The 57671-nt window shown below is 58.7% G+C and carries 53 protein-coding genes and 1 riboswitch (2 of these 54 only partly in view); of the genes, 33 read left to right on the top strand and 20 right to left on the bottom strand.

The features are described from left to right. Positions 1-596, bottom strand: the 5' portion of a protein-coding gene (locus tag G5221_RS09115) for a bifunctional NUDIX hydrolase/phosphatase PAP2 family protein (protein WP_216979586.1). Its footprint begins 793 nt before the window's first position; 596 of the gene's 1389 nt are visible here — the first part of the coding sequence; it begins with the start codon at positions 594-596; the stop codon falls past the left edge of the window. Between the two features lie 185 nt (positions 597-781). Here G5221_RS09115 and G5221_RS09110 point away from each other — a divergent pair, with 185 nt between their 5' ends. The 9 genes from G5221_RS09110 (at position 782) to G5221_RS09070 (ending at position 8916) form a co-directional block, all read left to right on the top strand. Continuing rightward, positions 782-1162, top strand: a complete 381-nt coding sequence (locus tag G5221_RS09110; protein ID WP_005340143.1) for a hypothetical protein — start codon at positions 782-784, stop codon at positions 1160-1162. Positions 1163-1418: 256 nt separating this feature from the next. Next, positions 1419-1817, top strand: coding sequence for a ribosome-associated heat shock protein Hsp15 (hslR, locus tag G5221_RS09105; protein WP_005340141.1), 399 nt, complete (start codon positions 1419-1421; stop codon positions 1815-1817). 77 nt (positions 1818-1894) lie between these two features. Continuing rightward, positions 1895-2779 carry an Hsp33 family molecular chaperone HslO gene (hslO, locus tag G5221_RS09100; RefSeq protein WP_019445177.1) on the top strand — a complete coding sequence of 295 codons (885 nt, stop codon included), beginning with the start codon at positions 1895-1897 and terminating at the stop codon, positions 2777-2779. A 149-nt stretch (positions 2780-2928) separates the two neighbouring features. Beyond that, positions 2929-4554, top strand: a complete 1626-nt coding sequence (gene pckA / locus G5221_RS09095; RefSeq protein ID WP_005340139.1) for a phosphoenolpyruvate carboxykinase (ATP) — start codon at positions 2929-2931, stop codon at positions 4552-4554. 193 nt (positions 4555-4747) lie between these two features. Further along, the gene (locus G5221_RS09090; protein WP_005340138.1) at positions 4748-5413 is read left to right on the top strand and encodes a GntR family transcriptional regulator; all 666 of its coding nucleotides are present in this window, start codon (positions 4748-4750) and stop codon (positions 5411-5413) included. A gap of 33 nt (positions 5414-5446) precedes the next feature. Further along, positions 5447-7249: an aminopeptidase P family protein gene (locus G5221_RS09085; RefSeq protein ID WP_159158088.1), complete on the top strand. Its 1803-nt coding sequence runs from the start codon at positions 5447-5449 to the stop codon at positions 7247-7249. A gap of 87 nt (positions 7250-7336) precedes the next feature. Continuing rightward, positions 7337-7741, top strand: a complete 405-nt coding sequence (locus G5221_RS09080) for a nitrous oxide-stimulated promoter family protein (RefSeq protein WP_005356534.1) — start codon at positions 7337-7339, stop codon at positions 7739-7741. A gap of 112 nt (positions 7742-7853) precedes the next feature. Continuing rightward, complete coding sequence (locus G5221_RS09075) at positions 7854-8351, top strand: GNAT family N-acetyltransferase (RefSeq protein WP_021231619.1); 498 nt, start codon at positions 7854-7856, stop codon at positions 8349-8351. 97 nt (positions 8352-8448) lie between these two features. Beyond that, positions 8449-8916 carry a glycine zipper 2TM domain-containing protein gene (locus tag G5221_RS09070; RefSeq protein ID WP_005340126.1) on the top strand — a complete coding sequence of 156 codons (468 nt, stop codon included), beginning with the start codon at positions 8449-8451 and terminating at the stop codon, positions 8914-8916. 82 nt (positions 8917-8998) lie between these two features. On the opposite strand, the gene amt is transcribed toward G5221_RS09070, so the two are convergent. Then, positions 8999-10426 carry an ammonium transporter gene (gene amt / locus G5221_RS09065; protein WP_139428948.1) on the bottom strand — a complete coding sequence of 476 codons (1428 nt, stop codon included), beginning with the start codon at positions 10424-10426 and terminating at the stop codon, positions 8999-9001. A 505-nt stretch (positions 10427-10931) separates the two neighbouring features. Here amt and G5221_RS09060 point away from each other — a divergent pair. Further along, complete coding sequence (locus G5221_RS09060; RefSeq protein WP_421263129.1) at positions 10932-11855, top strand: GGDEF domain-containing protein; 924 nt, start codon at positions 10932-10934, stop codon at positions 11853-11855. A gap of 90 nt (positions 11856-11945) precedes the next feature. Here G5221_RS09060 and G5221_RS09055 read toward each other — a convergent pair whose 3' ends face one another. Further along, the gene (locus G5221_RS09055; protein WP_159159217.1) at positions 11946-12569 is read right to left on the bottom strand and encodes an outer membrane beta-barrel protein; all 624 of its coding nucleotides are present in this window, start codon (positions 12567-12569) and stop codon (positions 11946-11948) included. A 248-nt stretch (positions 12570-12817) separates the two neighbouring features. On the opposite strand from G5221_RS09055, the gene G5221_RS09050 reads away from it, so the two are divergent. After that, on the top strand, positions 12818-13456 hold the full coding sequence (locus tag G5221_RS09050; protein ID WP_201298789.1) for an exopolysaccharide biosynthesis protein: 639 nt from the start codon (positions 12818-12820) through the stop codon (positions 13454-13456). Between the two features lie 66 nt (positions 13457-13522). Here the strand turns inward: G5221_RS09050 and G5221_RS09045 are convergent, their stop codons facing one another. Next, positions 13523-14797, bottom strand: a complete 1275-nt coding sequence (locus G5221_RS09045; protein ID WP_159158085.1) for an amino acid permease — start codon at positions 14795-14797, stop codon at positions 13523-13525. 471 nt (positions 14798-15268) lie between these two features. Then, the gene (locus G5221_RS09040) at positions 15269-16159 is read right to left on the bottom strand and encodes a sensor domain-containing diguanylate cyclase (RefSeq protein WP_159158084.1); all 891 of its coding nucleotides are present in this window, start codon (positions 16157-16159) and stop codon (positions 15269-15271) included. Positions 16160-16509: 350 nt separating this feature from the next. Here G5221_RS09040 and G5221_RS09035 point away from each other — a divergent pair, with 350 nt between their 5' ends. Both G5221_RS09035 and G5221_RS09030 read left to right on the top strand, forming a co-directional pair. After that, entirely contained in the window at positions 16510-16827 is a 318-nt protein-coding gene (locus G5221_RS09035) for a DUF6968 family protein (RefSeq protein WP_058056329.1), read from the top strand. A gap of 23 nt (positions 16828-16850) precedes the next feature. Beyond that, on the top strand, positions 16851-17486 hold the full coding sequence (locus G5221_RS09030; RefSeq protein ID WP_159158083.1) for a Vat family streptogramin A O-acetyltransferase: 636 nt from the start codon (positions 16851-16853) through the stop codon (positions 17484-17486). Positions 17487-17575: 89 nt separating this feature from the next. On the opposite strand, the gene G5221_RS09025 is transcribed toward G5221_RS09030, so the two are convergent. Next, positions 17576-18157, bottom strand: coding sequence for a penicillin-binding protein activator LpoB (locus tag G5221_RS09025; RefSeq protein WP_421263128.1), 582 nt, complete (start codon positions 18155-18157; stop codon positions 17576-17578). A gap of 287 nt (positions 18158-18444) precedes the next feature. On the opposite strand from G5221_RS09025, the gene G5221_RS09020 reads away from it, so the two are divergent. From G5221_RS09020 to G5221_RS09010, 3 genes are all read left to right on the top strand, one after another. Next, positions 18445-18861, top strand: coding sequence for a GNAT family N-acetyltransferase (locus G5221_RS09020; protein WP_319920162.1), 417 nt, complete (start codon positions 18445-18447; stop codon positions 18859-18861). Next, the gene (locus G5221_RS09015; RefSeq protein ID WP_421257789.1) at positions 18861-19400 is read left to right on the top strand and encodes a GNAT family N-acetyltransferase; all 540 of its coding nucleotides are present in this window, start codon (positions 18861-18863) and stop codon (positions 19398-19400) included. Before G5221_RS09020 ends, G5221_RS09015 begins: the two co-directional genes overlap by 1 nt. Positions 19401-19594: 194 nt before the next feature. Continuing rightward, positions 19595-21598 (top strand): ATP-dependent nuclease, encoded by a 2004-nt coding sequence (locus G5221_RS09010; RefSeq protein ID WP_421263127.1) that lies wholly within the window; start codon positions 19595-19597, stop codon positions 21596-21598. 231 nt (positions 21599-21829) lie between these two features. Here the strand turns inward: G5221_RS09010 and thiH are convergent, their stop codons facing one another. The 10 genes from thiH to G5221_RS08960 all read right to left on the bottom strand — a co-directional run bounded on the left by thiH (position 21830) and on the right by G5221_RS08960 (position 32361). Continuing rightward, entirely contained in the window at positions 21830-22966 is a 1137-nt protein-coding gene (gene thiH / locus G5221_RS09005; protein ID WP_421263136.1) for a 2-iminoacetate synthase ThiH, read from the bottom strand. Positions 22967-23088: 122 nt separating this feature from the next. Next, positions 23089-23856, bottom strand: coding sequence for a thiazole synthase (locus G5221_RS09000; protein WP_421263126.1), 768 nt, complete (start codon positions 23854-23856; stop codon positions 23089-23091). A gap of 1 nt (position 23857) precedes the next feature. Beyond that, positions 23858-24064: a sulfur carrier protein ThiS gene (thiS, locus tag G5221_RS08995; protein ID WP_069555221.1), complete on the bottom strand. Its 207-nt coding sequence runs from the start codon at positions 24062-24064 to the stop codon at positions 23858-23860. Beyond that, a complete protein-coding gene (locus G5221_RS08990) occupies positions 24061-24855 on the bottom strand; it encodes a HesA/MoeB/ThiF family protein (RefSeq protein ID WP_257725772.1) in 795 nt (264 codons plus the stop codon). The genes thiS and G5221_RS08990 overlap by 4 nt, the downstream gene beginning before the upstream one ends. Next, positions 24845-26452, bottom strand: coding sequence for a thiamine phosphate synthase (gene thiE, locus G5221_RS08985; RefSeq protein WP_257725773.1), 1608 nt, complete (start codon positions 26450-26452; stop codon positions 24845-24847). The genes G5221_RS08990 and thiE overlap by 11 nt, the downstream gene beginning before the upstream one ends. After that, complete coding sequence (thiC, locus tag G5221_RS08980) at positions 26449-28455, bottom strand: phosphomethylpyrimidine synthase ThiC (protein WP_421263125.1); 2007 nt, start codon at positions 28453-28455, stop codon at positions 26449-26451. Before thiC ends, thiE begins: the two co-directional genes overlap by 4 nt. A gap of 280 nt (positions 28456-28735) precedes the next feature. Then, positions 28736-28848: riboswitch (TPP riboswitch) on the bottom strand. A 77-nt stretch (positions 28849-28925) separates the two neighbouring features. Then, positions 28926-29441: a MerR family transcriptional regulator gene (locus tag G5221_RS08975; RefSeq protein WP_005342946.1), complete on the bottom strand. Its 516-nt coding sequence runs from the start codon at positions 29439-29441 to the stop codon at positions 28926-28928. A gap of 201 nt (positions 29442-29642) precedes the next feature. Beyond that, a complete protein-coding gene (aerA, locus tag G5221_RS08970) occupies positions 29643-31106 on the bottom strand; it encodes an aerolysin AerA (protein WP_421263135.1) in 1464 nt (487 codons plus the stop codon). A 260-nt stretch (positions 31107-31366) separates the two neighbouring features. Then, positions 31367-31852, bottom strand: coding sequence for a hypothetical protein (locus G5221_RS08965; RefSeq protein ID WP_376901790.1), 486 nt, complete (start codon positions 31850-31852; stop codon positions 31367-31369). Positions 31853-31938: 86 nt separating this feature from the next. Continuing rightward, a complete protein-coding gene (locus G5221_RS08960; RefSeq protein ID WP_421263124.1) occupies positions 31939-32361 on the bottom strand; it encodes a hypothetical protein in 423 nt (140 codons plus the stop codon). 88 nt (positions 32362-32449) lie between these two features. Between G5221_RS08960 and G5221_RS08955 the strand changes: the two genes are divergently transcribed. Both G5221_RS08955 and G5221_RS08950 read left to right on the top strand, forming a co-directional pair. Further along, positions 32450-33118, top strand: a complete 669-nt coding sequence (locus tag G5221_RS08955; protein ID WP_058054173.1) for a response regulator transcription factor — start codon at positions 32450-32452, stop codon at positions 33116-33118. Beyond that, entirely contained in the window at positions 33115-34359 is a 1245-nt protein-coding gene (locus tag G5221_RS08950) for a sensor histidine kinase (RefSeq protein WP_421263123.1), read from the top strand. The genes G5221_RS08955 and G5221_RS08950 overlap by 4 nt, the downstream gene beginning before the upstream one ends. A gap of 95 nt (positions 34360-34454) precedes the next feature. Here G5221_RS08950 and rimK read toward each other — a convergent pair whose 3' ends face one another. Further along, the gene (gene rimK, locus G5221_RS08945) at positions 34455-35351 is read right to left on the bottom strand and encodes a 30S ribosomal protein S6--L-glutamate ligase (protein ID WP_005340088.1); all 897 of its coding nucleotides are present in this window, start codon (positions 35349-35351) and stop codon (positions 34455-34457) included. A gap of 231 nt (positions 35352-35582) precedes the next feature. Next, positions 35583-39278 (bottom strand): methionine synthase, encoded by a 3696-nt coding sequence (metH, locus tag G5221_RS08940; RefSeq protein WP_421263134.1) that lies wholly within the window; start codon positions 39276-39278, stop codon positions 35583-35585. A gap of 216 nt (positions 39279-39494) precedes the next feature. On the opposite strand from metH, the gene G5221_RS08935 reads away from it, so the two are divergent. The 9 genes from G5221_RS08935 (at position 39495) to G5221_RS08895 (ending at position 46608) form a co-directional block, all read left to right on the top strand. Beyond that, positions 39495-40772: a cation:proton antiporter gene (locus G5221_RS08935; RefSeq protein ID WP_019446508.1), complete on the top strand. Its 1278-nt coding sequence runs from the start codon at positions 39495-39497 to the stop codon at positions 40770-40772. A 506-nt stretch (positions 40773-41278) separates the two neighbouring features. Then, positions 41279-41455: a hypothetical protein gene (locus G5221_RS08930; RefSeq protein ID WP_118854342.1), complete on the top strand. Its 177-nt coding sequence runs from the start codon at positions 41279-41281 to the stop codon at positions 41453-41455. A gap of 154 nt (positions 41456-41609) precedes the next feature. Then, entirely contained in the window at positions 41610-42845 is a 1236-nt protein-coding gene (locus G5221_RS08925) for a tyrosine-type recombinase/integrase (RefSeq protein ID WP_421263122.1), read from the top strand. A gap of 2 nt (positions 42846-42847) precedes the next feature. Beyond that, positions 42848-43882, top strand: coding sequence for a hypothetical protein (locus tag G5221_RS08920; RefSeq protein ID WP_421205553.1), 1035 nt, complete (start codon positions 42848-42850; stop codon positions 43880-43882). 113 nt (positions 43883-43995) lie between these two features. Next, a complete protein-coding gene (locus G5221_RS08915) occupies positions 43996-44181 on the top strand; it encodes a helix-turn-helix transcriptional regulator (protein WP_421205554.1) in 186 nt (61 codons plus the stop codon). Next, positions 44181-44405 (top strand): helix-turn-helix transcriptional regulator, encoded by a 225-nt coding sequence (locus G5221_RS08910; RefSeq protein ID WP_421263121.1) that lies wholly within the window; start codon positions 44181-44183, stop codon positions 44403-44405. Before G5221_RS08915 ends, G5221_RS08910 begins: the two co-directional genes overlap by 1 nt. A gap of 171 nt (positions 44406-44576) precedes the next feature. Next, positions 44577-45152 (top strand): YagK/YfjJ domain-containing protein, encoded by a 576-nt coding sequence (locus G5221_RS08905; RefSeq protein WP_421263120.1) that lies wholly within the window; start codon positions 44577-44579, stop codon positions 45150-45152. Positions 45153-45155: 3 nt separating this feature from the next. Then, positions 45156-45659, top strand: a complete 504-nt coding sequence (locus tag G5221_RS08900) for a hypothetical protein (protein ID WP_421208865.1) — start codon at positions 45156-45158, stop codon at positions 45657-45659. Positions 45660-46260: 601 nt separating this feature from the next. Further along, complete coding sequence (locus G5221_RS08895; protein WP_421254358.1) at positions 46261-46608, top strand: 50S ribosome-binding protein YggL; 348 nt, start codon at positions 46261-46263, stop codon at positions 46606-46608. Between the two features lie 39 nt (positions 46609-46647). Here the strand turns inward: G5221_RS08895 and G5221_RS08890 are convergent, their stop codons facing one another. Beyond that, positions 46648-47259 carry a fimbrial protein gene (locus G5221_RS08890; RefSeq protein WP_421205561.1) on the bottom strand — a complete coding sequence of 204 codons (612 nt, stop codon included), beginning with the start codon at positions 47257-47259 and terminating at the stop codon, positions 46648-46650. A gap of 326 nt (positions 47260-47585) precedes the next feature. Here G5221_RS08890 and G5221_RS08885 point away from each other — a divergent pair, with 326 nt between their 5' ends. From G5221_RS08885 to G5221_RS08860, 6 genes are all read left to right on the top strand, one after another. After that, entirely contained in the window at positions 47586-48629 is a 1044-nt protein-coding gene (locus G5221_RS08885; RefSeq protein ID WP_421205563.1) for an OmpA family protein, read from the top strand. Positions 48630-49193: 564 nt separating this feature from the next. After that, positions 49194-51752: a fimbria/pilus outer membrane usher protein gene (locus G5221_RS08880; protein ID WP_421263119.1), complete on the top strand. Its 2559-nt coding sequence runs from the start codon at positions 49194-49196 to the stop codon at positions 51750-51752. A 33-nt stretch (positions 51753-51785) separates the two neighbouring features. Continuing rightward, on the top strand, positions 51786-52529 hold the full coding sequence (locus tag G5221_RS08875; RefSeq protein WP_411610927.1) for a fimbria/pilus periplasmic chaperone: 744 nt from the start codon (positions 51786-51788) through the stop codon (positions 52527-52529). Positions 52530-52540: 11 nt separating this feature from the next. After that, positions 52541-53101: a fimbrial protein gene (locus tag G5221_RS08870; protein ID WP_421263118.1), complete on the top strand. Its 561-nt coding sequence runs from the start codon at positions 52541-52543 to the stop codon at positions 53099-53101. Next, positions 53094-55004 (top strand): reverse transcriptase domain-containing protein, encoded by a 1911-nt coding sequence (locus G5221_RS08865; protein ID WP_421263117.1) that lies wholly within the window; start codon positions 53094-53096, stop codon positions 55002-55004. The genes G5221_RS08870 and G5221_RS08865 overlap by 8 nt, the downstream gene beginning before the upstream one ends. A gap of 821 nt (positions 55005-55825) precedes the next feature. Continuing rightward, positions 55826-56404: a fimbrial protein gene (locus tag G5221_RS08860; protein WP_421263116.1), complete on the top strand. Its 579-nt coding sequence runs from the start codon at positions 55826-55828 to the stop codon at positions 56402-56404. Between the two features lie 779 nt (positions 56405-57183). Here G5221_RS08860 and G5221_RS08855 read toward each other — a convergent pair. Next, positions 57184-57671 carry the final stretch of a winged helix-turn-helix domain-containing protein gene (locus G5221_RS08855; protein ID WP_421254363.1) on the bottom strand. 799 nt of this gene lie beyond the right edge of the window, so 488 of the gene's 1287 nt are visible here — the last part of the coding sequence; its start codon lies off the right edge, out of view; the stop codon is at positions 57184-57186.

The following is a 57671-nucleotide window of genomic DNA, read 5'->3' as shown; positions in this document are numbered from 1 at the left end:
TTGCTGACCGACAGCCACCAGACATCGGGCCCCAGCCACTGTTGCAGCCGCAGCATCAGCGGGATCTCGGCCTGATGCAGCGCATTGCCCTGCGCCACAAAATCGGCCTGCCAGCGCACCTCGCTCTCGGGCACCTTATCCAGTCGGGATTGCAGCCAGTCGAGCTGCTCCGGGAAGCGGCGCTGTGCGCGGGGGAGCTTGTCCACCGCGATCAAGCGGGCGTTGAGGATCTCGCCACCCAGATTGGGGGCCTGCAGCAGCGAGACAAAATCGGAATCTTGCTGGGCGACGATAGGCTCAAGAGTGCGACAGGCAAAGACCTGCGCTTTCTGCCAGCGGCCAAGATCCGCGACGACTTCGCCGCGCAGACCGGTCTCTTCATACAGCTCGCGCAGCGCCGCCTGCTCGGGGCTCTCGCCGCCATCGATATAGCCACCGCTCAGGCTGTAGCGGGAGGAGATGCGATCCTGCACCAGCAGCAGTTGATCCTGATGGCGGATGGCGCAGGCGGCTGCCGTTGGGCCAGCCGGTTCGGCACTCAGGGCTGGCAGAGCGGCAAACAACGCCAGCAACAGTAAAAAGAGGGTTCTCGACATCAATTTGCTTTCCCTATGCACAATGGCGACAAGCCTCCCAGAAATCAGATAGTTGGGCAATGGTGGCGGCCGGATCGCCGTCGTTCCCGCCGCAATGGAGGTGCACGGAAGATTGCGATGAAGCAGGGCACTCCCTACTATTGGCGGCTATCTTCAATTTCATGCAGCAAACGCTGGAGCCCTCCATGAGACAGTTCGGCTTTTTCCTCGGCATCGCCATCGGTGTCATTTTGATCCTGTTCGGCAGCATCGTCATCTTCCAGGCGCTCCCTGCCGCACTGGATGTGCTGGAGATGCCAAGCCGCATCCCGTTCGTGCGCGAGGTCTACACCTGGCTGATGACCAGCGCCAACGGCCTGACCGCCCAGCTGGAGCAGAACTTCCTAGAAGCCTTCCAGACCGTGCTCAAGCTGATCCTGCTCATCACCTTCATGTGGGTCTGCGTCAAGCTGGTCAACATGGGGGTGCTGATTATCCGCGCCGGGGTTGATCTGATCCGCACCGCCATCGCCCACAGCGAAGGGCCGCACGACCAGAAGAAGCCGGATCAGCACGATCACTTCTGACTCTGACATGGTCGATGGATGTGAACACTGCCGCCCCCAACCGGGGCGGCAGTGTTATATGCGCGGTATGAAGGCCCTTCCCAGCCCCCATGAATACCCGATAAAGCAGCGGCTTTCCCTTGTGAATCAGCAAACTGCCCATATGTTGCATCACCTTGACATGGTTTGCGCCCCGCGCAGCGGCTGCCCGGTTTCTATCCCGACCCCGTGCTCTGGTATAATCGACCACCTCTTTTCCCCGTTATGGAGCCTGTTCATGCCCAATCATGCAGAAAGTGCCCTCGAGGTTCGTCTCGACAAGTGGTTGTGGGCGGCCCGTTTCTACAAGACCCGCTCCATTGCGCGGGATCAGATAGACGGGGGCAAGGTGCACTACAATGGTCAGCGCAGCAAACCGGGCAAACAGGTGGAAGTGGGTGCACTGATCCGCTTCTGGCAGGGGCAGGACGAACGCGAAGTGCGGGTGCTGGCCTTGAGCGAGCAGCGCAAATCGGCCCCGCTGGCCCAGCAGCTCTATGAAGAGACCGCCGAGAGCCTGAAAAAACGGGCCGAGAACAGCGAGGCGCGCCGCTTCAACAGCCAGTTTGCCCCCAGCCCCGAGCGCCGCCCCGACAAGCAGGAGCGACGCCAGTTGCTCAAGGTCAAACAGTACTGACCGACCCCGATTTGATACCGGGCTGGCATCAACTCCAGCCCGCCCGATTTACCTCACCGAAAAGCCAGGAATACATGATGAGCAACCAAGATCTGCTGTATCGCTATCTGTTTGAAGAGTACGAAGTGCGTGGCGAGCTGGTCCAGCTGGATCACACCTACCGCCACGTGGTGGAAGCCCAGAACTACCCGGTGCAGGTGCAAAAACTGCTGGGCGAGCTGCTGGTCGCCACCAGCCTGCTGACCGCCACCCTCAAGTTTGAAGGCTCCATCACAGTGCAACTGCAGGGCGATGGCCCGGTGCGTCTGGCCGTGATCAACGGTGACAACAACCAGCAGCTGCGCGGCGTGGCCCGCTATGAAGGCGAGCTGCCGAGCGATGGCAAGCTGCAGAGCCTGATTGGCAACGGCCAGCTGATCATCACCATCACCCCGGAGCAGGGCGAGCGCTATCAGGGCATCATCGCGCTGGACGCCGACACTCTGGCGGGCTGCCTGGAGCACTACTTTGCCCGCTCCGAACAGCTGGCCACCAAGCTGTGGATCCGCACTGGTTACCACGAGGGCGAACCGCGCGCCGCCGGCATCATGCTGCAGGAGCTGCCCGCCCAGAGCGAGGATCACAGCAACGATTTCGATCACCTGACCCAGCTCACCAGCACCATCAAGGATGAAGAGCTGTTCGGCCTGCAGGCAGAAGAGATCCTCTACCGTCTCTACCATCAGGACAAGGTGCGGGTGTTCGATCCGCAGGCGGTCGAGTTCCGCTGCACCTGCTCCCGCGAGCGCTGCGAAGGGGCCCTGCTGCAGATAGAAAAGGAAGAGGTCATGGAGATGGTGCAGGAGCTCGGCAAGATCGACATGCACTGTGATTATTGCGGCGCCCAGTACCAATTTAATGGGATCGATGTCGAAACCCTGTTCAGCAGGGCTCCCGGCAATGATGCAAACCAGTTACACTAATTAAAGGCGGGCAAAACCCGCCTTTAACTTTAATAACAAAAAAATACCCTATTTTATAAAGTTTGATGGCGATCGCTAAACTCTACCACCTAAGTGATAGGATGACCGTCAGATAGAACCCTACCAACCTCTGAACCCAGGAGAATACAATGACAATCGTGGCAGAACCCACCCTGGCCCAACAATTAGGACTGGACCAGTACGGCATCAAAAACAGCCAAGAAATCGTTCGCAACCCCTCTTACGAGCAGCTTTTCGCGGAAGAGACACGCCCTGACCTGGAAGGGTTCGAGCGCGGTGTGGTGACCGAGCTGGGCGCCGTCAACGTAAACACCGGTATCTTCACCGGTCGCTCCCCGAAAGATAAATATATCGTCAAAGATGCCACTACCCAGGATACTGTGTGGTGGTCTGACCAGGGTAAAAACGATAACAAAGCGATTACCCCGGAAGTGTGGTCACATCTGAAAGGGCTGGTCACCAAACAGCTCTCCGGCAAGCGCCTGTTTGTGGTCGACGGTTTCTGCGGTGCCAACCCGGATACCCGCCTGGCCGTACGCATCATCACCGAGGTAGCCTGGCAGGCACACTTCGTGAAAAACATGTTCATCCGCCCGAGCGATGAAGAGCTGAAAACCTTCAAGCCTGACTTCGTGGTGATGAACGGTGCCAAGTGCACCAACCCGAACTGGAAGGAGCAGGGTCTCAACTCCGAGAACTTTGTTGCCTTCAACATGACCGAGAAAATGCAGCTCATCGGTGGCACCTGGTACGGTGGCGAGATGAAGAAGGGCATGTTCTCCATGATGAACTACTTCCTGCCCCTGCGCGGCATTGCCTCCATGCACTGTTCCGCCAACGTGGGTCAGGACGGCGACGTTGCCATCTTCTTCGGCCTCTCCGGCACCGGCAAGACCACCCTATCCACCGATCCGAAGCGCCAGCTGATCGGCGATGACGAGCACGGCTGGGATGACCACGGCGTGTTCAACTTCGAAGGGGGCTGCTACGCCAAGACCATCAAGCTCTCCGAAGAGGCCGAGCCGGATATCTACCACGCCATCCGCCGCGATGCGCTGCTGGAGAACGTGACCGTTGCTGCCGATGGCACCATCGACTTCGATGATGGCTCCAAGACCGAGAACACCCGCGTTTCCTACCCCATCTATCACATCGACAACATCGTCAAGCCGGTCTCCAAGGCTGGTCACGCCACCAAGGTGATCTTCCTGACTGCCGACGCCTTCGGCGTGCTGCCCCCGGTCTCCAAGCTGACCAAGGAGCAGACCAAGTACCACTTCCTGTCTGGCTTCACCGCCAAACTGGCCGGTACCGAGCGCGGCATCACAGAGCCGACCCCGACCTTCTCCTCCTGCTTCGGCGCAGCCTTCCTCTCCCTGCATCCGACCAAGTACGGTCAGGAGCTGGTAAAACGGATGGAAGCGGCAGGTGCAGAGGCCTATCTGGTCAACACCGGCTGGAACGGCACCGGCAAGCGCATCTCCATCAAGGATACCCGCGCCATCATCGATGCCATCCTGGATGGCTCCATCGAGAAGGCCGAGACCAAGGTGCTGCCGATCTTCAATCTGGAGATCCCGACCGCGCTGCACGATGTGAACCCGGCGATCCTCGACCCGCGCGACACTTACGCCGACAAGGCCGAGTGGGATGCCAAGGCCGTCGATCTGGCAGGGCGCTTCATCAAGAACTTCGAGCGCTTCACCGATAACGATGAAGGCAAACGTCTGGTTGCGGCAGGCCCGCAGCTGTAACAGGCTCGCTTCGTATCAGTGACATCATGCCGGTCAGCCACGCTGACCGGCATTTTTGTTTTTGTGGAGCCCCGAACGCCGCCATCGCCCCCGTTAAAGGGGCCAAAACCTTGCCTTTGCCTGTTGTGACAGGTTAGATTCAGCCAAACTTTATACAATATACAATTCTGTAACGCCCAATCGTGACCCGACCATGACCCCACCCTACAAGACCCGAACCCAGATGGTGATGGAAAACCTCCGTGGCCGGATCCTCCGTGGGGAGTTCCCCGCTGGCGCCCCCTTGCGTCAGGATGCCATTGCCAAAGAGCTGGCAGTGAGCCGCATTCCGGTGCGCGAAGCCCTGATGCAGCTGGAAGCGCAGGGGCTGGTGAAGTTCGAAGCCCATCGCGGCGCCGTGGTCACCATGCTGGACGCCTCGGCCATTGAAGAGCTCTTTTATTTGCGAGCGCTGCTGGAAGCCGATACCCTGTTTCACGCCGTCGACAAGATGACGGAAGCCACCTTCGCGCAAGCGGAGGCGATCCTCGCCCAGTTTGATCACGCCCTGGAGTCAGGCACCCAGATCGAACATTGGGCCGAGTTGAACCACAGCTTTCACGCCACCCTCTATCAGGCAGCCGGTCGCCCCCAGGCACTTGAACTGATCGCCCAGATCAATCTGAGCTGTGACCGCTATGTCCGCTTCGAGCTGCTGTTTGCCAGCGACGGCGTGGACAAGGCGGAGCGTGAACACGCCCAATTGCTGGAACTGTGCCGCGCCCGGCGCAAGCACGAGGCGGTGGTGCTGCTCAGGCAGCATATCGAAGCGGCGGGTCAGTCGATCAAGCGGATCCTGGCCAGCGGCCATAAAAACTGAACACTCATATAGCAACCATCTGGCACTAACGACATGAATAATTTCGAGATAATTGAAACCCGCGTCGCCCAAGTCAGGGCCGAGCTGGCCATGCAGGAGTTGGACGCCTTTATCGTCCCCCACGATGATGAGCACCTCGGCGAGTACATCCCCGCCTACGCCGAGCGGCTTGACTGGATCACCGGTTTCAACGGCTCTGCCGGCGTCGCCATCATCATGGCCCAGCGGGCAGCCCTCTTTGTCGATGGTCGCTATACGGTGCAGGCGCGGATGCAAACCCCCGCCGAACTGTTCGAATTCCTCCACCTCATTGAAAATCCCCATGTGCAGTGGCTGGCCGAGCAGCTGCCGTCAGGCTCCCGGGTTGGCTTCGATGCCCGTCTGCACAGCCTGACCTGGTACAAGAATGCCAAGGCCATGCTGGCCGACCGCGGTATCGAGCTGATCCGCGTCGAGCAGAACCCCATCGACCTGAACTGGAGCGATCGCCCGGAGCCGACCAAGAGCCCGGTCATCCTCTACAGCGAGGAGCTGGCGGGCCAGTCCAGCCAGTCCAAACGTGAACAGCTGGCGGCCGACCTGCGCAAGCGCGGGCTGGATGCCGTGCTGCTGACCCAGGCCGAGCCCATCAACTGGCTGCTCAACCTGCGCGGCCGCGACATCGACCGGCTGCCGGTGGTGCTGGGCTTTGCGGTGCTCTACGCCAACACCAGCATGGATTTCTTCGTCGATACCGACAAAATTGACTGCTTCGCCTTCACCCAACACGTGGGGCAGGATGTCTCCGTCTACCCCATCGACAAGCTGGGCGACGTGTTGCAGCGCATCGGTGAAGATCAGCAGAAGGTGCTGGCCGATCCGGACAGCGCCAACGCCTGGACCCAGCTCGTCATGGAAGAGGCGGGCGCCATTCTGGTGGCAGGGCAAGACCCCACCATGCTGCCGAAAGCGTGCAAGAACGAGATCGAGCTGACCGGCATGCGTGCCGCTCACCTGCGCGATGGCGTGGCCATGACCCGCTTCCTCGCCTGGCTGGATCGGCTGGTTGCCTCCGGCGAGTTCGAGGGAGTGGATGAAGGCACCCTGGCCGATCAGGTGGAAGCGTTCCGCCGCGAGCAGGAGCACTACGTCGAGCCGAGCTTCGACACCATCTCGGCACTCGGCCCCAACGCCGCCATGTGCCACTACCACCACACCAACGGCACTCCCCGTGCGTTTGGTCAGGACAGCCTCTATCTGCTGGACTCCGGTGGCCAATACATGGATGGCACCACCGACATCACCCGCACCATCAAGGTGGGTGAGGTGAGCGACGAGCAGAAAGCGATGTTTACCCGCGTATTGCAGGGCCATATCGCGCTGGATCAGGCCCGCTTCCCCCGCGGCACCGCCGGTATCCAGCTCGACGTGCTGGCCCGCATGCCGCTGTGGCAAGCCGGTTACAACTACGACCACGGCACCGGCCACGGCGTCGGCCACTTCCTGAGTGTCCACGAAGGGCCCCAGCGCATCGCGCCGAAAGGGAGCATGGTCGCCCTGCAACCGGGCATGGTGCTCTCCAACGAGCCGGGCTACTACCGTGAAGATGGCTTCGGCATCCGTTGCGAGAACCTGGTAGTCGTGACCGAGCTGGAACAGGTTGGCGAGCTGCCAATGCTGGGCTTCGAGCGTCTGACCTATGTACCGTTCGATACCCGCCTGATCGACCGCAGCCTGCTGAGCCCGGCCGAATTCCGCTGGATCAACGAATACCACGCCGAGGTGTTCCGCCGCCTGAGCCCGCTGCTCGAGGGCGAGGATCTCGCCTGGCTGGAGCAGGCAACCAGCCTCATCTGATGACACAGGGCCTGCGGGCCCTGTTTTTTATCCCCCCTTTTGACCTGTATCAACACCCAAAGCGAGCAGGTCAGGAGAATGGCGGCCATGAAAAGTCATCATGCCAGCCCAGCCCGGGGCTCACACGCCGCAGCCAGCAAAAAGGCGAGTGACCATCCCAGACTCATGCGCGAGCAGCAGACGGTCAGCGCCATGATCCGCCTCTACTGCCAGCACCATCATCAGGATCCCCATTGCCGCCACTGTCGCCAATTGCGGGATTTCGCCCATCAGCGCCTACGTCGCTGCCGTTATGGCCACGGCCACAAACCCACCTGCGCCAACTGCAATATCCACTGCTACGCCCCGGCGATGCGCAAACAGATCCAGCAGGTGATGAAGTGGAGCGGCCCGCGCATGTTGCTGCGCCACCCCTGGCTCACCCTCCGCCACCTGCTCGACGGCTTGCGCAAGGCTCCCAAACTACCCCAGAGCCGCCCCCTGCCGCCATAACCGCCAATCCCTTGCATCCGGCAGGGGATGACCACTACCCTATGACTCCTTTTTTGCCGTTGACCCCAAGGTCAGCGGCGTTGCCGATCCGTTTGCTGCCAATGGAGTCCTGATGCACCACAACCCGCCCCTGCTACGCACCGCCACCCACAATGACATGCACGCCATCTGGCAGATCGATGCCAAGGTGTTTGGCGAAGATGTCTATCCCGCCTTCTTCTTCCGTCAGGCGATGGATTTGTGGCCCGAGTTGTTGCTGGTGGCCGAATACGAGGGGCAGCTGGTGGGGTATGTACTGGGGGGCTTTGGTCAGGAGCGGTCGCAAGGCTGGGTGCTCTCGCTGGCGGTGCTGCCCGAGGCGCGCGGTTTTGGTCTGGCCGAGCGAATGATGCGCCAGATGGAGGCCAACCAGCAGGCGCTGCAGATCAGCGAACTGCGGCTCACGGTCGATCCGGCCAATCCGGCCCAGCGCCTCTACTACCGGCTCGGTTACACATTGCAGGCGGAAATAGCCGACTATTTCGGCCCCGGAGAAGACCGTCTGCTGCTGGTTAAAACCCTCTCCGGTACAGCTGCGATTCAAGGACAAAACCGGTTACAGAACGCATAATTGGTTACATTTTGCCGATTTCATGTGTGACGGGGTTGGAGTAAAGTTCACTCATCAACCGGATTGTTCAAATTACGTGCAGCCCAGGAGGCCCACCATGTTGAAGCGTATGACCCTTATTGCCCTGCTGGCAGCTACCACCATCACCGGATGCGCCAACAGTGACGTTTACTCTGGCGATGTTTACACCAAAGACCGCGCCAAACAGGTGCAGACCGTCAGCTACGGCACCATCATCTCTACCCGCCCGGTCAAGATCCAAGCCGATGAGAACTCCCTGATTGGCACCATTGGCGGCGCAGTTGTCGGCGGCCTGCTGGGCAGCACAGTCGGTGGCGGCACCGGACGCGACATCGCAGCCGCAGGCGGCGCCATCGCCGGTGCAGCGGCAGGCAACGCCATCGGCAACAAGATGAATCAGGTCGACGGCGTCGAGCTGGAGATCAAGAAAGAGAACGGCGAAGCCATCGTGGTCGTGCAGAAAGCCAGCCCCACCTTCACCCCTGGCGCCCGTGTACGCATGACCCAGGGCAATGGCAGCATCAACGTGGCCGTCGTGAACTAAGCGTGTGAACTCAGGCTTTGCAGCTTTAGAGTCATAAAAAAACCGCCGGAACCGGCGGTTTTTTGTTGTCTGGCATTCGGGATTACATGCTGTAGGCCTTCTCGCCGTGCGTGGTCACATCCAGCCCTTCCCGCTCGGCATCGCCGTTCACCCGCAGACCCACCACCAGGTCAACCAGCTTGAAGGAGATCGCTGCCACGGCACCGGACCAGAGGATGGTCACGCCAACCCCGATGGCCTGGATCTTCACTTGTCCAAGGATGGAGTAACCCTCGGCCACCTGATTGGTGACATAGTCCCACACCCCGGTGCCGCCCAGATCCGGGCTGGCAAAGACGCCGGTCAGCAGGGCGCCGAGAATGCCGCACACCCCGTGTACGCCAAACACGTCCAGACTGTCATCGGCACCCAGCAGGCGCTTGAGACCGTGGACACCCCACAGACCCGCCACGCCACTGATAAGGCCCATCACCAGACCACCGCCCACACCGACGAAACCCGCTGCCGGGGTAATCACCACCAGACCGGACACCGCACCAGAGGCGGCCCCCAGCAGGGAGGGACGTCCCTTCATCACCCACTCGGCCAGCGTCCATGAGAGAGCTGCCGCAGCCGGCGCCACCCAGGTGTTGATAAAGGCAAGTGCGGCGATACCGTTGGCTTCCAGCGCGGAGCCCGCGTTGAAACCGAACCAGCCGAACCAGAGCAGGGAGGCGCCGATCATGGTCATGGTCAGGCTGTGGGGGGTCATGGGATCACGACCGTAGCCCAGACGCTTGCCCACCAGATAGGCACCCACCAGACCCGCCACGGCGGCGTTGATATGCACCACTGTGCCGCCGGCAAAGTCCAGCGCACCATGCTGGAACAGATAACCGGCAGTTGCGGTCGCTGTGGCCGCAGCCTCGGCGCTGGTATAGGCATCCGGACCCGCCCAGTACCACACCATATGAGCCAGCGGGATATAGGCGAAGGTGAACCAGATCACCGAGAAGAGCAGCACGGCAGCAAACTTGATGCGCTCGGCAAACGCCCCCACGATAAGGCCGCAGGTGATGGCGGCAAAGGCCCCCTGGAACACCACATAGATCAGCTCGCTGATCCCGACCCCCTTGCTGAAGGTGGCAGCGATGGAGTCAGGGGTCACCCCCTTGAGCAGCACCTTGCTGAAGGAGCCGTAGAAATTGCCCCCTTCGGTAAAGGCCAGCGAATAGCCGTAGATCACCCAGAGCACGCAGATGAGGCAGAACAGGGTAAAGACCTGCATCAGCACGCTCAGCATGTTTTTGGCCCGCACCAGACCACCGTAGAAGAGGGCCAGACCGGGGATCGACATCAGGATCACCAGCGCCGCCGAGAGCAGCATCCAGGTGTTGTCACCCTTGTTGATTGTCATGGCGGCAACCGGCGCCACCGCTGCCTGTACCTGAGCGACCTCTTCGGCCCAACTTGGGGTAACCAGCAAGGCAGGCAACATCGTCAGACCCGCCATCATCCATTTTTTGACCATAGAGCACTCTCCTTCCCTGTCGTACCGGTACAAGACCGGCTCCGTTTCCCTGATTGAATCTGTGGCGAATCGCAAGGTGTTGCTGCAACCCGCCAGAATCACACCCGCGCCCTGCACGGGGATGCCTCTTGCCACTTCCTCATCACTGCGTCTGCCGTCGATGACCGCAAGAGACCGTCTGACATGTAAAAAGCATAAAGCGGGCCACAAATTTAAATCCTTTTAAATCATTGCATTAGTAAGATCACGCATCATCAATGCACCAATTTGGCGCATGAGCTGCGCTAACCTGTCCAGGGTCGCCCTGTCACAGGGCAGGCGATACTTCACGCACCAGAAGTGCGCAAACCCTGAGCCAGCCCACAAGCTGACGTCATCGATATCGCGCGCTGCGGGCCCGCTCGTTTACACTGACAGACCAGCAGTTTCCTGTTATCCGACCACGGCATGCCATTACACAGCCCCTTGTTTGCAACCTGATGGCAGGCCCAATCCGAGGAACACCATGCAGTTCGATCGTCTCGACATCAGCCTCTCCCACTACCGTCACCTCGACCGGGAGCATCGCGCCCACATCGCGCTGCTGGGGATAGTGATGCTGGCCATCATGGTCCTTCATCTGTTGCTGCTGCCCCACTTCCCCTACGAGCGCTTTTACGCCGTCAGCTTTGGCTTCGAGGTGATCAACTGGCTCACCATGCTGTTCCTGTTCTGGGTGGTACAGTGCGCCCACCTGCCCACCCATACCTACCGCATGCTCTCCTGCGGTCTGATGTTGTGGATCATGGGGGCCACCGCCGACATCATGGATGAGCTGGTGGCGCAGCCACTCTGGCTCGCCATCTATGCCGAGGATCTGCTGAGATCCAGCGGCATCCTGCTCAGCAGCATCGGCATCCTGAGCACCATGCACCACCTCTTCCACATCAATACCCAGCTCAGACAACAGGCACTGTTCGATGATCTGACCCGGCTGCCAAACCGGCGCTACTTTCATCAGCAACTGTTTCTGGAGCAGGGGATTTGCCACGCCCTCATCCTGCTGGATCTCGATCACTTCAAGGTGATCAATGACAACTACGGCCACGATATCGGGGATCGGGTGTTGCAGCAGTTTGGCGAGCTGTTGCAACAGCACTGCCCGCCCGGTGCGCTGGCGGCCCGTGTCGGGGGTGAAGAGTTTGCCCTGCTGCTGCCCATCGCCCACGAAGCCGAGCTGCAGCAACTGGCCAACACCCTGCTCACTGCGACCCGCACCATAGCACCCGACCCGGCCCATACCATGACGGTCAGCCTGGGAGTGGGGATCCGCGGGCCCAAGGAGCCGGCAGTCTCGCTGTTCAAACGGGTGGATCAGGCGCTTTATGGCGCCAAGGAGGCGGGCAGAAATTGCGCGGTATGGGCGACGCCGACTAATAAAGAGGCGTGAAGAGCTACCGCTTGATTGCCGATCACGGCGAAACATTGCTGCTGAAACAGGGGCCCAAGGGCCCCTGTTTCATAGGGCAAATCCCCTCGCCTAAAAGCGGAAGGTAAGACCGATATTGGCCTGCCATTGGGTTACCAGCTCCCCGCGCACCTTGAACACGCACTGCTCCGGGTTGCAAAGAAACTGGTTGTTGTCGTTGACCAGCGAACCATAACCGCGCACCTCGGCCCGCAGGGCCAGATGCTCGGCGAGGCGCGGTTGCACCCCGAGCGCCAGCGACATGGAAGGGGTCACCTCGCTGTCGTAAGCGGCAAAGCGGGTCACCCCGATTCCGGCGCCGATGTAGGGCGCCATCAGGTTGTCAGAGAGGGTCAGAGCACCGGCAAAGTGCAGGATGTCCACCGTCAGGCGATCCGGCTGGTCGGGAGAGAGGGTGGTGGACTGATGGCTGTAGAGCAGCTCGATCATGCCCGGATCATCCACCTCCTTGCTGATAAAGAGACCCCAACTGCCGGAGCCCTGCCCCTGCAGTGAATCGAGCGAGGCCGAGCGCGAGACCGGCTGCACCACCTCGTCACTCTTCTCGAAGTCGATGGCTGAGCTGTAGCCGAAAAACGGCGTCACCTGCCAACCGGATGTGGTTGCTGCCTCACTACTCCAGACCTGCCCGAGTGGCAGCAACAACCCCATCATCGCTATCCCGGCTCTCTTCATCATCCCCTGCTCCCTGTGTGATTGTGCAGAAAGCATACCAGAGGCATCCTGCGCTCATCCTAAATGGCAGCTGTACCGGTTCACTTTCATGGGGGGGATCACACTCATCGATGGCGCGGCAAAGCAGTACCATTGTGGCCTTGCCGTACTCCCCGCCACCATTCATCGACGGTTAACCTCTGCCACGTATGCTGGCGCCAAATCGGGTCATCGGAGCCCGTTATCACCACTCAGAAGGACATCAGGGAATGGTTGCCGCGCAACTCAACGACCCCAAAACAACCCTCGCGGATACCCTGCGGGCCACCGCGCATGCCATCGACGAGAGCCATATCAGCCTGCGCCAGATGCTGGAGCTGGTGGGCGAGCAGGGCATGCTGCTGTTTTGCGTGCTGCTCACCGTCCCCTTCCTGCTACCGGTCTCCATTCCCGGGGTCAGCACCCCGTTTGGTCTGCTGATCCTCTTTATCGGCATCGGCATCACCCTCAACCGGGTGCCCTGGCTGCCCGCCATCCTGATGGAACGCCGCTTCGCCGCCGACCAGCTCAAGCCGACCCTGCACAAGGGTGCGGATCTGCTGGCCCGTGTCGATCGCGTTATCCGCCCGCGCCTGCTGGTGCTGACCGGCAGCAGCACGGTCAACCGCTGCAACGGTCTGCTGATCATGCTGGCCGCCCTGCTGCTGATGCTACCCCTGGGCGCCATCCCCTTCACCAATGCCATGCCCGCCTGGGCCATCCTGCTGCTCTGCACCGGCATGTTGCAGCGGGACGGTCTGTTCGTTGCCAGCGGCTATCTGCTGGTAAGTGCAACCCTGGTCTGGTTCAGCGTGCTGGCCATCGGCTTGCTGATGGCGGGCCAGAGCGCCACCGGCCTGCTCGGCTAACCCCGATGCACAGAAAAAGGGCGACCAGATGGTCGCCCTTTTGGATTTGTGCGGGATACCGCCCGGTCAAAGCAGATCGTAGATAAGGGCCGAGATGGCAAGCAGCCCCATCACCAACACAAAAAGGGTACTCGGCCCGCGATAACGCTTGAGTGCGGGCAAGCGATAGATGGAGCAGGCCGGCAGCAGAAACAGGATCACCGCGATCAGCGGGCCACTGACGCGCTCGATGATGTCGAGCACATTGGGGTTCAGATAGGTGATGAGGGCGGTCACCATAAACAGGATCACCGACGACACCCGGGCGATGGTCGACTCCTTGAGAGAGAGCCCCAGCCCCTGACAGGCACCGCTCACCATGCTCACCGTCCCCTCGCTAACCCCCATGGAGGTGCCGAGGAAGGATTTGGACATGGCCAGAATGGCGATAAGCGGCCCCACATAGGCGATCAGCGGATTGGAAAACTTGTTCGCCAGCGCCGACAGCACGGAGATATTGTCGGTGCGGGCCAGCGCCATCTCGGCCTGACTCAGGCTCATCACGCAGCTCACCACGAAGAAGAGCACGCTGCCGCAAATCAGAATGCTGCTGCACTTGATGATCCGCTTGGCACGCAGGTCGGCACTCTCCTGACAGCGCTTTTTCTGCGCCGCGCTGAAGGAGGAGATAATGGGCGCATGACTGAAGGAGAAGACCATCACCGGCACGATTAGCCAGAGGGATTTCCAGAACGCCGGGTCACGCCACTCCACTGCCTGACTCTCTGTGAAATAGGAGAGGCTCCACTGGGGCAGCAGATAGATGGAGAGGCCAATCAGAAAGGCGACCATGGGCAGCGCCAGCACGCTGATGGCCGACACCACGATCTGTTTGCCGGCCAGCAGCACCAGATGCAGGCCCAGCATCACCCCCAGCACCAGCAAGCCGCGGGGAAGCTCGGCATCCCCCAACTGATGTACCACGAAGCTCTGGATCGCATTGGTGATGGAGATGCTGTAGACCAGAATGATGGGGTAGAAGGCCATCAGATAGACCAGCATCAGCAGCTTGCCCGCCCTGGCACCGAAGTGCTCCTCCACCACATGGGTGATATCCCCCTCCTTATGGGAACTGGAGAGCACAAAGCGGCTCAATGCCCGGTGGGAATAATAAGAAAGCGGAAAAGCCAGCAATAATATAAACAGCAAAATAACCAGGGAATTACTGCCAACAGTAATAGGGAGAAATAACGTACCGGCACCAACAGCAGTGGCATATAAGCCCATGGTCCATACCGAATCGCTTTTCTCCCATTTCAATTTTGAAACAGGGTGACTCTTTTCAGCAATAGAAACACTCATTGCAATATATACCTTATTAGTCTGTCATCATTATTTTTATTGGCCCGAATAACAGGCTGGCGATATGTCATGGCAGATCGCCCTGTTCGTGAAAGAACAACGCCGCCAGTAGCCAACAGGGCCACCGGAGAGAAACGGAGCTGCCACGCTACCATCGTTGAAATCGCTATCCGGGTCAAGGTTAATAATTCATAACTGTTTGAATCGGAATGTTTCAAAAGACAACAGGATGTATCACATTCGTCACCCAAAACCAGATTCACGCCTGTTTGATAACATACCGATAAAACCTCATGCTGTTGCCCAACAACATAAATAAGACCAGCGATCAGGCCGATAATATTAACACCTTAAGCTATGGAATATGAGTTAAATAATACGGCCAACTTTTCTACTAATTGACAGTGATGTCAGCCAATTTATTTATGGCAAAAGGAAAGGTGATGTCTGCCAATAACAGGACCAATCAGCTCAGCGTGCCGGGCAGTGTGCCACCCGGTTGCGCCCTGCCCGCTTGGCCTGATAGAGCCACTCGTCGGCCCGGGCCAGCGCCTGATTGATCTCCTCCTCCGGCTGCACCAGGGTTGTGCCCAGACTGACCGTGATGGCGACCGGATCGGCAGGCAATGCTTCGACAGCGGCACGGATCTGCTCCGCCATCTGCAGCAAACCGGCCTCATCGATCCGTGGCAACAGGATAAGAAACTCCTCGCCGCCGCTGCGCACAAAGAGATCGTCCGCCCGCAACAGGGCATCGATGCAGCCACTGAATCGCTGCAAGGCCCGATCTCCCTGCTGATGGCCGTAGTGATCGTTGATCTGCTTGAAGTGATCGATGTCGAGCATGATAAGGCCACAGGGCGCCTCCCCTGTCCGCAGCGGCTGGCAGTGCTCGAAGAAGAAGCGGCGGTTGTAGAGACCGGTCAGCTGATCGGTCTCGCTCTGGCGCTGCAGTCGCTGCTGCAACTCGTACTGGCGGGTAATATTGCGAGTCACCCAGGCCACCGCCCGCTTGCCGTCATAGAGGGAGGGCAGCGGGGCAATCTTGCCCTCGAAACGTTGTACCCCCTGCGGCCCGACGGCGGCATTGATTCCCCCCACCTCGGCTGCTGATAGCTCATACTCCACCACCCGCACCTGACCGCTCGCCAGTGACTCGGCAACCTGTGCCTTGACCCACATGGCCATCTCGGGTGGCAGCACATCGGCCAGTTGCTTGCCCGCCAGCGGATTGCCATCGTGATAGGATTGCTGCTCCATGCCGCCGATATATTCCACGTAATAACCATCTTCACTGAGGATGAAGATGGGATCTGGCAGTTGGGCCATCACTTCATAAAGCTGGGTTACCGAAAGCGCCACGGAGACTCCTGTACGTTAGGGTCAAACAGGGGGGAGATATTCTGCCTTAAAAGGACTCACTCGCCCTCATCGGCAACGGAGAAAAATCTGCCGTCATAGCCAACAATCCTTTACATCTAGCAGCATGCGGACGTCTCGGCCAGCAAGGATTGCCTGCGCCCACCGCCGCTCTGACTTGCGACCGTTCGCAGTGGCGGATGGCCCCTCCCTCGCTCAATGATATCTCATTGTTTCAACTCACAAGTTCATTTACGCTGGCCGTCACGAGTCCAGTTTTCACCTCATCAGCCATCAGGAACGCCAGCCCCCCCGCAACCGCAGGGGCTGTACCACGGAAAAGGAATCGCCAGATGAAAAACGCCATCGTTACCGCCCGCTTCGACGCTATCAGTACCGAAGGGGAACAGCTCACCCTCAAGATCGCCATCAAGGCCCCCGAGCCGGATCCCAAGTCCGCCAGCGGTGACTGGCGCTGCAAGGTGAAGCTGGCGGGGCTGAGCGACAAAACCTTTATCTACGGCATCGACAGCCTGCAGGCCCTGAGCCTCGCCATCAAGTTTGTCGAGACCGAACTGCGCGCCTTCTCCGATGCGGGCTGGCAATTCTATCTGCCAGGCTGCCCCGATCACCCCATCGACATGAGCGCCTGCTACTTCCCGGCGCTCTAGCCCGGCCAACCCTAGGAGCCCGGATGCACGGACCCGACCCCGCCAATCCCCACCCCATGAATGGCTTCCCCCAGGTGTGTTTTATCAAGAACACCATCAAGGGGCCCAATATCGAGGTGGGTGACTACACCTATTACGACGTTCCGGAGGATTCTGCGGGCTTCGAGCGCAACGTCCTCTACCACTTCCCCTTCATCGGCGACAAGCTCATCATCGGCAAGTTCTGCGCTATCGCCCGCGGGGTGAAGTTCATCATGAACGGCGCCAACCACCAGAGCTCGGGCCCCTCCACCTACCCCTTCTTTATCTTCGGCAACGGCTGGGAGAGCGTCGTCCCTGCCCCGGGCAGCCTCCCCTACAAGGGGGATACCGTCATCGGCAACGATGTCTGGATTGGCTATGAGGCCCTGATCATGCCGGGGGTCAAAATCGGCAACGGCGCCATCATCGCCGCCCGCTCCGTAGTCACCACTGATGTGCCCGACTACGCCGTGGTCGGCGGCAACCCGGCGAAAGTGATCCGCTACCGTTTCGACGACGACACCATAGCCCGTCTCAACGCCATCGCCTGGTGGGACTGGCCGGTGGAGCAGATCAGCCGTAACCTGCCGCTTATCAGCGGCGGCGAGATAGCCGCGCTGGAAGCGGCAATCCGCTAGAGACAAGCCCCATCAGGCATAGGGCCAGAAATGAGAAGAGGGTTGAGCGCACAGGCACTCAACCCTCTTTTTGATTGGTCGCAGACCGCTCAGTGGCTGGCGGAGCGACTACCGCTCCAGATCAGCTCGCCGCTGCGCAGCTCCATCAGGGTCATCGACAACCGATAACGGCTCCCCTGTGCCACCAGATCCCCGTAGAGCATGTAGCCGGCGCCGGTCTGGCGGCCAAGCCGCACCAGGGAGGCCGGGTTCATCCTACCCTGCTGATACTCAAGCTGGCCGGTGATGGCTGCCACCTGCCCTTGGTCGGCAAAGTGAAAACCGCTCTTGCTCTGGATGAGCTTGCTCATGGCCGCCGCCATGGCGCGGGTGTCCACCGGCTCGCCGGTGCCGTTCTGGGGCGGGGTGAGCAGCAGCACCGGCTGACCGGTTTGCGCCAGCTCCCGCACCTCGGGGGCCTGCACAAAGAGATCGGCCATGGCCTGCGCCAGTCCGGTCGGCGCCACCGGCTTGGGCTGAACGTCCCCGCTATCCGGTTTGGTCACCGGCTTGTCCGGCTGGCTCACTGGCTGATCGGGTTCACTGACAGGAGCCTGAGTACCACCGTAGGGATTGACCGCACAACCGCCCAGCAGCAGGGCCCCCACCATCAACAAGGAACGCAGCTTCATCTTTTCTCTCCGCCAGAAATCCGTAAACGGGCATCAACACATGCCCGCATGGCGGAGCCCCTGCCCCGCATCCTCCTTATGCTAGGGACAAACCCCGGCGGGGTCGATACGCCCACCACCACAGGGCGACAGAGACTGGCGAACCTGGGCCCACGAAAAAGCTGGCACGGCTCCACCCGATTCCGTTAGGGTAGTGTCGGTAAAACATCAACAGTAACGCAGCGGTAAGCCCGGCGCACAACACGTCGCAACCCGACAGAGATCATCACACTCAAGCAGGAAGCACTATGCAACTCACCCCACCCCAACCGCCTCAGGACGATGAGATCGAAGCGCTGCGCATTGGCCTCTCGGGCTTCAACAAGGATCACGCCGGCACCCATCTGCGCGAGCGGATCGCAAGCTTTATCAAGGATAAAGAGGGCAAGGTACATGGCGGCATCATCGCCGACATCAAGTGGGGCTGGCTGCATGTTGACTGGCTCTGGATCGACGAAAGCATCCGCCGCGATGGCTGGGGCGGCCGCCTGCTCGGCGCCATGGAGCAGTACGCCCAAAGCAAAGGCATCAGCAACTACCATCTGGAAACCACCAGTTTTCAGGCCCTCCCCTTCTATCAGAAGCAGGGTTACGAAGTCTTTGGCCAGCTGCCCGATATGCCGCCGGGGCATATCAGTTACTTTCTGAAAAAGCAGGACAAGTGATGACATTCCAGCCCCTTGCCAATGCCAATATCGTGATCCGCCCGTTCGAACCGGCCGATGCCGACGAGTTTGTCCACGCGGCCCACGAATCCATCGAGACGGTCGGCCAATGGATGAGCTGGTGCTCCCCTTCATTTACCCGGGAGAGCGCGCTGGAGTGGTTTGCCAGCTGCGATCAGGATCGTGCGGCGGGACGTGCCTTTGACATGGGCATCTTCTGCGCCACCACCGGCCAGCTTTTGGGTGGCGCAGGTATCAACCAGCTGTCGCCCCATCACCGCTACGGCAATATCGGCTATTGGGTGCGGCAATCCCGGCAAGGCTGCGGCATCGCCCGACAGGCGGTCGCCCTGCTCCGTGACTTTGGCTTTCAGCAGTTGGGCCTATTTCGGCTTGAGATCGTGATGGAAGTTGGCAACAGCGCCAGCGAAGCCGTTGCCATCGCCGCTGGGGCAACCTTTGAGTGCCGGGCAAGGAATCGTATCTTTCTGCATGGCCAGCCTCTTGATGCACATATCTATGCTCTTATTCCCGAGTAGCTTAATTCTGTAGTAGAGACACTCTGCACAATTCTGGAGGGTTAATAGTGATAGTCACCACACATGATGTTTACCCTTTACACATAGTTATTACTTCACTGTTGAAAACGTGGAGTTCATAGCATTTCGTCCAGTCCAAAAAGCTTCATATAAAACCCAATAAGAGTTAAACTAGTCAATAACATAAAAACATATTGCAAGAGATAAAATTGAAAATAAAAAGCATATATATAAACAACTTCAAAGCATATAGAAACACCATGTTTCATGCTGATGAAAGCCTTAACGTAATAACTGGCACAAATAATAGTGGCAAGACGACCATTCTTGAAGCAATTGCATTATGGCATGAATGCTTTTCTCTTCTGTTAATGATGGCAAAGAAGGCTACGCGTGGAACAACTATAAAATCAGGTTATTACCGTCTAGGGAAGAAAGCACAGAATTACTTTGATTATCGGGCTATACATTCTGTACGGAGCTATCGATTTAGTGATATTTTCTATGAGTTGACCATTTCTAATCAAATTGAAATTGGATTGTCATTTTTTGATAATAATGGGACAACCAAAGAAATTTGTTTCAAAATTAGGGGAGCATCTGGCAGTAGTAATTATGAGATAATCCTTAAAGATCATGATGAATTTGATTTTGAGTGGTTCAACAGCTCATTTAAACATCTTCCCGAACCAATTGGCTGCTACTTTGCTCTTCCTATAGCAGTAATTCCAGCATATGAGGAATTTGCAACAAAACCGATCATAAAGAACCGTGTGACATCTCGAGAGTCATCGTCTTACATAAGAAATAGACTTTATCTTCTGTCCAAACAAAAAGAGGCTTTTGAGGCATTCTCAAATGATGTTTCATACATCTTAAACAATAACAAAAATAAAATATACTTTAGTATTGAAAGCGATATAAATAAAGATACAAACATTAATGTCAGTATAAGGATGGGCATTGAGCTAAGTTATAAAGATGTATCTTTGCTAGGAAGTGGAACATTACAAATTATAGGCTTACTTCTGACATGTTATGAGGAAGAAAAAGATCTTAACTTAATACTCTTAGATGAACCGGATTCACACATACATAGAGACATCCAGAAAAGACTTATCCAAACACTACAGAAAAAAACGGCTGCAACACAAATTTTTCTAACAACGCATAATGAAGGGTTAATTCGTTCAACTAATCCTAAGAACATCTTTCATATAGAAGAGAATATTTGTACCTCAGATAAAACTAACATTTACCCAATCATATCAGAAAGTAATACCCAAAGACAAAAAGGAGCTGGCATAGATCATCACTCATCTATAATAAGTAAAATTCACTCAACATCTTCCTTAGATATCATTGGCTTTATTGAAGCAGACCTAATCTTACTTGTTGAAGGTATTGATGACATAAAATATATTAAGAAAATACTTGAAATGTATGAGCTGGATATAAACTGTGCGTTCTGGTCATTCAAGGGAGTTGATTCCTTGCTACAAGAAATAAAACATTTCAAATCATTTCTTGATGGTATTGGCTCTAGTGAACCGTTATGGGACAAATCGAAAATAATTATTGATAGTGATTGTTTAACAAAAGACCAGACAAATAACCTGATTGATAAATTAAAGGAGGAAATCTCCATAGATTGTTTTATATGGGAGAGCTACACTATTGAATCATCAATATTCACCAACAAGCAAAGCTTTACTCATTTTATTACTTCAATGTACAAAAGTGACGAATTCACAGCAGAGTACATTAGCACTATTATTGAGATGTATTGGTCTCAACATATAGCAAGTCACAAGGAACGGCTCTTAAACAAAAAGCACTCAGAAAAAGTTACTGGACAATTGACAGCTAGGTCTAACCACATCAAAAAATCCCTTTTAAAAAACCCATCAAACATAATAAAAATATTCGGTTGTCAAGATACCATGTATTACCATACATATATGACATACTCTATAGAAAAGCTAAATCAATGTGATATTTCACACTCATGCGATAAAGATGACTTTAAGGATATTATCTCTGGAATTATTTCCTGTATTTCATTAGAACCATCCTACATAGAAGATTACTTTTATTTTTCCCTAGATAAAATGTTCTCTAATGGGGCTGTTGGTTTTCCAGAAATACATAGATTTGCTCGCTTTTTGAACGAGCGCGGTCGAATGCATCAAAAATAATAAAGGCTATCAACTCATTCGGTCTGCCGAACTTTGCTATTCATTCCGGCCCTTACTCCAAACCAGCCATTGCTGATTGGATCTCGTATGTTGGGCTTCGCTACGCTCAGCGCCAACCTACCACAGATGTAGGTTGTGGCTGAGCTTGCGAAGCCCAACGTTTACCGCGAATAGCTATTGAGTTTCGGCATCACACTCCCCGATCTGCGTATGGCAAAGTGAAATCACCCTCTATCTCCCCAAAAACGGCTCCCAGTCCTTGAACACCGGCTGCAACCCGGCCTGCCGCACAGCGGCGGCCACCTCCCCCACCGGGCGGTCGTCGTGGATGGCGAACTGCTCCAGCTCCTCGGCATCTCCCTCGGCATAGCCCCCCGGCTGGGTGCGCGACTCGGCCGACATCTGGGTAATGCCAAGGCGCACCGCGCCGTTGCGAAACGCGGCCGACTCGCGGGTCGAGAGCGACAAGTCCAGCGTCGGTGAGAAGAGGCGCCAGGCGCAGATCAGCTGGGCCAGCTGGCGATCCGACATGACCACGGCAGGTTCCAGTCCGCCTGTGCAGGGGCGCAGGCGCGGGAAGGAGAGCGAATAGCGGCTCTGCCAGTGGTGACGCTCAAGCCAGCTCAGATGCTCGGCGACAAAGTAGCTGTCGGCGCGCCAGTCCGAGGAGAGGCCGATCAGCGCCCCCAGCCCGATTTTGTCGATACCGGCGCGGCCCAGCCGATCCGGTGTGGCGAGGCGCCATGCGATGTCCTGCTTGTTGCCGCGCAGGTGGTGGCGGGCATAGGTGGGGGCGTGGTAGGTCTCCTGATAGACCATGACGGCGTCAAGGCCGAGGCTTTTCAGCTCGGCATAGTCGGCCTGCGAGAGGGGCTGCACCTCCATCCCCACCGTGCTGAAGTGGCGGCGGATGATGGGCATCACCTCGCGAAAATAGGCGAGCCCCACCTTGTGCTCGTGCTCGCCGGTCACCAGCAGCACGCTGTCGAAGCCACGCGCCTTGATGGCCAGACACTCGCGCTCTATCTCCTCTGCATTCAAGGTCTTGCGCTTGAGGCGGTTGCTCATGGAGAAGCCGCAATAGGTGCAGTCGTTGGCGCAGAGGTTCGACAGATAGAGCGGCACATAGAAGCCGATGGTGTTGCCAAAGCGCTGGCGGGTCAGCCGCTCGGCCTCGGCTGCCATCTGCGGCAGATAGGCTTCGGCGGCTGGGGAGATCAGCGCCATAAAATCGGCCAGGGTGCGGCGGGGTGCGCTCAGGGCGCGGGCCACATCGGCGGCAGTTTTGGCGCGGATCTGCATGCCGATATCGTCCCACTCCAGCTCCTGCCAGCGGTCGAGAAAGGAGGGGGCGATCTTTGATCCTATTTCCCCCTGGGCCCTCACCCCCAGCCCCTCTCCCTTATTTTGTGAAGAGCCGAGAGGGGGGCAAACCTCTGGCTGCCCTTGGGGCAAGGGGGAGATGTTCATGGTCGCCCCTGTTTCATGACTCATAACGCCCCCAGAAAATCGGTCAGCGGGCTGGAGGCTTGCGCCTGCAGGGCGCGAGCGCCAAGGCCAGCTTCATAGGCGCTGCGACCGGCGGTGCAGGCCAGCGCAAAGGCGCGGCCCATGGCGACCGGGTCGCCGCTCACCGCGATGGCAGTGTTGACCAGCACGGCATCGGCCCCCAGCTCAAAGGCAGCGGCGGCGTGGCTCGGCGCACCTATGCCCGCATCCACCACCACAGGCACATTGGCCTGCTCGACGATGATGGCGAGAAACTCCCGGGTCACCAGCCCCTGATTGGAACCGATGGGCGCGCCGAGCGGCATCACGGCGGCGCAGCCCACCTCTTCCAGCCGCTTGCAGAGCACGGGGTCGGCGCCACAGTAGGGCAGCACCACAAAGCCCTCTTTCACCAGCTGCTCGGCGGCTTTCAGCGTCTCGATGGGATCGGGCAAGAGGTAACGAGGATCGGGGTGGATCTCAAGCTTCAGCCAGTTTGTCCCCAGCGCCTCGCGGGCGAGATGGGCGGCAAACACCGCCTCGGTGGCGGTCTTGGCACCCGAGGTGTTGGGCAGCAGCTTGACCCCGAGTTGCAGCAAGGGGCTCAGGATATCGTCGTGGGCCTTGCCCGGTTCGAGCCGCTTGATGGCCATGGTGACCAGTTGGGAGCCGCTCGCCTCGATGGCGGCGGCCATCAGATCCGGGCGGGCAAACTTGCCGGTGCCGGTAAAGAGGCGCGATGAGAAGGTGTGATCGGCAATCTTGAGCATGTCAGCCTCCCGCAATGGCGGTAAAGAGGTGAAGTTCGTCCCCGTCATTGAGACGGGTCTCGGCCCAGCGGCCTCGGGGCAGCACGGCGCCGTTAAGGGCTACCGCCACTCCCTGTGGATTAACGTCTTGCGCCGCCAGCAGGTCGGCCACGCTCTGCCCTGCCGTCAGCGGCTGCGCTTTATCGTTGAGTCGGATGGTGAGGGTCATGGGGTGATCTCCTTATCGTGTGTCGGGCATCGGCGCTGCCCGCAAACCGGACAATCGGGATCGGGAGCCAGAGTGAGGGTCTGCCACTGATGGGTCAAAGCATCGAAGCGGCGCAATGTGCCGGCCACCGGGCTTTGCATCCCGAGCAGCAGTTTCAGTGCCTCCAGCGCCTGCAAAGAGCCCATCACCCCCACCAGCGGGCCGGTGACGCCGCTGGTCTCGCAGCTCTGGGCGAGCTTGGTATCCAGCGGATAGAGGCAGGCGTAGCAGGCGTGATCGCTGCTGGTGCGCGCCATCAGCTGCCCCTGCCAGCCCACTGCGGCGGCGGAGATCCAGGGTTTGCCCTGAGCCACGCAGGCGGCGTTGATGGCCTGGCGGGTGGCGAGGTTGTCGCAGCAGTCGATCACCAGATCCACCTCGGCCACAAACTCCGGCAGGCTGGCGGCATCGAGCCGCTGGTTGATGGCAATCAGCTCCACCAGCGGGTTGTGGGCGGCCAACCGCTCGCGGGCCAGCTCCGCCTTGGAGTGGTTGACAGCCTCGCTATCGAACAGGATCTGGCGCGGCAGGTTGCTGGAGTCGACGGTATCGCCATCGGCCAGCCACAAGGTGCCCACCCCGGCCCCGACCAGATAGAGGGCCAGCGGCGAGCCAAGCCCGCCCAAGCCCACGATCAGCACGGACTTATCTTTCAGCCGCGCCTGACCCGCCTCCCCCACTTCCGCCAGCATCAGCTGGCGGCCGTATCGCAGATACTCTTTGTCACTAAGAGAAGCGGCATCAGAGAGCATGTTCTGCCTCCCGTATAACAGTGGCCGAGCGCGGCTCATCCCCCGCCCCCACGGCAGCAAGCAGCCGCTCGGTCGCCCCCTGCCAGTCGTCGCTGGCCGTGATGGCCGAGACCAGCGCGATACTGCCGACCCCGCTTGCCTTGACCGCCGCCACCCGCTCCTCGCTGATGCCACCGATGGCCACCGTCGGCCACTCCGCCATCAGGGCGCGGTAGCGATGCAGCCGCACCAGCCCCTGCGGGCGCGAAGGCATCGCCTTGGTGTTGGTCGGGAAGATATGACCCAGCGCCATATAGGAGGGGGCCAGCTCGCGGGCCCGCATCAGCTCGAAGTAGCCGTGGGTGGAGATGCCAAGGCGCAGCCCGGCCGCCTGAATGGCGGCGAGATCGGCGGTCTCCATATCCTCCTGCCCCAGATGCACGCCCCAGGCGCCCGCCTCGATGGCCAGCTGCCAGTAGTCGTTGATAAAGAGCCGCGCCCCATGGCGGCGACCGAGCTCTACCGCATCACGAATGGCTGGCGCCACCTGAGCGGCGGGCAGATTCTTGATCCGCAGCTGGATGGTCTTGACCCCCTGCCCCAGCAGGCGGCGCAGCCACTTGACCGAATCGACCACCGGATAGAGGCCGAGGTTGTGTTCGGTCGGCGCGAAGGGGCCATCCGGCAGGCGGGCGCAGCTTGTCTCATAAAGGCCGAAACGACGGTCGAGCGGTGATCCCGCCAGCACGGCGCGGGGGAAGTGAGCCAGATCGGCTGGCCAGCCGAGATGGGCGATGGGGCCCGGGCCTGCGCCCACCCCCTGCGCCGCCGCCAGCCCCTGTTGCAGGTAGGCACGCGCCAGGGTGATGGCATCCTCCACCGGATAATCCTGCGCCACCACGGCGGCGATGGCGCTGGCGTAACAGCAGCCGGTGCCGTGGCCGTGGCGGGTATCGAGGCGCGGCGCGGCGAGCCAAAATTCACGCTGCTCATCCTGGTAGTAGTCGAGGCAGAGATCCCCGCTCCACTCCAGATGGCCCCCCTTGACCAGCACGGCGCGGGCGCCGAGTTCACGCAGACGGCGGGCGGCGAGGCGCACCAGCACAGGGCTGCTGACCGGCAAGCCGGTCAGGGCTTCCAGCTCGGGGCCGTTGGGGGTAATAAGCGACAGACGTGGCAACAGCTGCTCGCGCACCGCTTCCAGCATATTGGGCTCCGCCATCGGGGTGCCGGTGCTGGCGATGGCCACCGGGTCGTAGACCACGAAGGGAGCCTCTATGGCCGCCAGTCGGCGGGCCAGTACCTCCACATGGAGCCGGGTCGGCAGCAGACCGATCTTGATGGCGGCGGGCGGCAGATCGACGCCAAGGGCGTCGATCTGGGCGGTGAAGGTCTGCATCAGCACAGGGTCAACCATCTTCACCGCCACCGAGTTCTGGGCGGTGATGGCGGAGATGACCGAGCAACCGTGCACGCCAAGGTCGTGCAATGTGTGCAAGTCGGCCTGAATACCGGCGCCACCGCCGGAGTCTGAACCGGCGATGGTCCAGACCACAGGTAGCGAGTCGGTCACGGGCGACAGGTCGGCGGGGCTGACAGCCCCGCTTGCGCTGCTCACGCCTCCTCCCCTGCGGCCTGTTTCAGCGCCGCCGCCTGATGGTAGATCTCGCCGCCGGTCTCTTTGAAGGTCTCTGCCATGCGGGCCATGCCGCTCTCCACCTCGGCTACCACCTGCTCCTGCTGGCCATTCATACCGACCAGCTTGATCTCCACCGCTTCCAGCTTGGCGGCATTCAGTTCGGCGGTGTAGGCGCGCACATCCTGGGTGATCTTCATGGAGCAGAACTTGGGCCCGCACATGGAGCAGAAGTGAGCCACCTTGCCGGACTCCTGCGGCAGGGTCTCATCGTGGTAGGCACGAGCGGTGTCGGGATCCAGCGCCAGATTGAACTGATCCTCCCAGCGGAACTCGAAGCGCGCCTTGGACATGGCGTTGTCGCGGATCTGGGCACCCGGGTGCCCCTTGGCCAGATCGGCGGCGTGGGCGGCGATCTTGTAGGTAATCAGCCCCTGCTTCACATCCTCCTTGTTGGGCAGCCCCAGATGCTCCTTGGGGGTGACGTAGCAGAGCATGGCGCAGCCGTACCAGCCGATGAGCGCGGCGCCGATGCCGGAGGTGAAGTGATCGTAACCCGGCGCGATGTCTGTGGTGAGCGGGCCCAGCGTATAGAACGGCGCCTCGTGGCAGTGATCCAGCTGCTCGGTCATGTTGCGCTCGATCATGTGCATCGGCACATGACCCGGCCCCTCGATCATCACCTGCACGTCGTACTCCCACGCGATCTTGGTCAGCTCGCCCAGGGTGCGCAGCTCGGCGAACTGGGCCTCGTCGTTGGCATCATAGACGGAGCCCGGACGCAGACCATCGCCCAGCGACAGGGCCACATCATAGGCGGCGCAGATCTCGCAAATTTCTCGGAAGTGCTGGTAGAGGAAGTTCTCTTTATGGTGGGAGAGGCACCACTTGGCCATGATGCTGCCGCCGCGCGACACGATGCCGGTGAGGCGCTTGGCGGTCATCGGCACGAAGCGCAGCAAGACACCGGCGTGGATGGTGAAGTAGTCCACCCCCTGCTCGGCCTGCTCCAGCAGGGTGTCGCGGAACAGCTCCCAGGTGAGGTCTTCGGCGATGCCGTTGGTCTTTTCCAGCGCCTGATAGATGGGCACGGTACCGATGGGCACCGGGCTGTTGCGCAGGATCCACTCGCGGGTCTCGTGGATGTAGCGGCCGGTGGAGAGATCCATGACGGTGTCCGCGCCCCAGCGGGTTGACCAGACCAACTTCTCCACCTCCTCTTCAATGCTGGAGGTGACCGCCGAGTTGCCGATGTTGGCGTTGATCTTCACCAGAAAATTGCGGCCGATGATCATCGGCTCCGCTTCCGGGTGGTTGATGTTGCTGGGGATGATGGCGCGACCGGCGGCCACCTCATCACGGACAAATTCGGGGGTGATATTTTCCGGCAAGCGGGCACCGAAATCGCGGCCCGGATGCTGTGTGCGCAGGAGCTCGGAGCGCACCCGCTCGCGGCCCATGTTTTCGCGAATGGCGATAAATTCCATCTCGGGGGTGACGATGCCGGCGCGGGCGTAGTGGAGCTGGGTGACCCGACGGCCCGGCTTGGCACGGCGCGGCTTTGGCAGATGTTCGAAGCGCAGGTGATCCAGCCCCTCGTCGGCCAGACGCTCCTGAGTGAAGGTGGAGCTGAGCCCCGGCAGTTCGTCGGTGTCATCCCGCTCCAGCACCCAGTTCTCCCGCAGGCGCGGCAGGCCACGGCGCACGTCGATGGCAACCCCCTCCTCCCCGTAACGGCCAGAAGTGTCGTAGACCGGGATCGGTTCGTTGGGTTCGAACTTGGGATCTTCTTTGGTGCCGCCGACGAAGGTGTCGGCCAGCTGGATCTCCCGCAGGGGAACACGAATATCGGGGCGGGAGCCTTCGATAAAAATGCGACGGGAGTTGGGATGAGCCATCCCCTTGAGGCTGTCGATAAAGGCCTGGGCGCTGGAGCGCTGCTCGCGGCGGCTGGATTTGGTGGTATCAGATACAGAAGTAGACATAGCAAAACTCACATTAACTGGTTGAAGTTATGGGTATTTGCTTGTCTGGAGTTCGAGGAGAAGATGAACTTGCGGCGGGGTGTTTATCTCGGGAGGGAGTGCACGCGGGATGGATCTCCGCTCTGCTGTTCTGCCACTTCCCGCTCTCTGCACGCTGTGGGCAAGGCGCCCCACGTGCTGGACAACCGGACGGGACAGACTCCCTCCTGTGCGCCCTGACCCATCAAGGGTGATCCCTTCGATGAGCGGAAGAGGCTTGCTCCTCCTCCGGCGCGGTAACCCGCAAGTTACCCTTGTTCCCTTCGCAGGTTTTAACCTGATCAGGTTCCACGGATCCCGAATTAACGGTCTCAGCTTCGCGTCGTTCGACGGTCAGCACTCCGACAAGATGGCGCCAGTATAAGGGGGAAAATCTAAAGCACAAGCCGTTAACAATATGGGACAATGGCTGGTGCTGTGGTCAGACGAGATTACTCCCCGCGCGACCAGGTGCGGATGGCGGCGATCTCCGCGGCGGGGATCTGCAGGGATTCGAGGAATTCCTGATGGGCCTGCGGCTCCATCTTCTCGAACTGGATGTGCCAGTTGCGCATCATCTCTTCGGTCATGCCTGCGGCCTGCATGATGGCAACCCAGCGAGCCTTGTCTACCATGGGGATCTCCTCGTGTGTCTGTTGGCGATAGAGGATGATGGCCCGCTGTTGCCGCCTCAGCTCGGCGATCTCCTGCTCCAGTCGCAGCAGGTGACCATCGAGGCAGGAGTGGCTCTCCTGCCTCGCTGCCAGCAGGGTGCCGATCTCTTCGAGCGGCAGTCCCATGGCGCGAAAGCTGGCGATCTGCCGCCCCCGTTCCAGCTCGGCCTCGCCATATCGGCGATAGCCGTTCTCCCCGCGCAGGGCGGGCAGCAGCAAACCGAGACGTTCGTAATAGAGCAGGGTGGTGCGGCTCAGGCCCAGTTCTCTGGCCAGCCGGGTAATCGTCAACATAGGGGTTCCTTCATCCAACGGGCTGAGGATAAACCCGCCTATTGTAGACGGGTCAACACCTTCGCAGGAGTGACCACCAGGATCAGGATCCACGGGCAGTAACAGTGAGTGATATGAGAAGTGGGGTAGATAGGCAATCCGGAGAGGGATCCATGGCCGGCAGGTGATGCAGGCCCCCATGAAAGGGGCCTGCGAGTGAGGTTATTGAACCGGTGCTATGGTCAGGGATACGTTGCCAAACCCTTCGCTGGCAAGGGCCTCGCTGTCCAGATCCACACCGGTCAGAGCCACACCTTCAGCAGAGGAGTTACGCAACTGCGCAGCCTTCGCGGAACGGGTCTGGGGCTGACCAATCTCGATATCACCGGCAAACTGGCTCTCGGCATAGAAGTCACCGGTCACTGCCGAACGGATCGGGCGCAGCACACGGCCCAGGTTATTCTGCATGGTCGACAAGCCATACTCGTTGATGGTCCAGTTCCAGTCCCACCACTTCACTTCACCCGGGATATAACGCTTGTCCCACTGGTAACGGATGCTGCTCGCCTTGTCGCGGAACGGGCCGACGGCAAAGGTGTGCTCCCAGGTCGGACGATTCTCCGGATGGGTATACCAGGCATTGCCGCCCCAACGCAGGAAGCCCTTCATGGTCAGGTCATAATTGACCTCGGCCTTGAACTCGTAGGGGTAGGAGATGTTGGACTTGTAGAGGGCAACCCGCACCGGCAGGCTGGAGTGAGGCGGCACCGTGGGACGCGCTTCAACCGAGACGGTCTCGGTGGTCGAGCCCCCGTGTTGGGAAGCCCAGCTCTGGCTCGCCGCAATCTCGATGGCAAGCTCGGTCTCCCCCACCAGCGGCCACTGGAACTTGTTCTTGGTGGTCACCTTCTCGCTCAGGCTGTAGGTGTCGGTCTTCGACCAGTTGGTGGCCTTGTCGTACTTCAGGGTCACCACCACCTGCTGGGGAAGGTCGGTGTAGTTGGTCGCATTGGCCGTGATGGTCTTGACCAGCTGCTTGCCACTCTCGGTAACCTGACCGTGGCTAAACGAGTCAGGTTCCAGAGTATATGAGAAGTTGCTCACCGTGATGGAGCTCTTCTCTCCACAGCGATATCCGGAGCAGCCGCCGTCATTATTTCCCTTTATCAGCCAGGTATCGCCAACCCGGGTAACGTCCATATCTTCCCCGACATAGGGGCTATGATTCCCCCCCACCCAGGCATATCCCAAATAATGGGCGAGATAACTGACCGGTTTGATAAAATAATCATTGTCGTGGACAAGACGCCATTGCACATCGACCTCATCACCCGCCGGAATATTCCAGTCAGAGAGTGTTGGTATTTCTCCTGAAACCGGTGAATTTGGATAGCACCAGGTTTCTCCGGCAGTGCCCTGTTTGATTTCGCCATTATATCCCGGCCCCATAATCACCCAGCGATCCGCCAGCCCGGTGATCTGCCACTGCCCCATGCGGCTGACCAGATTACCCTTGATACTCATGGCTTCATCGCGGGTCAGAGGACGGTAACCACTGGCACAGACGCCCGTCCCAAGACCCGCCCACTTGACCTGATCAGGGTAGACAGGTTCAGCCGCCTGCACCTGAGCGAGCATCAATGAAGACGCCAAAAACGCCAGATTGGCGGTAATTATTCTATTCATCATTTATCCCTCTTTCAGACATACGATAATTGTTATTGTGTAGAAATATCCTTTTTCATTTGACAGGTATGGACTCCGACAAAACCTGACACAAATAAAATAAACCACCAAAAAACATCCATGACAAACAAAATAATGGTGATACAGGAAAATAATTAGAGCGATGACTTTATTGAGGAATAAATCATAAATATTGTGACAGTCATTATTTAATGGCTGCCACAATATGGTGAAACCATATTAAATAAGAAGATGCTGAATTACTCTTCCGGATTGATCACTTCAATTCCCTTCAATATTCCATCCGCCGAACGGATCAATACCAGCTCGCTCCCGGCATGCAGATCGGCGGCGGAACCGTTGACCCAGCGCACCTGCGGATTGAGTCGCACAGTGCCCAGGGTGGCCAGCGTGAGCTGCCGGTCATCGAAGGATTGCAGGCGATCTTGCGCCCGCCGCCAGGGCTGATTGACCAGCGGGGCTCTGGCGGCCAGCAGCTCAATCCGGGTGGCAACGCCATCAGCCACCAGCAGAGCGAGCTGGTCGCCGGGTTTGAGTGGCTGCGGCCAAATCTCCCCCTGCCGCCAGATGGCGGCACTGCCCTGCTCCACCTCGGCCCCCTGAAATTGCAGGCGGATGCCGTCGCTGTGCTCCAGCTCCACCAGCCACAATTCGTCGGCTCCCGCCTGCGCCGCCCAGAGCGGTACACCCAGCATCCATGCACACCACTTTCTCGATTGTTCCATCTTCGTTCGTCCCTGAACAAAAAGCCCATGCTGGACAAGCATGGGCTTCATTCGGGAGCATTTCTAATCGGAACGCAGAGATCGGATCAGTCATCCTCACGGCAGCGGCTCAGGCGCATGCCGTCAAACTTGCACTCCAGCTCAAGCCAGCGCCCTTCAAACGGCGCCAGACTGTTATCCGAAGTGGTGTAGCCCCAGATCCGCCCCCCTTCCACCGGCCCCTCCAGATCCATCTCGTCCTTGTCATCTTCGTCGAGGGCTTCGACCTTGCGCACATAGCGCACGCCGTTCTCCACCACCCCCTTCATCTCGACCCAGGTACCGCCGAGATCATCCTCGTTGAGCCAATCCTTGAAGCGGGTCTGGTCGTCGATCACGAACGGCATGCCGTTGACCATCAACTGGCCAAGCTGCCAGGTGGTGCGGCCGGTCAGTTTGAATTCGGTCGCCTGTGCGGTGCCAAGTGGAAACAAGACCAGCAACAGGAGGGCGCAGAGAGACTTCTTCATCAGGGATCCTCGGGGTTACACTGGCAAACAGGATGCCGAATCCGGTGTGAAAAGAGCGTGAAACGCTCACCAACCAGGAGAGCAAAGCATGAAGATTTTGGTAGTGGAAGACAATCCTCAGGTGGCGGAAACCATCATGGATTATCTGGAGCTGGCCGGTCACCGCCTCGATTGTGCCTATCACGGTCAGGCGGCGCTGCAACTGCTGGAGGAGCAGCGTTTTGACGTCATCATCATGGACGTGATGATGCCGCGCCTCGATGGCCTTAGCACGGTGGCGCGCCTGCGCGAGCAGGGGATTGCCACTCCCGTGCTGTTTCTCACCGCCCGCGACAGCCTGGAAGACAAGCTGGCAGGCTTCAAGGCGGGAGGGGATGACTATCTGGTCAAGCCGTTCGCCATGGAGGAGCTGGAGGTGCGGCTGCAAGCCCTCAGTCTGCGCGGCCCGCGCGGCGATGTGGGGGCCATCAGCTTTGGCGATCTGACGGTCGATGTCGCCAGCGGCCGCGCCACCCGGGCCGGTGAGCCCCTCAAGCTCGGCAAGATCCCGTTCCGGATCCTCGCCCTGCTGGCCCGCCGCGCCCCCGCCATCGTCAGCCGTCAGGAGGTACTCGACACCGTCTGGGGGGATGAGGAGCCCGACTCCGATGCCCTGCGCAGCCATATCTACGCCCTGCGCAACGCGCTCGACAAACCCTTCCCCACACCCATGCTGGAGACCTTGCACGGTCAGGGCTACCGACTGGTGAACGCATGAACCTGCCGAGCCTGCGCCGCCGCCTGATCATGGCGCTCGGCGGCGCCGGGGTGGTGCTGCTGATCCTGCTCTCCGGCTTGATGCTGGTGGCCGAAGACAAGATGGAGGAGCTGAGCCTGCGCCACTGGCTGGAAGCCGAAGTGACCCGCTACAGCGATGACTGGCTGCGACTCGGCCCGGCTGCGGCGGCTCCAAGCCCCAGACAGTTCTCCAGCTACTGGACCGAGGCGGGCCGCTTACCCAAGTGGTTGAAGCCCTACCAGACTCCCGGCTTTTTCGAGCACCAACTGGGCAAGGAGGACAAACACTTTCTGGTGGCCCGTCACCCCTCCGGCGAGGGACTGCTCTATCTGGTGTTCAACGACGACGCAGACGACTACCTCGACCCCTACGAGGACAAGCTGCATCTGGCGACCCGGCTGATCGGGGTGACCCTGCTGCTCGCCTGCCTCGGCTTCGGCATCTGGCTGGTGCGCCATATCACGGGGCCGCTGCAACGGCTGCAACAGAGGGTCGCCCACCTCACCCCGGATCAGGCGGATTTCGAACCCGACGCCCCTTGGCAGGAGCTGCGGGATATCGAGCTGGCGCTGCTGGCCGGCAAGCAGGAGGTGAGCGCCGTATTCGCTCGCGAGCAGGAGTTCAGTCGCTTCGCTAGCCACGAGCTGCGCACCCCCAACATGGTGATCCAGGGCTCGGCCGCCCTGCTCGGCAAGGTGACGGACTTGCCCGCACCGGCCGCCCGCGCCACCACCCGCATCCGCGCCGCCGCCGACGAGATGGCGCTGCTCACCGAGACCTTCCTGCTGCTGGGCCGCAAGGAGGCAGTGGAGCGACCGCTGCAGCAGGTGACCCCGCTGATCCGTCAGGAGCTGGCCCGCCTCGCCCCGCTATTGCAGCGGGAGGCACTCGATATCCGGCTTAATCTGGACGAGAGCAGCGAAGTAAACGCCCCCCTTTCCCTGCTCGCCATCGCCCTCGGCAACCTGCTGAAAAATGCCCTGAGCTATGCAGAGGGACATATCGACATCGAGCTGTGCGGCCCGGTGCTCACCATCAGCAACCCGACGGCGGCGGCGCCGGATCAGATCCTCGGCTACGGCTGTGGCCTCACCATCATCCAGCGCATCTGCGAGAAGCTGGGCTGGCAGATCGACACCCGGCTGGAGGATGGCGTATTTAGCGCCCGGCTGGCGATGATCGCCGCCGGAGAGTTCCCTCTCCCTTTGGGAGAGGATTAGGGTGAGGGCGCAGTGGCACCGCCAACCCACCAGCCAGATAGCAACAAGGCGCCCGAGGGCGCCCTGTTTCTATCTGACAGATGCAAGCCTAAGGCTCACTCCGCTGGCTTGTTCTTGCGGCTCGCCTTGAGTTCGAGAAACTCGATGATCTTGCCCGCAACATCCTTGCCGGAGGCAGCTTCCACCCCTTGCAGGCCGGGGGAGGAGTTGACCTCCAGCACCAGCGGGCCGCGGGCGCTACGCAGGATATCCACCCCCGCCACATCCAGCCCCATGATCTTGGCGGCCTGCACCGCGGTGGCGCGCTCTTCCGGGGTGATCTTGATCGCCTCGGCGGTACCGCCACGGTGCAGGTTGGAGCGAAACTCCCCCGGCTGGGCCTGGCGGCGCATGGCGGCAACCACCTTGCCGTTGACCACCAGACAGCGGATATCGGCGCCATTGGCCTCGCGGATATACTCCTGCACCAGAATGTTGTTGTTGGTCTGGATAAAGGCCTCGATCACGCTCTCGGCGGCTTTCTGGGTCTCGCAGAGCACCACGCCAATCCCCTGGGTTCCCTCCAGCAGTTTCACCACCAGCGGCGCCCCGCCCACCATGGTGATGAGGTCGGGCACGTCGTGGGTGCTGTGGGCATAGCCGGTGATGGGCAGGCCGATACCGTGGCGGGAGAGCAGCTGCATCGCCCGCAGCTTGTCGCGGGAACGGCTGATGGCCACCGAGCTGTTGAGGGCCATGGTGTTCATCATCTCGAACTGGCGCAGCACGGCGGTGCCGTAGGCGGTAATGCTGGCACCGATCCGGGGGATCACGGCGTCATAACTTCCCAGCTCCCCACCCTCGTAGTGAATGGAGGGGTTGTGGGAAGCGATGTTCATATAGCAGCGCAGGGTGTCGAGCACCTCTACCTGATGACCGCGCGCCTGTGCCACCTCGACCAGACGGCGGGTGGAGTAGTTTTTCGGCTCACGGGATAAAATGGCGATCTTCATGACAATTCCGCTAGAAGGCTGTGCCTGGGCAGGATGGGGCGGGAGAGTATAAGGTGCCACAGCGCCAAGACAACGCCAATTGTTTATCCTGACAACAAGACAAACCACACCAAACCGCACGCTACCACATCACTGTGACCAACAGGTTAAACGGCGGCTCTGCGCAGGTTGTTCAACCCGAGCAAGGATGCCGCCGTTTCTCGTTAAAGATCAACCGATGTCACGCGGGAGTCAGTTCAGGTTTGGCCCCAACCAGCGTTCGGCCTCGGCCAGCGTCATCCCCTTGCGAACGGCGTAATCTTCCACCTGATCTTGCTGGATCTGCGCCACCGCGAAGTATTTGCTCTCGGGATGGGAGAAGTACCAGCCCGACACCGCCGCCCCCGGCCACATGGCGTAGGATTCGGTGAGCTGCATGCCGATAGCCTGCTCCACCTCCAGCAGCTCCCAGATGCTCCCCTTCTCGGTGTGCTCCGGGCAGGCCGGATAACCGGGAGCCGGGCGGATGCCCTGATAGTTCTCGCGGATCAGCTCCTCGTTGCTGAGGGCCTCGTCCGGGGCATAACCCCAGTGCACCTTGCGCACCTGCTCGTGCAGGTACTCGGCAAAGGCCTCGGCCAGACGGTCGCACACCGCCTGAATAAGGATGGCGTTGTAGTCATCGTGCTGCGCCTTGTAGGCCCTGGCGATGGCCTCCTCACCGATACCGCCGGTCACCGCGAAGGCGCCGATCCAGTCGGGCTTGCCGCTCTCTTTCGGCGCCACATAGTCCGCCAGACAGTAGTTGGGGAAGCCCTGCTTCTCGCTCTGCTGGCGCAGGTGGTGCAGCACCTTGATGACCTCGGTGCGCGACTCGTCACTGTAAACTTCGATGCTGTCTCCTACCGCGTTGGCCGGGAACAGGCCGATCACCCCGGCGCAGCGCACGCTCAGATCCTTTTCCAGCTGGTCCAGCATGGCGTTGGCGTCGGCAAACAGTTTGGTTGCCTCCTCGCCAATGATCTCGTCCTCGAGGATGCGCGGATACTTGCCCGCCAGCTCCCAGCTGAGGAAGAACGGCGTCCAGTCGATGTAGGGGCGCAGCACCGAAATGGCCACATCTTCGAACTTCTGCACCCCGAGCTCGCGGGGCTTGGGCGGCTGGTAGCCAACCCAGTCCAGCTGGTGCCGGTTGGCGCGGGCATGAGCCAGACTGACCGGGCGGGAGCGTGGCTGCTTGCGGGCATGCTGATCCCGGGCAATCTCGTACTCCTTGTCGATGCGGGCGACAAACGCCTCCTTGAGATCCGGACTGAGCAGGCTCTGGGCCACCCCTACCGCGCGGGAGGCGTTGGAGACATAGACCACTGGCTCCGAGTAGTTCTGTTCGATCTTCACCGCAGTGTGGGCCTTGGAGGTGGTGGCTCCGCCGATCAGCAGCGGCAGCTTGAAGCCCTGACGCTCCATCTCTTTGGCCACGTGCACCATCTCGTCCAACGACGGGGTGATGAGACCCGACAACCCGATGATATCGGCGCCGACCTCCCGCGCAGTCTTGAGAATCGTCTCGCAGGAGACCATGACCCCGAGGTCGACAATCTCGAAGTTGTTGCACTGCAGCACCACCCCGACGATGTTCTTGCCGATGTCGTGCACGTCCCCCTTCACGGTCGCCAGCACGATTTTGCCGTTGCTGGAGCCGCCCGATTTTTCCGCCTCGATATAGGGCTGCAGGTAGGCCACCGCCCGCTTCATCACCCGCGCCGATTTCACCACCTGGGGCAGGAACATCTTGCCCGCGCCGAACAGGTCGCCGACCACGTTCATACCATCCATCAGCGGCCCTTCGATGACGTGCAGCGGCTTCTCCGCGCCAGCGCGTGCCTCTTCGGTATCCTCTTCGATAAAATCGGTGATCCCCTTGACCAGTGCGTGCTCCAGCCGCTTGCCCACCGGCCAGCTGCGCCACTCCTGATCCCGCGGATCCTCCGCCTGGGCACCGGCTCCGCGATACTTCTCGGCGATGGCCAGCAGCTCTTCGGTGGCATTGTCATTGAGGTTGAGCACCACCGCCTCGACCTTCTCTTTCAGCTCTGCCGGAATGTCTTCATAGATGGCGAGTTGGCCGGCGTTGACGATCCCCATGTCCATGCCGTTCTTGATGGCGTGGTAGAGAAAGACCGCGTGAATGGCTTCGCGCACCGGCTCGTTGCCACGAAACGAAAACGAGACGTTGGAGACGCCGCCGGAGATCATGGCGTGAGGCAGGTGTGTCTTGATGTCCTTCACCGCCTCGATAAAGTCCACCGCGTAGTTGTTGTGCTCGTCGATGCCGGTCGCCACCGCGAAGATGTTGGGGTCGAAGATGATGTCTTCCGGCGGGAAACCGACCTGATCCACCAGGATCCGGTAAGCGCGCTGGCAGATCTCGAACTTGCGGGCGCGGGTGTCGGCCTGCCCCGCTTCATCGAACGCCATCACGATGACGGCGGCGCCGTAGCGACGCAGCAATCTGGCCTGCTGGATGAACTTCTCCTCCCCCTCTTTCATGGAGATGGAGTTGACCACCGGCTTGCCCTGCACGCACTTGAGGCCCGCCTCCAGCACCTCCCACTTGGAGGAGTCGATCATCACCGGCACCCGGGCGATATCCGGCTCACCGGCGATGAGGTTCAGGAAGCGCACCATGGCCGCTTCGGCGTCCAGCATCCCCTCGTCCATGTTGATGTCGATGATCTGGGCGCCGTTCTCCACCTGCTGCTTGGCAACATCGAGCGCCTCGTCGTAGAGCCCTTCCTTGATCAGCCGCTTGAACTTGGCCGAACCGGTGACGTTGGTCCGCTCCCCTACGTTCACGAACATGGACTCGGGAGTGATGATAAGGGGCTCGAGGCCCGACAGCCGGCAGGCCACCGGCAGTTCGGGTAGCACGCGCGGCTTGATGCCCGCTACGGCGTCGGCCATGGCGCGAATATGGGTCGGGGTGGTGCCGCAGCAACCGCCGACCAGGTTGAGGAAGCCGCTTTGGGCCCACTCGCGGATATGCTCCGCCATCTCGACGGCATCGAGGTCGTACTCACCGAACGCATTGGGCAGACCGGCGTTGGGGTGGGCACTGACATGGGTCTCGCTGATGCGAGACAACTCCTCCACATACTGGCGCAGCTCGTCCGGCCCCAACGCACAGTTGAGGCCGAACGATACCGGTTTGACGTGGCGCAGCGAGTGATAAAAGGCTTCGGTGGTCTGGCCGGAGAGGGTACGACCGGAGGCATCGGTAATGGTACCGGAGATCATCACCGGCAGGCTGTAACCCAGCACCTCGAACACCCCTTCCACCGCGAAGGCGGCGGCCTTGGCGTTGAGGGTGTCGAAGATGGTCTCGATCAGGATGATGTCGGCGCCGCCCTCGATCAGGGCGTGGGTCGATTCGGTGTAGGCAGCCACCAGCTGGTCATAGGTGACGTTGCGCTTGCCGGGATCGTTCACATCCGGCGAGATGGAGGCAGTGCGGTTGGTGGGGCCCAACACCCCTGCCACGAAGCGCGGCTTGGCGGGATCTTTTGCCGTCCACTCGTCCGCCACGGTGCGGGCCAGACGGGCGGCTTCACGGTTGATCTCGGCGGAAAACTCTTCCATCTCGTAATCGGCCATGGCGATGCGAGTGGCGTTGAAGGTGTTGGTCTCGAGAATGTCGGCCCCGGCAGCGCAATACTGCTCGTGGATCTCGCGGATCACCGCCGGACGAGTCAGCACCAGCAGGTCGTTGTTGCCCTTGATGTCGGTATGCCAGTCGGCAAACCGCTCACCCCGATAATCCGCCTCCCCCAGCTTGTAGCCCTGGATCATGGTGCCCATGGCCCCGTCGATGATCAGGATCCGCTCCCTGAGGCAGGCTTCCAGCTTCTTTGTTACGTCCGACTGCTTGCTCGGCTCTCTGCTCGACATTACGTTCGACACCGCGTGTTCCTCTTACATCCATGCAACTGCGTAAACAGCATCCTAACAGCAAACAAATAAAATGGAAATCTAGCCGTCTATCAGTCCAAATACGCCACCATATACTCATTTATGGGTAATGAGTAACATAGGGCCCGAGAGTAACCTATGCCCGTCCTGCATAGGGATACGTGCTTGCTGTCTACCAACGAGAAAAAAATAACTATGAGCGTCTACTACACACTCTGTTTTCTGGCAGCGTTGGCGATTTTTATCGCCTTTGCCAACCAGTATGTTGTGAAGATCCAGACCACCATCGCCATTACTGCGGGCTCCATGCTGATCTCCGCACTGCTGGTGCTGTTTGGCAAACTGGGCTGGTTCAACCTGGAACCTCTTGCCGTCAAGACCATGGAGAGCATCGACTTCCAGAACTTCCTGCTGAAGGGGATTCTGGGCTTCCTGCTGTTCGCCGGTGGTCTTGGCATCAACCTCAAGGCGCTGCGTAGCCAGAAGTGGGAGATCACCATTCTGGCCATCATTGCCACCCTGCTCTCCACCTTCCTCATCGGCTACGGCTTCTGGTTTATCGCCAAGCTGCTGGGCTGGGAGTTGCCGCTGGTCTACTGCATGCTGTTCGGCGCGCTGATCTCCCCCACTGACCCGATTGCCGTACTGGCCATCGTCAAGAAGATGAAAGCGCCACCCCAGATCGCCATCCAGATCGAAGGGGAATCCCTGTTCAACGATGGTGTTGGCCTCGTCATCTTCGCTACCGTGTTTGCCGTCGCCTTTGGCGGTGTCGAACCCACCTTCGGTAGCGTGGCCGGTCTGTTCCTGCACGAAGCCCTCGGCGGCATCCTGTTCGGCGCCGTGCTGGGCCTCATCGCCCACGTGATGATCAGCGCCACCGATGACGGTTCATTGGAGCTGCTGCTGACCCTCTGCATCCCGACCGCCGGCTTCGCCTTTGCCAACATGATCGGCGTCTCCGGCGCACTGGCCATGGTGGTCACCGGCATCATGATCGGCAACTGGACCCGTCACTCCGGCTTCTCCGAGCAGAGCAGCCATCACCTGGATCACTTCTGGGAGTTGATGGACCAGTTCCTCAACGCCCTGCTGTTCCTGCTGATCGGTCTGGCGCTGGTACTGCTGGATCTCGCCTGGCGTGACTGGATCCTACTGGTCATTGCGGTGCCGCTCTGCCTGGGTGCCCGCTTTATCAGCGTGTCGCTGCCCTATGTGGCTTTCCGCCGATTCCGCAATTACAACACCTTCTCGGTACGGATCCTCACTTGGGGTGGCCTGCGCGGTGGTCTGGCCATGGCGATGGCGCTGGCACTCCCCTCCGGCGTCATGATGATCCCGGAACATGGCGTCGACCTGCGGGAGGTCATCCTGGTGATGACCTACTCGGTGGTGATGTTCTCCATCGTGGTGCAAGGCATGACCATCACCCCGATGATCACGGCTGCCAAGAAGGCCTGTGGCGACTACTGAGTCGGCCCACTGTGCTGATTGCAGAATGAGAGAGGGCTCCCGTCGGGAGCCCTCTTTTTATGGCGGATAGTTGCGAATATTTGCTGCTGATAGCACCTTGATTACACAGAGGAAAAGCGTACGGACTTCAACATCGGCAAATTATTGTTTGCTTTTTATTCATTTCGAGGAGAGAATGCGCGCCGGCTAGTTAATCAGCCCTGTTTATGTTTATCCTGCAATGCTTCACCTCACGATGAATCCTGCCAGTACCCGCATAACCTCCTTCTGATTTACTCGCCTTGAGAACCGTCAGGCTGTCTGCCTGCGTTGCCCGGCTCTCACGGTGCAGACCCGATCTGCCCACCCAATTTGATTTATGCATCAGCATATTCCTTGAAAGTGCAGACGCCCTTTAACCGGGCTGGGTATTCCTGCGCGCTTGTCGTTCACCCAATCGACCGCGCCCATTGACCTGACATTTGCCAATACAAGGAGCAAACACCTAATTTATATAGAGAAATACCATGATGAAAGCAGTACAAACACACAAGCCCCTGCGTCGCAGCAAGCCCATCAACCTGCCTGTGCAAGAGCACGACAATGATGCGTTTCTGATCCAGTTCAGCACCCGCTTCAGCGGCGGTTTCGCCATCTCCTGTGATGGTATCGCTGGCGAGTTCTCCATCGAAGAACTCAACTGACGTTTCGTTACGTCCAATTAAAACCCGCCTTGCCTACAAAAGCCCCATGATATATAAGGCCCACTGAGAATTCATGTCCCATCAGGTGATGGGAGGTGATACCAGTTAGGGATACATATGTGGGGTTTTTTATGGGGTTTTGTGGGGGGATAAAATGGCATTAGTGGTCACTGCACTCAGGAAAATGCTTGGCACCCCCCACGGCGGCAAGAAGCCCATCCGTAAAGTGGATCGCGGCGATGGACTGAATGCCTTCTGGCATCCAAGCGGGTCAGTCAGCTTTGTTTTCCGCTATCGCTTTAATGGGAAAAATCTGGAAGTGACCTTGGGGAAGTTCACCAACAACAGCGCAGGGATCGATATTGAAGAAGCCCGCAGGAAAACCGAGCAATGTAAAGGATGGCTAGCGGCCGGCCACAATCCAGCGTTGATGCTCAAACTGGCCAAAGAAGAACGACTGAAACCAGTCACGGTAGAAGATGCGATTTGTTATTGGCTGGATAACTACGCAGCTAAAAACAGAAAGAATGCCCCAAAGATCCGGCAACAATTCCAAAAATGGATCTTTCCCAAGATAGGCTATCTCCCACTCATCGATTGTGAGACCAGACACTGGCTGGTGGCTTTTGATGAATCCAACAAGCAGGTACCTGTTACCGCTGGCATGCTCTTCCAGATCTCCAAACAGGCGCTGAAGTATTGCCGTGTTCGATGCTATGCCGTCTCGAATGTACTCAATGACCTGACTATTGCAGATGTAGGTAAACGGGGTGGAAAAAGGGATCGCGTTCTGAGTCTTGCAGAAATCCACGCTCTGATGGAATGGATCCAAAGCCCCTCCTCCAACACCTACTATCGTGCACTATCTCTCTTGCTACTATCTTTCGGAGCAAGAACACGTGAAGTGCGGGAATCCCATATAACAGAGTGGGATCTAGCCGCAGGGATATGGACCGTTCCTATCGAACATTCAAAAACGGACCACAAAATTGTCCGCGCCATACCTGAGCGACTCAAACCGATGCTCGCCGAACTTATCGCAACCGCAAAAAAGAACAAAACGCCCTATCTTCTCGGCCAGCTCAAGAAAGTGAGCACGGTGGCGACCTACGGCCACAAGTTGTCAGTAAGACTTGGACATAGCCCTTTCTGGACCTTCCACGATTTACGACGCTCTCTTGCAACCCATCTCACAGCTGCTGGGATCGCCCCACATGTGATCGAAATCATTGCCGGCCATAGTCTAAAGGGAGTCATGAGTCATTATATTCACGACCACCGGCTATCAGAACAAAAAGCCACCCTCGAGTTATGGCAGTCAATAATCTGGAACTCTACCGCCAGCAGCAATATCATCCACTTAAATAAGGCTGCATGGCGACATCAATAACTATGAAGAGATGCAATTTACCGGACACCGACTACCTCAAGATTACCAAGGCAGCCAGCGAACTGGGTTGCAAGGTAGAAGACATAATCCATTGGGCAGCCAATCAGAAGACCACGCTCTATTTGATGCTAGAAGAGTCAGAATGTGCCGTCATCGTACGCAACCTGGACCCAGCACAGCCAAATGATGCCTTCGACAAGCAGATGGGAGCTCAGGACCGGTTGGTCAATGCGACGCTGAAGATCACTCAGGGTGAATTTGGGCTGGCACGACTCCACTTTAATGATGTGCGTCCAAGCAAACTGTTTGGTGGCGTCCCCATGTTCTACCGCTTCAGTTACGGCGGGGTTACCTATCCATTAACCTTGATGGCCAAGGCTTCCGGACTCTGGACTGTGGGCCACAGCTTTGCCAAGCAGTTGGAAACTCACGGGATGGTGGAGTTCCGCTCCTTCTTTGTGACACACGGTTATCTGCTCACCCTCAACAATCCCATTGATGGCTTTCAGGTCTCCATTGTGCCAGTTACCTCTGCCAAAAACCCCGAGGTGCCAGATTGCCGTGTATTTCCCGAGCACTTGTGGTTGACTCATGAGAGCGTGAAGCAACTATTCAGCAACACGGCCCGGCATTCATCTCGTTCGGGGATTACAGCCCTCAACAAACACCCCAGATATTCCCCCAAAAAACATGCAATGCTCATCTTCCTGACGGAATTGCTGGTGGAGCATGATGACGTGCTGGCAACCATCGCCGTTGATCGGGATACCTTCACATCCTCTCACTATCACCAACTGGTCATCGAGCTGCGTCACGCTCTACAGTGTCCTGATAAGGAGTTGGTCAAGCAGCTTATCAAACGGTGTGCGCACACCTCGGCAGGCTTTCTCTTTCTGGCTAACAGGCCGTTTGAAGAGTGGTCGAATACCGCGATTGCAGAAGCGATTCAAACGCTGATGTGCTCAAGGCCACGAGATCAAATACAGAGCCAGTTGGCCAATGTCGACAAAAACACCATCCGAGATTGGTTAAATTAACGACCATCACGGTGAGTTAACCTAACTCACCGTGATTTAGCCTTTACTCACCTCACATCTCAAAATAATTCCGAGAAGATGCACTCATCAAATCCAATGAGACGAGGTGAACCATGAATTCTCAAAAAATACTTTCCATTACAACAGTTTGTGACCTTGTCGGACGCAATCGCCGCACTCTGTGGGCATGGGTTCGTGACGGGGTTTTTCCCGAACCCATCAAGATCCATGGCAAAACAGTCGGCTGGCCAGAGTCGGTATACCAACAATGGCTCGCAGAATTGATGGAGAGCAAGTGATGGCCAAATCACCCTTCAGCTATCGTTCGTTGGCGGCGGCAGACAGCGGAACGCTGCAACCCATTCTCAAACACAAAGACCTGCAGCGAGTGCTGGGGTGCTCCAGAACGACGATCTACCGGTGGCTCGCTTTGGCCAAGCTCCCGGCACCGCTCAAACATAACAACGGACGGATCATGGGGTGGACAAGGCAGCAAATTGAAGCGCTGTTAACAGTGGATTGAAGAATAAATGGGGGCAGCAGCCTCCTTTATTTGGCACCGAATGTAACAAACTGGCACATCATCCCCGATTTTCTCCAAGGCCTAGTCTCTGCTTGCAAAGCACCCCGTCCACGATCGGCGGGGGGTTAACTGCACCCAGCCGCCATCACTGCTTCAGGATATTGATAATATATGCTCGGTATTCATCACGATTCTTCTTTGACTCTTCCCCTGAACTATGAGTATCAAGGCCATGCTTGGGCGGTCATGAACAACATACGTATCAGGCGGGACATCATGGATGGCATCTTCCGATTACTGGAAAGATTCTTTAGCAAGACCAGCAAGTTACTTGCCATCCGCCTGGAGCTTAAAATGCAACAGGGCACAGACAACAATCAACCCATCAGTCGTTTCTGCAGACAGTTCAAATCAACACTGATCCAGCACTACGGCCCCTGTTATCACGGTTACATCTGGGTCAGAGAGAAAGCCAAATCCGCAGCCCAACACTACCACTTGGCCCTGTTTTTGGACGGACAAAAGGTCAAGCACTCTGACAATGTCTACCGGTTAGCCAAAGCAGAATGGACATATGGCTACCTAGCCCTACCGATGAATCCCTTTTACTTCGTCCACCGTGATCGCCTGGATGAACATAGATTGCTTGTCTACCGCTTAAGCTATTTGGCCAAAACCAAAGACAAGGGAAAGCGGCCACCAGCGGTCAAGGACTACCAAATCAGTCGCAGTATCAGGAAGCAATGAACGATGAAAAGCCGAATTTATGCTCCGAGAATCCCAACCCGCATTAGGAAACCGAGCGAAATGGGGTTCTATGAACGCAAGGTGTTCTGGCGTAATCATCAGGAGAACTTTGCCAATCTGGTGCTGCTTCAAGGTATCAGCATCAAGTTCTACGCAGAGCTATACAAACTTGATTTGAGACTCGTCTATGTAAAGTTTCGGGATCTGGGCAGTGCGGAGCTAAGGCGACGCTTCTGGGAACGTCATCGTCAACAATACCAATCTGAGCAGGCTGAAAACGGCCTGTCGGTAGAGGCCTATATAAAAACGCATAAGCTGCATCATAAGACAGCAAGACTGGAACTGAAGCGACGGTCCATGAGTGAAAAGTGGGAGACCCACTGTAGACGCTACGCTCTGCAGTCGAAACATCGAGATATCACCATTGCCCAGTATGCGAGGGAAAACAATCTGAATCCCTCGACAGCACGGCGTTACATACGAAAAGCCATCACATCTAATAGATAAAAAGCACCATAGGTATTTGGTCCCCCCCTAGGATGCCCATCAATGGCAGGGATCGTTTACCAGAAACGCAAAGTCTAAATACACATGTAAAAAATTACCAAAAACAATAAACTTAAATAAAATCAGTAATATATTAATATTGAAAGTGATCATCGCAACTTACTGAACATGCAGACCAGAGGTAAAGTGATCCTCCGTCATCAGTGCGTAAACCTTAGACTTGCTGGTGGCTGGGTACTGACAGGGCTCGCTTGGCGTTTACAATCATCGCTGCAGCCATTGCAGGCAGCAACACAGACATCAGGTACACGGAGGCCTGTGCGCTGGTGACTGAGTCGATATATTTGGGAGAGTCAAGAGAGGCGCTTGACCTTTCTGTTGCTTGGCATGGTGGATCGAGCTGCACTAGTTTGTGAGCATGAGTCCTGCAATCCCTCTTAATTCCACGAACTATCAGACCTTATCCCTTCAACGGCCTAAATCCTGGGCATGGTGGCAAGACGCGACCTGGACCGAATGTGTGCTTCGACGGCCTATGCTGGCACCACCTCGGAGGTCTCACCCCAACTGATGGGCCACCAACACGATTCAGAGGTTCAACATGACATTTCAACCCTCAGAACTGAATAAAAAACGCTCCCGCCGCTTGCGCAAAAAACTGCATCTCGATGAATTTCAGGAGTTGGGTTTACACCTGACCTTTACCATAGATCGAGCGCAAGTCGACTTCGAAGAGGCACTGGATCGATGGCTGGACTATATCGAACTACAAGGTTGGAGCTTTGGCGGGGGTGGAGCCGACGCTGAGCTCAGCGGTTACCTGTGCCAAGCAGCTAACGACTCATTGACCTCTCAAGATCGGGAAGCAATTGCCAACTGGTTGACCGTACAGCCATGGGTGACTGGCCATCGGCTAGCACCACTGAGCGATGCCTGGTATGGCCCCTGAGCGGGCTGCCCAATTGGGCAGCCCGCTCAGGATCATGACTTACTGATAGCTCATGACAAAGTCTGCCGCGGCATCGAACTCACCCGGCACGGGTGGGTTGCTACCATCTGCAGCCACCGTGCTCACGACCTTGGCGCCAAATTTGAGGTGGTTATCACCATTGACCAGACTGGACACCTTGGTTGGCGTACCCAACACAATCTCTTCCCCTGACTGCTTGTTGACCAGAGCAATCGCACCACCAGACCCCCCACCGTTCAATGCCAGCGCATGCTTGGTATCGTCGGATGGAATCCCGGAGAAGGTCACTGTCGCACTGGCTGCGGTGGCAAAATCACAGGCTTCCAGGTGGATTTCGAACGGCCGCAGCGGAGTTGAACCCTGCTTTTTCAGCAGCGAGTTGGCGATCTCCCCCATCTGTACTGTCTGATCCACACTCTCGGGCGCAATTGAGCAGGGGGCATCGATAATGGCACCCACAAACTTGATGGTGCCATGACCCTGATCCTGAGGAGAAGACGCAGCTGGACTGGATGGACCCAAATCACTCCAACCGCCATCATCGTCTGCACAGGCAAGTGCAGCATACCCTCCAGATACCATTGCCACAGTCAAGGCAGTGACCAAACGCAAGCCTGATATTTTTTTCATACAATCAACCTCTATTTGTCCAATGATCGAGCGTTGATCATATAAAGAATGAAAGACACTCTCCAATTATGAAAAATTACCTTTAAACTCAGCCATTAACCATGATTTATCGAACCGGAACGGCCATCACCCTGTCGTTATTTAGAAATAACAAATATTAATTTTAAATAATTTGACTCCTCCACCTCACAGGCTACTGTTTCACCCCGCGATTATCAAATCTGCACCGTTCTGATTCAATGTGAATTATGAGCGATGCGTTGATCGTCGGCATTTGCTTGCAACAAAGCAATAAAACGAGAAATTAAAATATGAGGATGTCATCTATGTTATTTGGACAAAAGAAGCTTGCCCTTGTCGTGAGCTGTCTGATGCTGGGTCTTGGTACCGGTTCTGCCAACGCCACCGAAAACGGTGACTCGGCTGATCTCTATTTTGGTGCCGGTGCCGGCTTCACCCACTTTCAGGGTCTGAACAAGATTGGCGGTGTCGAAAACGGCACCGAAGATGCCGCCGCTACCAACGCCTTTGCGGGTTACAACCTTAACGACTATCTGGGGGCCGAACTGGGCTACATCTACGCCGGGCGTGGCAACACCGATGGCAACCGCTTTGAAAATCAGGGGGGAACCCTCTCCCTGATCGGCCGTGTTCCCCTGGCTGGCGACCTTAGTCTGTTCGGTGAGGCAGGTGGTTACTGGGCCCACACCGACGGACTGGGCACCAAGGATACCAAGGTCTCCTCCCTGTTTGGCGCCGGCCTGACCTATCAACTGACCGATGCGCTGGATCTGCAGGCCCGCTGGCGTTACATCGCTGATGTGGCAGACCTGCACAGCAGTGACTACCACACCAGCACCAAACCCAACCAGAACATGACCACGCTGGAGCTGGTCTACCACCCCTTCCGCTCCAGCTATGTCGAGCCGGTCGCGGTAGAGCGCCCCATTCCGGCGCCGGAACCCGTCATGGTCGACAAGACCTTCGAACTGAGCTCTGACGTGCTGTTTGCCTTTGGCAAGGCAGACCTGAAGGAAGAGGGCTTGCAGACCCTGGACAAGCTATACCAGGACCTGGCCAACGCCCGCCCCAAAGAAGGTGAAGCCATCGTGATCGGCTATACCGACCGCATCGGCTCGGCCAAGGTGAACCAGCGCCTCTCCGAGGCCCGCGCCCGGGCAGTGGCTGATTTCCTGGTCTCCCAGGGGCTGCCGGCCAGCAAAATCCGGGTTGAGGGACGTGGTGCAGATGACTCGCTCACCGGCACTCAGTGCGATGGCATCAAATCCAAAGCAAAACGCATTCAATGCCTGGCACCGGACCGTCGGGTAGAAGTACGACTGACCGGGATCAAGTCAGTACAAGCGTGATGATATCAAGGAAGCTATATCGGGCAGGGATGCCCACCTATTTCCAATATCAGCCCTGCTATATCTCCCCATGATATTTCAGTGTCGCTTATCGTTAATCACTCATGGTCTATCAGCGCGATCTGCTCACTCCCAATAATCCCTCCGCCCTTTTTCCGGCGATATCAACCCGGGCTCCCCACCCATTATCTGCGTCACGCTTTGCCTGACTGTTCTAAAAACCACCAGCAATGGCCTGCCAGACCCGATTTCAGGCGACCCAAGACCTGATGAAAGTAAAGCTCAACACATTGATTATTAACGGATAAAGCCGGAATTATCTGTAACTGGTCAAAGAGGGTTCCAGCTCGATACCATGTGCTGGCCAATCGGGGGAATCATTGTGCCGGGCGATATTTGCGGCCAGGAAACCAGGTGGTGCCAGTTTCTCATTTCATCCCTCTGAATATAAAAAATCTCGCCTGACCCGGCGTCAGCGCAGTTTTTTTAGACAGGTTGTCGATCATCACAACCATGTGGCAGGCAGTTCAGCCCAGGCCCCTTACAGACAGTGACGATATTGATATGAAACAACGCATTGCAATATTGATAATCAACTTGCTTGGTGCCTTTGCCATTCAGGCCGCCCCTGCCGGCGGCATCGATTTCAATACCGATTTGCTGGATGTAGCCGATCGCGAAAATATCGACTTCGAACAATTCACTCACGTCGGCTATATCGTTCCCGGCAAATATAGCATGCAGGTAAATATCAACGATCGTTCACTGGGCGAGCGCGAAATCACGGTGAAAAGTGATGCGGATGGCGCGTCCATAAGTTGTATTCCGAAAACACTGCTGGAAGAGTTCGGCCTCAAGGAGAGCGCCCTGCAAAAAGTATTGCAGGCAAATACCGACATGCAGTGCATCAATCTCGATGTGCTGGAAGGGAGCACGCTGCGTCCGGATATCAGCAGTTACACCCTCACCATCTCAATTCCGCAAACCAACCTGGAATATATAGACGACAACTGGGAACCCATCAGCCGCTGGGATAACGGCATCAACGGTTTTATGCTCGATTACGGCATCAACCTGCAACATGCGACCAGCTCCGAGCAGTGGGAGAATAATACCAACGCCAGTGCCTACGGCGTGCTGGGGGCCAACTATGGTGCCTGGCGCGTGCGGGCCGACTGGCAGGCGCAATATCAGAGCAATCGTGGCTGGCATACCCAGAAACCGCCTCAGGATGAGGACCAGCAGGATCAGGATGAACCTCAGGATCCCACCCATCCGAAACAGGTGAAAGAGACCCACCAGCATCACTCTGCCGACGTGACCCGGGTCTACGCCTATCGCCCGCTCCCCTCCCGCGAGGAGAAGCTGATGGTGGGAGAGCTGGATCTTGGCAACTCCATCTTCGACTCGTTCCGCTTCACCGGGCTCACGCTAGCCTCGGATGACAACATGCTCCCCCCCAACCTGCGTGGCTATGCCCCCGAAGTGGTCGGTATCGCCAAAACCAACGCCAAGGTGGTCATCAGCCAGGGGGGACGCGTTCTCTACGAGACCCAGGTCGCTGCCGGCCCCTTCCGAATCCAGGATCTCAACTCGGCCACCAGCGGCGAGCTGGACGTGCGGGTAGAGGAACAGGATGGCTCCTTGCAAACCTTCAAGGTCAATACCGCCGCCATCCCCTATCTGTCGCGCCCGGGCTCGGTACGCTACAAGTTTGCCAGCGGCAAGCCCTCCAACCTCGACCACAGCCTGGAAGGGCCGCTGTTTGTCAGCGGTGAAGCCTCCTGGGGGGTCAACAATGGCTGGTCCCTCTTCGGCGGCGCCCTGGTGAGCGACGGCTATGCCGCGCTAACTGTGGGTACGGGCCGGGACCTGCTGCAATTTGGTGCCATCTCGTTCGACATGACGGAGTCGCGGGCCGAATTGCCCGAGAAGGGCATCAAGCACGGTGGCTCCTATCGGGTCAACTACTCCAAGAGCTTCGACAAATACGACAGCCAGGTGGCGTTTGCCGGTTACCGCTTCTCGGAGCGCGACTTCATGACCATGAGCGACTACCTGAGCGCCAAAGACGAGAGCCAGGCCTACTACCAGGGGGGCTCGAAAGAGATGTACTCGGTCATTCTGAGCAAGCAGTTTCGCAACCAGAATATCGGCGCCTACTTCGACTACACCCACCAGTCCTACTGGCTGAAGCCGGACAGTGAACGCATCAGCCTGGCCCTCTCCCACCAGTTCGATGTGAAGGATTGGCGCGGCCTGGGGCTGACGGTGAACGCCTACCGCCAAACCCAGTGGGAAAACGCCGATACCGGTATGTACCTCTCCCTCTCGGTGCCGCTCGGCGGGGGCAGTCACCTCGGTTACAGCCTCTCGTCGCAAAACGACACCCTGACTCACAGCGCCAACTACTACAACACCCTGGACGAGCGCAACAACTACTCCCTCTCGGCCAGCACCTCGCCTCATGGGGAGAGCCTGAGCGGCTTCTACTCCCATACCGCCGACAAGGCGCAGCTGTCGGTCAATGCCAGCGAGCAGAACGGCGGCAAAAACCTGAGTGCGGGCCTCTCCGTGCAGGGGGGCATCACCGCCACCGCGCAGGGCACCGCCCTGCACCGGGTCGGCATGATGGGGGGCAGTCGCCTGCTGGTGGATGCCGATGGCGCCGAAGGGGTGCCGATCCATGCCGGCGGCCCCGTCACCACCACGGATCGCCACGGCAAGGCGGTGGTGGCCGATCTCACCAGCTACTACCGGCAGCGCACCAGCATAGATGTGGATCGGCTCGGCGACGAGGTCGAACCCATCGGCTCCCCCGTGGCCAGCCGCACCCTCACCGAAGGGGCCATCGGCTACCAGCACTTCGATGTGCTGGCGGGGGGCAAGCGGCTGCTCGCCTTCCGGCTCCAGAGCGGCAAGACGCCCCCCTTCGCCGCGGTGGTGGAGAACCGACAGCAGTTGCGACTGGGGATGCTGAGCGACGACGGCATGGCCTATCTGGCGGGGCTGCACGCCGGCGAGCCGATCTTCATCCGCTGGGGCGACCATGCCCACTGCCAGGCAGTGCTGCCAAACCCGCTGCCGGCAGAGGACGAGCTGCCCACCCTGAGCTGTCACTGAGACCCGTTTTACTGACCAACACGAGATCCGACGATGAAACTGATGCAACACGCCCTGCTGGCCTTCGCCCTGGTGGCCGCCCTGCCCACTCAGGCCGCCGTGGCCCTGGATCGCACCCGGGTGATCTACACCGGGGATAGCAAGTCCCAGAGCCTCAACATCCGCAACCACAACAAGGAGCTGCCCTATCTGGCCCAGGCCTGGATGGAAGATGCCATGGGCCGCAAGATTTCAAGCCCCTTCGTGGTGCTGCCCCCGGTGCAGCGGCTGGAGCCGGGCGCCGACAGCATGCTGAAAGTGCAGGCCACCCAGGCGAGCCACCTGCTGCCCCAGGATCGGGAGAGCCTGTTCTACTTCAACCTGCGGGAGATCCCGCCGCGCAGCGACAAACCCAACTCCCTGCAACTGGCGCTGCAGACCCGCATCAAGTTCTTCTACCGGCCGCAGTCGCTGGTGGTGGAGCCGGAGGCCCATGTCGCCCCCTGGCAGCAGCAGCTCAAGCTGACCCCGACCCAGGGGCACTACCGGGTAGAGAACCCCACCCCCTACTTCATCACCCTGGTCGATGCCGCCAGCAAGGCCGATGACGAAGGGCAGGCCGACTTCACCCCCCTGATGCTGGCCCCGTTCGGCCAGGGTGAGCTCAATCTCGGGGTCGCCCGGCTCGGCAACACGCCGACCCTCACCTATGTCGATGACTTCGGCGGGCGCCGCCCGCTCCACTTTCGCTGCACCGATCAGCACTGCAGCCTGACCAGCGCCGACAAAGCGGCCTGAAGGAGGTAACGATGAACCCCATGATCCACAAGGCCCGCGGCCTGCCGGCCCTGCTCTGCCTCGCCTGGCTGGGGCTGCTGCCGGCCCGCACCTGGGCTGACGGCTACGACTCGGTGCAGTTGACCATCACCGGCACCCTGGTCTCGGTGCCCTGCACCATCCCCCCGGCGGATGCGAACATCAGCCTGGATCTGGGTACCGTGGTCAACAAGGATCTGCTGCGGGACAAACGCTCCAAACCCAAGGGGTTTGTGCTGCACCTGGAAGAGTGCGATCCCTCGGTGGCCAAGGGGGTCAAGGTCACCTTCAGCGGCACCGCCTCCAGCGAGGACAAGAACCTGCTGAGCCTGGCCAAGGGCAGCGCCGCCGCCGGCATCGCCCTCGGCATAGTCCAGGGCAAGGATAGCCCCAAGGATCTGCCGCTGGGTCAGGCCAGCAGCAAGCAGACCCTGCAAACCGGCAAGAACCAGCTCGATTTCGGGGTCTACGTCGCGCTGCTGAAATCGGGGGAGAAAAAGCTCACCCCCGGCACCTTCAGCGCCCAGTCGACCCTCAAGCTGACCTATGAATAGCCGCTATCCCGAACTCGCACCGGCGCAGGCCTGGCAACTGGCCTATCAGTGGCTCTGCCAGCGGCGGCGCCACTACCCGGCCAACGCCGATATCTGGCACCTGCGCTTTCACTGGCCAGCGCGCTCGGCCACCCTGTTTGCCCGGGTGATGGCGGGACACTATCGGCTCAGCCCCATGCAGCTGCTGGGGGGCCACGCCATCTGGTCGGCAGAAGATGCGCTGGTGCTGAAATGGGTGGCGCTGCGGGTCGCCCCGCGGCTCCCCTGGCACCCGGCCTGCGAACATGGTCGCGGCATGGGGGTAGTGGCCTCCCGTCGCCGGCTGCACGACTTTTTGCAAGGGGCCGGGGGCAGCCACCCCTATGTGCTGCGCACCGATATTCGCGGCTACTACCAGCATATCGACCGGGCTCGGGTGCTCAGCCGGCTGGTGGCGCCGCTGCCTTGCCCCGTCTGCCGCGAGCTGATGCGCCAATACCTCTATTACAGCGTCGAGTGCGGCGGCGAGTTTCATACCCCCGGCGGGGGGATCAGCCGCGGCTGCGCGCTGAGCCCGCTGATCGGCGCCAGCCTGCTGTGGCATATCGATGCCGACTTTGCCGCCAGGGGGGAGCTCTATTACGCCCGCTATATGGACGACTTTATCGTGCTGGCCCGCACCCGCTGGCGCCTGCGCGATGCCGTGCGCCGTCTCAATGGCTATCTGGCCGCCGACGGCTTTAGCCAGCACCCCGCCAAGACCTGGATTGGCCGCCTGGATCGCGGCATCGACTGGCTGGGGGGCTGGTATACCACAGCGGGACGGGTCGGCATCGCCCCCAATGCCCTGCAACGCTATCGAACCAAGTCCCTGCGGCTTTATGAGCAGACCCTGCGTGCCGGCAACTCGGAAACTGAGTGCCAACGCAGGGTGCGGGGGTATTTTATGCCGTGGCGACGACCTGGTTCATTCGCCGACCACGTACCGAAACCAGCCCTACAAACGGCCCAAGGCAAAACCGACATGACCCACAAACCTAGGATCACGAAGAAGACGAAAGCATGGGGAGCGATAGCAGCAGCGGCCGCTTTCTCGTGCAGCACAGCTGCCCTCGCGGGCACCGTAATCGCTCCTGTAGCGTATATGTCAAGCCAATCCGGCCAAACCTCCTGCTCGTGGACTGGGATCGTGACCGCGCAGGCAGAGGAATTCGACAGCAGTGTGCTCATCCCGCTGGAAAACTACTCGTATTGGGCCCACGGTGCGAAAATGATGGGGACACAGGGAACCCCCCCTACCCCTGCCATGTGGTTGGCGACGGGTAATGACGCGGGGGGGGTACCCCCTGTCAAACTAACTGGATCGGGGGCCGACCGGCTCGCGCAGGTTAACAAGGCCGTGTTCGGCACACCTACTCCCAAGTTAGGTACAAAGACCGTATATCACGTTAACAAATTCATAGGGCTGTGCCCCACGTATCCAGACTTCGAGTGCTCTGATTTCATCCTAACTGATGACACAACACGGCGGGTGGTTCCAGGGGACTACGAACCGAACGTTTTTCCGCCCAACCACAGGTGCCGGAGGGTAGATCTCGGCGGGCCAACATGCGTCTTCACCGCTCCGAACCTGAACATCGATTTCGGTACGTTCGGGCCCGGTCCAACATCCGCTGGCGTCAACCTACCAATAAAGTGTTCCGGGTCCGCGGATTTCAATATCCGCCTCGCCACGGGTGGGTCGTCCGTGAGCAACAAGCAGGTGCGCATTGACCTGACCGTAGACGGGGGCACAATGCCGAAGGTCTATCACCCCAAGCAGGCCGGCACGGCGAACCTAGCCATAAAGGCGGTTGCGTCGCCCAACGAAGGTGCGACAGGCCAGTTCTCTATGGCAGCCACGATCCTGGTTGATGCCATGTGAACCGGCAGAATGGATTACGCGTTACTGGGGGCTCGGGGGGCGAGGGGCAAAATCTCGTCAATACAGGAAATTGGCACGCAGGCAGGAACATCGGCGACCCCCGCCCCTGACCTGAAGGCGGAGCTGATGTGTACAAGACTCTCCCATACGACAAACCTGATGGAAAACAATCCTGAACACGGCCGCCTGCCAAGATCTCATTTGGATATGCATCGGATCCCCATCCGGACGATGACCGGAGAAGAGTAGGTTCAGCAACAAGGTTAGAAGTGGCCGCTGCTAAGTTAGGATGTCAGTGGGGAGGTTACCACGGTCCCTACCGCCTGCCAGGTGGGCCACCAAACCCTCGGAAATACCAGCAACGGCGATGGGCGACTATCGTCTGCCTAACCCGCCGACCAGGTAACCGAAAAACCTTTTCGTCGTCCGGTGCAGAAACGCCCGAACAAGAGAAAAAGACCATGCAAGCGCCCCCCACCTGCAGTCGTCAGCTAAAAGCGAGCGAGACATGTGCCGTGGATAAGACTGTCGCCCAGCGGAACGGGATCTGGAACCTCCCGGTGTGTCTTCCAACCCGCTGTCCTGGCGGCGAACAGACGTAAGGCCCCCCTGCATACCAAAATAAGACTCTAAAACATTGATATAAAAGTGATTTAAAAGAAATTTTTCATAACTGGGAGCATGCGGCTACAGGGGGTAGCATGCCTTGGTCGACAGCACCGAGTGAGTCGGTTTGAACCAACAAAGGGCTCCCTTTCTCCTGACTGACCGGCCTGCTGTCGTTATGCATACTCTCAATGAAACGAAACAAGGTAAGCGATATGAAACCCATAAATTCCGCCCGCTGGGGCCTGTCGGCCCTCGCCCTCTCCCTCGCCCTGAGCACAGGTGCCGCCTTTGCCGAAGAAACCCCACCAACCACCGACACGCCGCCCGTGGATCAGGGGCACGGCACCGTCAGGTTTATCGGCGCCATTATCGACGCCCCCTGCTCCATCGCCCCGGAGAGCGTGGACCAGACCGTCCAGATGGGGGAGATCGCCAACGTGCTGCTGAACAAGCAGGGCGCCACGCCGCTGCGCCCGTTCGAGATCCACCTGGAAGACTGTGACTTCGCCACCGCCAGCGACGCCACCGTCACCTTCAACGGCATCCCGGCCGACACCGCCAAAAAGAGCCTAGCCCTTAACGGCGGCGGCTCCGGTGGCGCCATCTCCCTGGTCAACAAGCAAAGCGGGGAAGAGATCGTGCTCGGCACCCCGACCAAGGTGGCCAGCCTGGTCAATGGCGACAACCACCTGAAGTTTGGCGCCAAGGTGATCAGTACCGTGGCTCAAGGTGGCAAGGCGGTGCCGGGTGAGTTCGATGCCTCCGCCGACTTTATCATGACCTACCAGTAATCCTTCGCAGATAACCTGACTCCGCAACCAAGGCAAACGGAATTGCCTTGCCATTGGGCCTTATTCACCGGGCTCTGACCCGGAACGCCCTCCAACTCCACCCGAAGGCTGTGGCCACCCCTCCCTGTTCTGCCGGCGCTGTTCGCCTGTTCCCCTCTGCGCCATTACCCGCTATCCCATGCCGCACGCATAGGCCCCGTCACCCCACTGGCCCGGTATGCGCACACCAGCGACATCGAGTCGGGAACCGTCACCCTACCGCCACCCGGATGGCCTACCTCTGCCGACCGGGGTGCTCCGCCGAAGGGGTCCATCCATTCGCGCTCGGCGTCAACCCCCCTATCCGGGGAGTCCGGTATCTTCAGCGGCGGCGGAGTGCGGCTCCTGACTGCCGAGTGAATCCCCGGTTCGCACCGCTAAGCTGAGGCTATCCATCCGCAAGGCACCCTCCGGCCCCCTTACACCCGCATTATCCGCAGAGCCTGAGGCCCATCCCTGTTTGACCCTTCATCCCGCTCCCGCTCCCCTCCCTACCGCCAGGCCACGCCCGGCCTCAGGGCTATTGTGTTGCAGCATAGGGTCCAGCAACAAGCGCGAGCCGGCCGGCACTTCACTTAACCAGGGGGTTCAGGGCGGTGGCGAGGAGAGGGGGCATCAAGGCAAAAGCTGGTGGCACGGCAAGTGCTGAAGAAAGAAAAGGCTGGCACAAGCCAGCCTTGGTGGGATAAGTGACAGCGCAGCCCTTGCCGAGAGCCCGCCGGGGCATCCGGGCAGAGCGCTTATTCTGGCGCCCTGCGCGACAGCATCAGAAAACCGCCATGCACGGTGGAGGCATGCAGCACTTTTTGCGCCTCCAGGGTGTAACGCAAGTGCTCCTCTTCGCTGGTCATAATGCTCATGACAGCCGCCCGATAGGGGGTCAGCAGCTCCGACTCCAGCGCCTTGACGTGCACACTCTGCAGATGGGCTTTCATGACGTAATCGGGATAGCGGCCGTTGATCTCCGTCAGCCTGCCATCACGGGTTTTGAGGAGCGTCAGCTCTGCCATCTCCTCACCGGCTGGCGTCACCAACGAGACCTCCTGCACGAATTCGTGGATCGGCGCACCATACCCCTTGTGTCTGACCTGCATCGCCAATACGGGATGTTCTGTCCCATCACAAGGCGCATAGAAATTGACGTTGTTGTAATACCCCTCCCCCATGGGTGCCGGAAAATCACGGAAGGGGGGCACAGAGAGATGCTGTGCGATGCACCTTAGCTGAG

It is taken from the genome of Aeromonas sp. 602200 (assembly GCF_049173895.1).
GTDB classification, from domain to species: domain Bacteria; phylum Pseudomonadota; class Gammaproteobacteria; order Enterobacterales; family Aeromonadaceae; genus Aeromonas; species Aeromonas veronii_A.
The sequence above is the reverse complement of the archived record's forward strand: the minus strand, read 5'-3'. Positions and strand labels throughout refer to the sequence as shown.

Excerpts from the sequence above, each read along its gene's own strand:
- G5221_RS09110 (WP_005340143.1), top strand. The coding sequence starts at position 782 with ATGAGACAGTTCGGCTTTTTCCTCGGCATCGCCATCGGTGTCATTTTG.
- hslR (WP_005340141.1), top strand. The coding sequence starts at position 1,419 with ATGCCCAATCATGCAGAAAGTGCCCTCGAGGTTCGTCTCGACAAGTGG.
- hslO (WP_019445177.1), top strand. The coding sequence starts at position 1,895 with ATGAGCAACCAAGATCTGCTGTATCGCTATCTGTTTGAAGAGTACGAA.
- pckA (WP_005340139.1), top strand. The coding sequence starts at position 2,929 with ATGACAATCGTGGCAGAACCCACCCTGGCCCAACAATTAGGACTGGAC.
- G5221_RS09090 (WP_005340138.1), top strand. The coding sequence starts at position 4,748 with ATGACCCCACCCTACAAGACCCGAACCCAGATGGTGATGGAAAACCTC.
- G5221_RS09085 (WP_159158088.1), top strand. The coding sequence starts at position 5,447 with ATGAATAATTTCGAGATAATTGAAACCCGCGTCGCCCAAGTCAGGGCC.
- G5221_RS09080 (WP_005356534.1), top strand. The coding sequence starts at position 7,337 with ATGAAAAGTCATCATGCCAGCCCAGCCCGGGGCTCACACGCCGCAGCC.
- G5221_RS09075 (WP_021231619.1), top strand. The coding sequence starts at position 7,854 with ATGCACCACAACCCGCCCCTGCTACGCACCGCCACCCACAATGACATG.
- G5221_RS09070 (WP_005340126.1), top strand. The coding sequence starts at position 8,449 with ATGTTGAAGCGTATGACCCTTATTGCCCTGCTGGCAGCTACCACCATC.
- amt (WP_139428948.1), bottom strand. The coding sequence starts at position 10,426 with ATGGTCAAAAAATGGATGATGGCGGGTCTGACGATGTTGCCTGCCTTG.
- G5221_RS09060 (WP_421263129.1), top strand. The coding sequence starts at position 10,932 with ATGCAGTTCGATCGTCTCGACATCAGCCTCTCCCACTACCGTCACCTC.
- G5221_RS09055 (WP_159159217.1), bottom strand. The coding sequence starts at position 12,569 with ATGAAGAGAGCCGGGATAGCGATGATGGGGTTGTTGCTGCCACTCGGG.
- G5221_RS09050 (WP_201298789.1), top strand. The coding sequence starts at position 12,818 with ATGGTTGCCGCGCAACTCAACGACCCCAAAACAACCCTCGCGGATACC.
- G5221_RS09045 (WP_159158085.1), bottom strand. The coding sequence starts at position 14,797 with ATGAGTGTTTCTATTGCTGAAAAGAGTCACCCTGTTTCAAAATTGAAA.
- G5221_RS09035 (WP_058056329.1), top strand. The coding sequence starts at position 16,510 with ATGAAAAACGCCATCGTTACCGCCCGCTTCGACGCTATCAGTACCGAA.
- G5221_RS09030 (WP_159158083.1), top strand. The coding sequence starts at position 16,851 with ATGCACGGACCCGACCCCGCCAATCCCCACCCCATGAATGGCTTCCCC.
- G5221_RS09025 (WP_421263128.1), bottom strand. The coding sequence starts at position 18,157 with ATGAAGCTGCGTTCCTTGTTGATGGTGGGGGCCCTGCTGCTGGGCGGT.
- G5221_RS09020 (WP_319920162.1), top strand. The coding sequence starts at position 18,445 with ATGCAACTCACCCCACCCCAACCGCCTCAGGACGATGAGATCGAAGCG.
- G5221_RS09015 (WP_421257789.1), top strand. The coding sequence starts at position 18,861 with ATGACATTCCAGCCCCTTGCCAATGCCAATATCGTGATCCGCCCGTTC.
- G5221_RS09000 (WP_421263126.1), bottom strand. The coding sequence starts at position 23,856 with ATGCTCAAGATTGCCGATCACACCTTCTCATCGCGCCTCTTTACCGGC.
- thiS (WP_069555221.1), bottom strand. The coding sequence starts at position 24,064 with ATGACCCTCACCATCCGACTCAACGATAAAGCGCAGCCGCTGACGGCA.
- G5221_RS08990 (WP_257725772.1), bottom strand. The coding sequence starts at position 24,855 with ATGCTCTCTGATGCCGCTTCTCTTAGTGACAAAGAGTATCTGCGATAC.
- thiC (WP_421263125.1), bottom strand. The coding sequence starts at position 28,455 with ATGTCTACTTCTGTATCTGATACCACCAAATCCAGCCGCCGCGAGCAG.
- G5221_RS08975 (WP_005342946.1), bottom strand. The coding sequence starts at position 29,441 with ATGTTGACGATTACCCGGCTGGCCAGAGAACTGGGCCTGAGCCGCACC.
- aerA (WP_421263135.1), bottom strand. The coding sequence starts at position 31,106 with ATGAATAGAATAATTACCGCCAATCTGGCGTTTTTGGCGTCTTCATTG.
- G5221_RS08965 (WP_376901790.1), bottom strand. The coding sequence starts at position 31,852 with ATGGAACAATCGAGAAAGTGGTGTGCATGGATGCTGGGTGTACCGCTC.
- G5221_RS08960 (WP_421263124.1), bottom strand. The coding sequence starts at position 32,361 with ATGAAGAAGTCTCTCTGCGCCCTCCTGTTGCTGGTCTTGTTTCCACTT.
- G5221_RS08955 (WP_058054173.1), top strand. The coding sequence starts at position 32,450 with ATGAAGATTTTGGTAGTGGAAGACAATCCTCAGGTGGCGGAAACCATC.
- G5221_RS08950 (WP_421263123.1), top strand. The coding sequence starts at position 33,115 with ATGAACCTGCCGAGCCTGCGCCGCCGCCTGATCATGGCGCTCGGCGGC.
- rimK (WP_005340088.1), bottom strand. The coding sequence starts at position 35,351 with ATGAAGATCGCCATTTTATCCCGTGAGCCGAAAAACTACTCCACCCGC.
- metH (WP_421263134.1), bottom strand. The coding sequence starts at position 39,278 with ATGTCGAGCAGAGAGCCGAGCAAGCAGTCGGACGTAACAAAGAAGCTG.
- G5221_RS08935 (WP_019446508.1), top strand. The coding sequence starts at position 39,495 with ATGAGCGTCTACTACACACTCTGTTTTCTGGCAGCGTTGGCGATTTTT.
- G5221_RS08930 (WP_118854342.1), top strand. The coding sequence starts at position 41,279 with ATGATGAAAGCAGTACAAACACACAAGCCCCTGCGTCGCAGCAAGCCC.
- G5221_RS08925 (WP_421263122.1), top strand. The coding sequence starts at position 41,610 with ATGGCATTAGTGGTCACTGCACTCAGGAAAATGCTTGGCACCCCCCAC.
- G5221_RS08920 (WP_421205553.1), top strand. The coding sequence starts at position 42,848 with ATGAAGAGATGCAATTTACCGGACACCGACTACCTCAAGATTACCAAG.
- G5221_RS08915 (WP_421205554.1), top strand. The coding sequence starts at position 43,996 with ATGAATTCTCAAAAAATACTTTCCATTACAACAGTTTGTGACCTTGTC.
- G5221_RS08910 (WP_421263121.1), top strand. The coding sequence starts at position 44,181 with ATGGCCAAATCACCCTTCAGCTATCGTTCGTTGGCGGCGGCAGACAGC.
- G5221_RS08905 (WP_421263120.1), top strand. The coding sequence starts at position 44,577 with ATGCTCGGTATTCATCACGATTCTTCTTTGACTCTTCCCCTGAACTAT.
- G5221_RS08900 (WP_421208865.1), top strand. The coding sequence starts at position 45,156 with ATGAAAAGCCGAATTTATGCTCCGAGAATCCCAACCCGCATTAGGAAA.
- G5221_RS08895 (WP_421254358.1), top strand. The coding sequence starts at position 46,261 with ATGACATTTCAACCCTCAGAACTGAATAAAAAACGCTCCCGCCGCTTG.
- G5221_RS08890 (WP_421205561.1), bottom strand. The coding sequence starts at position 47,259 with ATGAAAAAAATATCAGGCTTGCGTTTGGTCACTGCCTTGACTGTGGCA.
- G5221_RS08885 (WP_421205563.1), top strand. The coding sequence starts at position 47,586 with ATGTTATTTGGACAAAAGAAGCTTGCCCTTGTCGTGAGCTGTCTGATG.
- G5221_RS08880 (WP_421263119.1), top strand. The coding sequence starts at position 49,194 with ATGAAACAACGCATTGCAATATTGATAATCAACTTGCTTGGTGCCTTT.
- G5221_RS08875 (WP_411610927.1), top strand. The coding sequence starts at position 51,786 with ATGAAACTGATGCAACACGCCCTGCTGGCCTTCGCCCTGGTGGCCGCC.
- G5221_RS08870 (WP_421263118.1), top strand. The coding sequence starts at position 52,541 with ATGAACCCCATGATCCACAAGGCCCGCGGCCTGCCGGCCCTGCTCTGC.
- G5221_RS08865 (WP_421263117.1), top strand. The coding sequence starts at position 53,094 with ATGAATAGCCGCTATCCCGAACTCGCACCGGCGCAGGCCTGGCAACTG.
- G5221_RS08860 (WP_421263116.1), top strand. The coding sequence starts at position 55,826 with ATGAAACCCATAAATTCCGCCCGCTGGGGCCTGTCGGCCCTCGCCCTC.